Source organism: Pseudoalteromonas sp. A601, from assembly GCF_002165575.1.
GTDB lineage: Bacteria > Pseudomonadota > Gammaproteobacteria > Enterobacterales > Alteromonadaceae > Pseudoalteromonas.
This window is the reverse complement of the sequence record NZ_MXQF01000003.1, coordinates 57,672-115,342: the sequence shown is the minus strand read 5'-3', so window position 1 is coordinate 115,342 and position 57,671 is coordinate 57,672. Positions and strand designations below refer to the sequence as shown.

Genomic DNA, 57,671 nt, shown 5'->3' with positions numbered 1-57,671 from the left:
GAGAGCGCAAAGTAACGTTTTCTTGAAAAAATAAATAACACAAAGCAAGTTAGAGCGAGAGATAAAATAAAACCTACAAGTAAGCCATAGAGTAGGTTAAATTTACTTTTATATTTTAAATACTCATCGTTTTGCCAAATACTTAGGGGCACTCTTAAACCGGCTTGATTTTCAACTCGTAATAACAAGGTGGATGTACTTTGTGCAGGCAGGGCTAATTTTACTAATAAGGATTCATTTTTTATTTGTCGGTTTTTAAGGGGTAATGCATCACCAATCTCTTTAAAAAGTAAAGTTTCATTACGGTGATAATGATAAATAGACACTTTATCTAATAGCGGATTATCAATAGATAATAAGATAGCGAGATTGGTTTGTTCAGTATTATTTAGTTGAACGCGTATCCACGCGACTTGTTCACTGAGACCTAGATTTAAGTTATGTTTGCGAGTAGTGCGCCAGTTTGTTGTCGTTTTAGCTTGTTCGATCGTCAGGGGCTCAGCTGTATATTCAAAAGGAATATCTTGTAAGTGACTGAGCTGTTTATCAAGCGAAATACTGGTTGCAAAAGTTGCAGAGGAACTAAATATAAGGAAGCTAAGCAGCAACCACCAAGCACACCGCATAATCAAGCCTTAGTGATAAATAGCTGTTGAAAGTTAAGTGTAGTTTGTTTCGCTACTGTTGCAAAGTCTAAGCCTTTTAATGTTGCAATAGTCTGGCATACATAGGGTAAATAGCATGGCTCGTTACGGCGTGATTTTGGCTTAGGTTTAATTGTTCTGGGTATTAAAAAGGGCGCATCTGTTTCTAGTAATAATCGTTCTAATGGAATGCTAGGTATAAGTTGTTGTAATTCTTGACCACGACGCTCATCACATACCCATCCAGTAATGCCTATATATAAACCTAGTTCTAGGTATTGTTCTAAAGCGTGTTTATTGCCAGTAAAGCAGTGTAAAACACCCCGAACACGATACTGTTTTAAAATTTTCAGCATATCTTCACTCGCATCACGTTCATGCAAATACACGGGAAAATTTAACTGTTCAGCTAATATGAGCTGACGCGTAAATACACTTCGTTGAATGTCTCGAGGTGAAAAATCACGATTATAATCTAGGCCACATTCACCAATAGCGACCACTTGTTTTTGTTGAGCAAGCAAAGTTAGTTGTTGCTCTAATTGCTGATCCACGGTTTTAGCATCATGGGGATGGACACCTGCGGTAGCTAATAGCTGGTGTTTTTCTGCAAGGCTTTGTGCTTGCTGGCTGCTTTGTACATCACAGCCAATAAGTAGCATTTGGTTAATTTTTTCTGCTTTAGCGCGCGCAATAACAGCTTCATGCTGGCCATCAAATTGATGATTTGTAAGGTTTACACCTGCATCTATTAGCATTGAGGTCATTAATCAGTACGTTTCACACGAATAGTACGATTTTTCCCTTGTTTCTTCAGCAAAAAGGAATTGAACATACCACGTTCGATAATGACTGTGTCACCAGAGTCTAAACGTAATCGGTCTGAACCTATTTGACGCCATTGCTGGCCGTTATCAAGTGTAATGATCAGCTCGCCATATGGTGCTTCTTTAACATTAGTAACATTTGCTGTTATTTCGTCATCATTTTCTTTTGCGGCTTCTTTATGTTCTAAACCAAAATCTTCATTTTTGGTTTTTACTATTTTATCAGTAGCTACCACTGCACCGGCTGTTGCATCAGATGCGACCGTCTCAGTAGAGGTTAACTGTTTTGTCGTTGTTGGTTTGCTTAATGATTTTCCTGCCATTGTGTTGTCGTAGCATAAGAGACGATTAAAATCATTTTCAACGAAAGTGCAGGCCTGTAGTGCTTGTAAGTTCACTTCATCGGCATAAACTGTTGATGCACTTAAAAGTGCTATTATTGGTAATATTTGTTTTTTCATTTATTCCTCTGATTCATCTTGCTGAGGCTTAACACTGTAAAAAGCCGCTAAAATTAATCCCAATTCAAATAACAGTAGCATCGGAAATGCTAATAATGTTTGTGAGAGTACGTCTGGTGGGGTTAAAAACATAGCCACCACGAAAACACCTACCACAATATAAGGGCGCTTTTCTTTTAAGCTTTGAGTGGTAGTAGCGCCACTCCAACATAGCAACATGATTGCTACAGGTATTTCAAATGCGACACCAAAGGCAAAAAATAGCTTTAAAGCAAAGCTTAAATAGCTGCTTATATCCGGAGCTAAAGTCATCATTTGTGGACCCACACTGGTAAAAAAACCGAGTATGATAGGTAATACCACAAAATAACAAAACGCAATACCGCTATAAAACAATAGAATACTCGACGCTAAAATTGGCATAAGCATACGCTTTTCATGCTTATATAAGCCAGGAGCAATAAACCCCCATATTTGGTGTAAAATTACCGGGATCGCTGCAAATAATGCGACAAATAATGTCAGTTTAAATGGAGCAAAAAAGGGTGCCGTGACATCGGTTGCGATCATAGTTGCGGTACTTGGTAAGTGCGCGACTAATGGTGCGGCAACAAAGCTGTAAATATCGTTTGCAAAGTAAACGAAGGCAATAAAAAACAATAAAATAGCTAACAGTGCCTTCATTAGCCTATTACGTAATTCAATTAAATGACCAACAAAGCCAGATTGAGTTTGTTCAGTCATAATTTAATTCTTACCTATGAATAGACCAGGGACAGCAAAAATAATTTCATTTTTGTTCATCAATATTCACTTTATCGGTTTGCTCTGGCGTTTTTTTATAGCTGTGGGTTACTGAGTCAGCTGCTTTTTGAAGTTCATCAACAGAGTCTTTTAAAGCGGGACTTAGATCTTGCATACTTTGTTGCTCTGCTTTTTTTAGATTTTGATGTAATTCATGCACGCGAAGCTCTTCGTTTACCTCTGCTTTGACTGAGTTTGCCATCGTCTTTATAGTTTTAATCCAGCGGCTTACAGTTCTAATAGCAACAGGTAATCGCTCAGGACCAAGTACAATAAGGCCCACAATCAAAACTACAATAAGTTCCCACATGCCCATTTTAATTAAGCCTTATGGTCTTCTTTGCTTTTGTCAGTCGTTTCTTTATTTTGCACTGAGTTATTAGACTGCTCTATGTTGTCAGTGGTTTTTGCTTGTTCTTCTTCAGATACAGCTTTTTTAAAGCCTTTTACGGCGTTACCTAAATCACCGCCGATACCACGTAGTTTTTTAGTGCCAAAAAGTAGCACTATAATTGCTAACACTATTAATAATTGCCAAATACTGATACCGCCAAAGCCCATGATTTACTCCAAATTTTATTGTATGTTTACGCTGATTATACTCAGCAAAATGTAAATAGCACTTAGTTTATGCGTTTCGCCACGCTAAAATAAAGCCAATTAATGAACAGCTAGCTGCAACAGTGCTGGCTATTATGTCGCTTTGTAAGTAACACAAGCCTGAGACTATCATTGCGGCGCCAGCAAACACTCCCATGATAAGTGGTTTATGTGACGCTGGTGCTGCTAGTGGTTCACTTGTTTTGCATTGCTGCTTCAAGTTGTAATAAATTAGATCTGGTAATTCGGGCATTTTTTCAGCCCAAAATGGCAAGTTAGCATACATTTGCTTAAGTACCGCGAGTGGCCCTACTTGCTGCTTGACCCAGTCTTCTAAAAAAGGCTTCGCTGTTTGCCACAAATCAAGTTGTGGGTACAGTTGCCGTCCGAGTCCTTCAACATACAGTAAGGTCTTTTGTAATAGCACTAATTGTGGTTGAACTTGCATATTAAAGCGACGAGCGGTATTAAATAGGTTGACTAACACATGACCAAACGAGATCTCAGCTAGCGGCTTGTTAAAAATCGGTTCGCACACTGTGCGAATGGCAAACTCAAACTCTTCTACACTGGTATCTTTAGGCACCCAGCCTGAATCAACATGTAGCTGCGCAACTTGGCGATAATCACGGTTAAAAAAGGCGATGAAGTTTTCTGCTAAATAACGCTTATCTTCTTTATTAAGTGTGCCAACAATACCGCAGTCTATACCAATAAACTTAGGGTTTTCTGGCGTATCATAAGAGACAAATATATTACCCGGATGCATGTCAGCATGAAAAAAACTGTCGCGGAAAACTTGTGTGAAGAATACTTCAACACCACGTTCTGCAAGGAGTTTCATGTTAGTGTTTTGCGCCATTAGGGACTCTGTGTCAGATACCGCAATACCGTAAATACGCTCCATCACTAAAATATTCGATCGGCTGTAATCACTGTAAACATAAGGTATATATAGCGAGTCAGAGTCTTCAAAGTTGCGCCTTAGCTGGATTGCGTTGGCACCTTCGCGCATTAAATCGAGCTCATCAAGCAATGTTTTTTTATACTCTTTTACTACTTCGACGGGGCGCAAGCGTTTTGCTTCATTAACGAGTTTTGCTATTACTTTTGCAAATTGCTCCATTAACGCTAAATCAGCATCAATCTGTACTTTGATATCAGGACGAATCACTTTTATTACTACATCTTGTGGTTGATTGTGTTCGTCAATTAAGGTGGCGGTATGTACTTGTGCGATAGATGCTGACGCTAATGGTGTTTGTTCAAAGTCACTAAAGCATTCACTAATGTCATTAATCTCTAACGCATTTTCAATTAATTGTTGCGCAAGCTCGCCTTCGAAAGGCAGTACTTTATCCTGTAATAAGGCCAGCTCTGTAGCTATATCATGTGGCAGCAAATCTCGTCGTGTTGACAGCATTTGACCAAATTTAATCCATACCGGGCCTAGTTGTTGTAACGCTAGGCGCAAGCGTAACCCTGCTGATTTTTCTTTATGTTTATTTTTAAGCCAAAATAAACTAGCACGGCCAACTTTGCCATACCAAGGAATTTTTTTGCTTGGAATTAACTCATCTAAACCGTAATTAAGCAGGGTTTTGGTAATGTAATAAAGCCGAGCTGCTGACACAAATAATCCTTACTGATTTAGTGGATCTGAAGTAATTGGTTGATACGTTGCTCAAGTTGAGCGACTTGACCTTTGAGCTGACGTGTTTGCTGTTTGAACTGGTCAAGCTCAAGTGGGTGAATGGTCACTTTGAGTTCGTCTTGACATAATTGGGTTAAGGTCGCTGTTACTTTGTTGTCTGTAACTAATGCTTGGTGTTTAGCACGCTGCATTATTTGCCATAACTGTTGTGCGGGAGCATCACCTAAGTAGCGAGACAAATGTTCCGGCCAATCTATATCCATAGCTGAAAATGCATTACTAAAGCCTTGAGCTATGTTTAAATCACCTTGTAAGTCTAACTTATCTTGGCGAATTAACTGGGTCAACATAGCAGGGTTTTTAAGGGCTAGGAGGGTTTCTATATCACCACTAATCATACAGTCGAATTGTTGTTCGTTAGTGCTGTATAAGTGAATACCTTGCTTGGTAAAGACTAATAAAAATTGTTGTTGCCAGTCTCGGATGTCAATAAGTAATCGTTTATGTGACACAGGCTCAAGTTTATCGATTAAGGTGGTATCAAGTTTTAAGCTGGTATTTAAAATACGTTCAACCAGCGCAACAATAAAGTTAGTCAACATAACAACACCTTAATTCGGTTTTGGTAAGAATTATATTTTAATATTTAAAACCACGATGTAGGGCAACAATACCACCGGTTAAATTTTGATAAGTCGTTTGTTCGAAGCCAGCGTCTTCCATCATGCTTTTAAGGGTATCTTGATCTGGGTGCATACGAATCGATTCAGCTAAGTATTTGTATGAATCGCCATCATTAGCAACGAGCTTACCCATAGTCGGTAATAAATTAAAAGAGTAAAAGTCATAGGCTTTACTTAATACTTCATGCTCAGGCTTTGAAAACTCTAATACTAATAAACGTCCGCCTGGCTTTAAAATACGGTACATAGAACGCAGTGCTTTATCTTTATCCGTGACATTACGTAGACCAAAAGCAATGGTGATTAAATCAAAACTGTTATCTGGGAATGGCAATGCCTCAGCATTCATCTGCACATAGTCAATATTACCAACAAGGCCTAGGTTGTGAAGTTTTTCACGACCTACTTTTAGCATCGATGAATTAATATCACCTAAAACTACTTGCCCTGTATCACCGACAAGTTGGCTGAATTTAGCGGTTAAGTCGCCAGTACCACCTGCTAAGTCGAGAACGTGATGCCCTTTACGAACGCCCGAGCTGGCAATGGTTTGGCGTTTCCACAAACGATGAATACCAAAAGACATGAGATCATTCATTACGTCATATTTTGCTGCAACGGAATGAAACACGTCAGCAACCATAGAAGCTTTGTCTGTTTCGGCAACGGTTTTATAGCCAAAATGCGTAGTCTTTTCTTGATTCTCGTTCATGATAAATCTCTATCGTGGTAATAGAGACTAGTGTACTTGATAGTACCCCTGAGGTGCAATTTGATTATAGAAAAAATGCTTTTGGATCAAGCATGAGGTTATTGTCCAGTGATAAAGCTGCTTTGTCCTAGTGATTTTGCTTTATAGGCCGCATTTGATGCTTTACGAGCGAGTTTATTAAAGTCTTTTTCATCTTGGTGCTTTGCAATACCTAGGGATAGGTCAATGGTGGGTAGTTTTAGACCGCTCTTAGAGCTAACAAAACGTAGTTTTTCAACACCATTACGGACTTTTTCAGCAATAACATTGGCAGTTTCAGGATCTATATCAGCTAATAAAATGGTAAAAGCATCTTTGCCCGTGCGACCAGGTAGTCCACTTTCAAACACGTACTTTTGTATTTGCTTGGCTACTTTATTTAAAATAACTTCGCCAATCATGTCGCCATAATTATCAATAAAGTGATCTAAATTATCAATTTGAATAGCAATTGCACAAACAGACTTGTTTTGATTTAACCAAAGTTGAGTTTGTTGGTTTAAATAATGGCGCTTATATAAGCCTGTTTGTTGGTCTGTAATATGTTGTTTACGCAGCTGTACTAATTGTTGCTGGGTTTTTTCTTGCAGCCTTTTTGCTTTGATAAGCTCTTGTTTAAATTGTTGATGTTGAGTAAGTAATTGCGCTGTATGCTTGCTTAAGGTATCAAGTGCTAACCGGCTTTTTTGAGCGTTATTTTCATCGAGCGAATGTACGCAATCACTCACTTGACTAGCAAAACGAACAATATCATGCTCTGTTGATTTAGCACTGCGTGAGAGTGAATTAATAATCCCATCGACATTACGCACCATTGATGTTTCAGCCTGGTGGGCTTGGTCCATATAATCAAAGTACAGTTGTTCGATGTAAACACAGTCTATTTCTTGGCCAAGCGCAACTGCGCGGTCTAATGTGGCGTTTAGCTCTGCATTTACTTGGCTAATATAGGTATAAACAACATTATAATTGAGTGGGGAGGGTGGTAGTGCATGACGTTCTAAAAAGATACATACTTTTGTCATTTTTTCTTGAGCAATAGCCATGGAGTCATGGAACATCATTTATTTATACCAATTAAATACGCATAACAGCTAAACTAAATAACTCACTCCTTAAGACATCAGCGCAATCCCAGCATTTGATACTTACCTACATTAATCTGTATCGCGCGTATTTAAAAGTAAAAAAGTACTTTTTACCATGGATATTTACTTTTTTGCCGATCGATAGCTTGTTTTATAAACGATAACAAAGTGCTGTTTAAGTACTAGGCAAACCTTGAAGTAAATTTAACCTGATCAAAGCAACTCTTGGTCGCATTTATTTTGGTAAAACTGATCGAATAAGGTAGTTTAAAATCAACTAAAGTTCGCAGAGCCTTTCAAGATGAAAATAAAGTTCAAAAATAAGACACCAGCTGTTTTTCGCCATTCTGTATTAAGCATCGCGTTTGTATGCTCATTAAGTGCCTGTCAAATGACGAGTGTTGATAGTGATCAACAATTCACTGCAGTGGCGCAATCAATCGTTGATTATCGCAAAAGCATCAGTCCATATAGCAGTCCTGAGGGAGTTGATGGCTATTTATTAAATAACTTATCAGCTGAGTTTTTAGAACAAAAATATCAAAAAAATACCGATCTTTTGGCGCAGCTTGATGACATTGATAAAGACACACTAAGTGAAGAAAACCGTATTAACTTAACCATCATACGTGCCCAAGTGCAGAACAGCATCGATGAGTATGTATTTAACAGCCATTATATGCCGCTGACATCTGAATATGGTTTTCACTCGAGCTTGTCTTTTATGGTATCGCAATCTGACTTTAAAACCTCAGCAGACTATCAGCTATATTTAGAACGTTTGCAGCAAATTCCTCGATTTTTCGCGCAAAATATAGGATGGATGCGTAAAGGTTTAGAGGTCGGGCTAACTCAACCTAAAGCGGTATTGGTAGGTTATCAAGACTCAATTACAGCCTATATTGTTGATGATGTAACGCAATCAGAGTTTTATAAGCCATTTTTAACTAACACCGCGGGCTTACCTAATGGCGAGTTTAGTACACTGCAGCAGCAAGCGAAAAAAGTAATTAAAGAGCAAGTGATTGGTGCTTATAAAGATTATCTGACCTTCTTTAATGAAGAATACCAACCGGGTGCGCGCAGTGAAGTTGGCATTTCAACCACGCCAAATGGCGAAGCATTTTATGCAAACAGGGCAAAGTACTACACAACAACAGACATGACACCAAAAGAAATACATGAGCTGGGTTTAAAGGAAGTTGCTCGTATTCGTAGTGAAATGGACGAGGTAATTAAAGAAGTGGGCTTTGAAGGCTCGTTTGCCGAGTTTGTGCATTTTTTACGAACTGATCCGCAATTTTATGCCACAACACCGGAAGAGTTATTAAAAGAAGCCTCATATATTGCGAAGAAAATGGATGCGCAGTTACCAAAGTTGTTTCATACCTTGCCTCGTATGCCATACGGTGTAGCTCCAGTGCCAGCTAGTATCGCGCCAAAATATACAACTGGTCGCTACTCAGGTTCGCGTCGCGATGATCAAGCTGGATATTATTGGGTAAATACGTATGCACTTGATAAGCGCCCACTTTACGTTTTAGAAGCGTTAACTCTGCATGAAGCAGTACCTGGTCATCACTTACAAATTTCGTTAAATGCAGAGCTTGAATATTTACCTAGTTATCGCCGTGATGCGTATTTATCCGCGTTTGGTGAAGGGTGGGGATTATACTCAGAATACCTAGGCCTAGAAGCCGGTTTTTATCAAGACCCTTATAGCAACTTTGGCCGTTTAACTTATGAAATGTGGCGTGCAGCGCGGTTAGTGGTTGATACTGGCATGCACATGTACGGCTGGAGTCGCGATCGTGCGATGAAATTTATGAGCGAAAACACTGCGCTTTCATTACATAACGTCAAAACAGAAACTGATCGTTATATTTCGTGGCCCGCACAGGCGTTGTCATACAAAATAGGTGAGTTAACGATTAAGCGTTTACGTAAAGAGACTGAACAAGCGCTTGGCCAAGATTTTGATATTCGTGAGTTCCATAATCAAATTTTACGTCACGGCTCTGTGCCGATGTCAGTGTTAGAAGATCAAATCTATCAATACATTCAAACTGAGCTAGAAAAACGCGGCTAAATTTCTATCCTTACTGTATCTCGGTGCGTGCTTGCTCGGCACGTAACCGAGTTTTCCTTTTAAAGCATTTGCTTGAAACTTGTTCTACTTATATGCTCAAAGCTAGAAAAATAACCAGCAAGGGGCGTTGCGTGAGTAATTTTATTATATTTAGTATTGATGTATTTGCCAGTTTATTCATTGTGGTGTTTGGGTGCTTAGTTTTATTAGTAATTTATTTTTACATTAGTGACGTTACTCAATCCAAGCATGCGATTCGTAAAAACTATCCAGTTATTGGTCGATTTAGATATTTTTTTGAGCGTCAAGGAGAGTTCTTTAGACAGTACTTCTTCGCGATGGATCGTGAGGAAATGCCATTTAATCGCGCTGACCGTAGTTGGGTATATCGTGCGGCGAAAAATGTTGACCGCACTGCGGCGTTTGGCTCAACTCAGAGTTTAGAGATTACGGGCACCGTGATGTTCATGAACTGTGCTTTTCCTACCTTAGATGAAGATGCGCTTGAACCCAGCGCTGTTACCTTAGGACCTTATTGTCCAAATCCATATATTACTAAATCACTGTTTAACGTTTCGGGAATGAGTTTTGGCGCTTTATCAAAACCTGCGGTGCGTGCGTTATCAAAAGGTGCAAAAATGGCTGACTGCTGGATGAACACTGGTGAAGGTGGATTAAGCCCATATCATTTGGAAGGCGGGGCTGATCTGGTATTTCAAATTGGTACAGCTAAATATGGGGTTAGGGACGAGCACGGTAACTTAAGCGATGAAAAGCTCAAAGAGATTGCGGCTCATGAGCAAGTTAAAATGTTCGAAATTAAAATGAGCCAAGGCGCAATACACCAAAAGTAATAAAACTGACATCTTATATATGCTGGCATAATAAGAGTTAAATTGTAACTTTGTCAGTCAATGATTTTTATATTTTAACTGACAACTAGAGTTTGTTATGTCAATGCTTTTATCCATGAATAAGACCTTATGAGTTCTACGAAATAAACCTGGCACAGCCTTAAAAACTAATACTTATTTATTTCTCGTATATTTATTTTTTCAATGTTTGTGTCGCTTCTTTTTTCTTGCCTTAAAATGTCTTTCAGTACGCTCTCTGTATAGACAGAAGTTCCGCCTTCACCTAGAACAGGAAGTTGATAGGTAGAACCAGATTCTTGAGGCCAAATCCAATATTTTCCACAATCAGATAAAGCGGGAGGCTTATTAGAACCAGAGCTAAGTCGCCACGAATCACCGTCTAGGTAGCCACCGCGCCAGCTTGCAAATATTTTAAAATACACTTCTGCTTTGCTAGTAAATTTTAAAATTACCCAGCCATGAGGTTTGTGAATCATAAATACACCAATTTTTCTAAAATACTTCTGAGCTAAGCTGGTTGAGTTTTGTCATTGATTGCTCTGAAATGATCAGTTGATCGAAGCCGTCAATTTCAAGCTCTTTGTGGTTAAACTTACCAAATATCCCCATGATCTTATCGGTTGATATGGCTATTTCATTTGGTAGAAGATCTGTAAAAGAGGTTGGGCTTTCCTCGGTATGCATTAATGTATCTCCAATACTTATAATTGCTTTAGCTGCTTCTATATCAGTAGAGATTTCATCATCAATATCTATATCATCATCTAAGGCATGATGAGCCTCGGTAGTTATCTCTTCATCCATCTGAGCGAATTTTACTTTTGCTAACCCATCAGGGATGTCCTGGGCTACTCGATAAGCATACTCAACAAGCTTTGGTTCGGCTGGCATAAACAAAAATGCCTGTTGGTTAGGTGCATTGGTAATGCGTAGCAAGCGTCCCATTACTTGTCGGTAATTCATTTCAGTTTTTACGTTAGACAAATAGCAGCATACCTGAAGACGCGGTATGTTCGTGCCTTCTGATATCATTCCAACACTGATGATCCATTTATCTTGGCTAAACCTGAAAGATCGAATGAGATCATTTGCATTACCTTCATCACTAGTAACAACAAGTGCGCTTTCTCCAATAGCCTGCCTCATTATGAGCTGTATTTGCCAAGCATGAGCAATGGAGGAGGCAACGATTAACCCACCTGCTTCTTTATTTAAGGCACGAAGCTCATTTAGCTTATGACTAGAGTGTATTAATAGTTGCTCTATCACGCTTGTGTTAGTCACAATATCAGAATAAGGAATAATTGATTGAGACAATAGATCTAAAAAGCTGGTGAAATGGCTTGTTTCACTACCTTCTACAACGGTTATTTGATCGTTGTCTAAAGCAACGACTTGAGGGATACGACATACATTGTCAGTAATAGCTTGTCTTAAGCCATAAACATAATCACATTGTATCTGCCCCGATTCATTACAGTAATCAGCAAGTGCGATGGGTAAGGCATCTGAGCGCCACGGTGTACCAGTAAGCGCGATAGTATACGCAGCTTGTTCTTTAATAGAGGTTATTATTGGCTTCCCCCAAGCGTTGGCGTCTTTTATATTTGAACCAGCACAGTGATGGATCTCATCGAAGATCACAAGCACACGATACTTTTTAAATAAGCGCCATACAGATTTGTCTAGCGTACTTAATGCTTGATAAGTAAATGAATTGCCCAATGCGCCAATGGTTCCGTCAAAGTGCGCTTCGAATTGTTCGCTTAACGCTTCACTAAAATCATGCGCTACGATTGAGGAAGGAGAAAAACAAAGCACAAGATCGATATCACCTTGGTCATATAGTAATTTAGCTAATACAGACGCCATAACGGTTTTACCCGCACCTGGGGTGGCAAGTGCTAAAAAGTGTTTCTTTGATTTGTACTTATAAATCGCAGAGCGAATGCACTCCGACTGCCAACGCCTTAGTTTCATTTACGTGTTCTCTTTAATTGATTTAATAAGTTCATTTAAAACAGAAATCTTCCCTTTTAAGATATGGTTGCTCTCTTGAACAGCCATGTATCTTCCTTTTAAGTCATTATGTTGCTCAGGGTATATGTCCTTCAATGCAACATACTCTTTTAGCGCGCCTAAGCCTTCAAGTAACGCAGAGTTATATTGATTCAAGCGTTGAACAAGCATTTGGGGATAGCTAATAGGTGTATTTTCACGTGTCACTTCATGCTGCAATTGTAAAAACATTTCTTTTAAAATTGCATGGTCAAACAAGTCTGTTTTGGAATAACGAGTAAGCCCTTTTTTCTTTGTAGTGCTTCTTGTTAACCAGCCCCTTCTAATTAATTTTAAAAGTTCCTCATAGACAAAACGACGAGATATCGTTGGATTAAGTTCTTCATCTTGCTTTAACGCAATATAAGCAGTTCTAATTTCAGTTGCAGTAAAGTGATTGACGTTGGGCATAGACAAAATTTGGATGACAGTTTTGTCTAATTCGAATTTTTCCATGCATAAACCTCAAAAAATATAATAAAAACACCTTAAATATGCATATATGCATTAAATAGGATTATATGCAATCGTGTAAACCAACGCAATGTGGGATATTTACTCTTTTATGTCTGAGACATTCCAATGGATGATTTTTCGAAAAAATTAGGTAAAAACATCAAGATGATGAGAGTCTTTAAAGACCAAAGCCAGGCCGAATTATCATTTAAATCTGGCTTAGATCAGAGCTATTTAAGTCGAGTTGAAAACGGTACTGCAAACGTAACTGTCAATAAGTTATGTTGTATCGCTAACGCACTTGAATGCAACCTCGATGAACTGGTTCCCGCAATAAACCAGCCAAAGGGTTGATAGAAATATCTTCATCTAGAAAAGAAAACTTGGTATCTATTTAGCTCCCAATTCCTGCAAATATACACGGCAAATAAATCAAGCACGCGCTTTTATTACATATCTTTTAAGAAAGCCCAAGCTTCACACTAGGAAATTTATAGAATTAAGTTAGCATATTATCATCCATAATAAGAAATAGATGATTTTTTGAAAAATATCACCTTAAAAGAATTAAAGTTAAGCTTTTGATTTAAAATTAATAATTAAGAGGATATAACCAGAAAGAAAATAACAAAGGGTAATAGTAGGGTTCTACTACTTGCATTGAATTGATATTAGGCTTACTCTATAAATCAAGCTGAGTAGTAGCGTCGTACTACCCGCTTAAAGAGAATCACAAACTAAGTACCAGTTAGGTTGTGATTTATAGACGGCGCATTAACTAACAGGAGTAAGCCTATGCATGACACAAAGTATCAAAAGAAACACCAAAGTTCTAGTTATTTAAAGCAGGCTATTTTAAATGCTTGTTTTATAGCTATCTTCCAAACTATTCCGCATTTATCGTTTGAATGGCACACAAACGGGAGTTTTGGGGAGTTTCAATTTGAGCAACAAGTGATTTTTACGATTTCTTAAAGGATAAGGGGGAGCAATCCCCCTTAAAGTACCATGATAAAGTTGAAAAATCTTACAGAGATTCGATTAGGGATGGCCTTTAAGTCAGCAATTAAAGACTTAGGGAAACAAGGAATCGTATCATTAATTCAGGCAAAAGATATTCTACCTGAAGGCTTAAGTTATAACTTAGTAACACCTACTGTAAACCCTGAGTCAGATCTAGGTCATCATATTATTAAGAAAGGAGAATTATTAATTAGACTAAGAGGGCCAGTTTTTTCATCGATTGTATTTGATAAAAATTATCGAGCAGTTACCACAAACCAGGTTGCAGTAATATCATGCGACGATAGTAAGATTAACCCGTATTATTTAAATTGGTATTTGAACTCTAAACACGGACGTCGGTACTTTGATAGTCAAAATGAAGGGACGAATATTAACAAGATAAGCTCAAAGGCATTAAATGAAATGGAAATTATGTTACCAAGCTTAGAAACTCAGCTAAATATAACAAAAGTTCATAACAACTGGCTTAAACAAAGAGCTATTCACCAACAACTTATTAGTAACGGAGATATGATGAACGAAAGTATCTGCGATGCAATCTATATGGATAAGAGCAAATGACAAACACTCAAATTAACCAAAATGAAATCAACAAAGCAGTATGGGCCGCCTGCGACACCTTCCGTGGTGTGATCAGTGCCGATACCTATAAAGACTTCATCCTCACCATGCTGTTTTTAAAGTACATCTCTGATGTGTATAAAGACGAATACAACAAACTTGTTGCGCAATATGGTGATAATCCAGAGCTGATCCACGCCATGATGTCGAAGCAACGCTTTGTGTTGCCAGAGGGCGCAAGTTTCTGGGATTTATACGAAAAGCGTTATGAAGCAGGTAACGGTGAGCGTATTGATAAAGCCCTACACGCACTAGAGGAAGCTAACGGCAGCAAGCTTAAAAACGTATTCCAAGACATCAGTTTTAACACTGACCGCCTAGGCCAAGAAAAACAAAAAAACGATTTACTACGCCATTTATTAGAAGACTTTGGTAAAGACATTTTAAACCTAAGCACAGAGCGTGTAGGCAGCTTAGATATTATCGGTAACGCCTATGAATACCTCATTAAACACTTTGCCGCAGGCAGTGGCGCGACAGCTGGTGAATACTACACCCCGCCTGAAGTCTCAACCCTTTTAGCCACCGTTTTAGAACCCGTTGAGGGCGACCAAATATGTGACCCTTGTACAGGCAGTGGCTCGCTGCTATTAAAATGTGGCGCTATGGTGCGTAAAAACTCTGGCTCCAAGAAATACGCATTATTTGGGCAAGAAGCGATTGGCTCTACTTGGGCATTAGCCAAAATGAACATGTTCCTACACGGTGAAGACAACCACCGTATTGAATGGGGCGACACCATTCGTAACCCATTGCTGCTTGATAAAGACGGCAACGGCTTATTGCACTTTGATGTAGTAACAGCTAACCCACCGTTCAGCCTCGACAAATGGGGGCATGACGATGCCAGTAGCGACCCTTATGGGCGTTTCCGCCGTGGTGTACCACCAAAAACCAAAGGCGATTATGCGTTTATTAGCCACATGATTGAAACACTAAAACCAGACACTGGCCGTATGGCGGTAGTAGTGCCACATGGCGTGCTGTTTCGTGCATCAAGCGAGTGGAAAATTCGTAAACAATTGATTGAAGAAAACTTGCTGGATACCGTCATTGGCCTGCCAGAAAAGTTGTTCTTCGGCACAGGTATACCAGCAGCTATATTGATATTTAAAAAGTACAAAACAGACAAAAACGTATTGTTTATTGATGCCAGTCGTGAGTTCAAATCAGGCAAAAACCAAAACCAGTTAACTGATGATAATATTCAAAAGATCATCGACACTTGTAAAGCTCGTGAAAGCGTTGATAAATACGCATATCTTGCCAGTTTTGACGAAATAAAAGAGAACGACTTTAACCTCAACATCCCTCGCTACGTTGATACCTTTGAAGAAGAAGCAGAAATTGATTTAGTGGCAGTGCGCACTGAACGTGTCCAGCTTAAAAGTGAACTGCAAACCCTTGAAGTAGAAATGGAAGGTTACTTAAAGGAGTTGGGTTATGGTGCCTAATGGTTGGTTAAACAAAAGCATAGATGACAATATTTCATTTTCTGGAGGCTCACAACCTCCACGTGATACATTTAAATTTGAGCCTTCTGAAGGATACATAAGGCTTATACAAATAAGAGACTATAAGACTGATAAATTTGTCACCTATGTTCCGAAACATTTAGCCAAGAAATTCTGTTCAAAGGATGACGTGATGATTGGTAGGTATGGGCCACCAATTTTTCAAATTCTTCGGGGGATTGAAGGGGCTTATAATGTTGCATTAATTAAAGCGTCACCTAAAAAAGGCGTTGATCAGGAGTTTATGTACTACTTCTTAAAGAGGGATGATTTACTTCAAATTATCGAATCTTATTCGCAAAGAACATCAGGGCAAACTGGGATTGAAATGGACGTTTTAAAGTCATTCCCAATGCACTTACCTCCACTTCCTGAACAACGCAAAATCGCCAAAATCCTATCCACTTGGGACAAAGCGATTAGCACCACCGAGCGTCTAATCGACAACAGCAAGCAGCAGAAAAAAGCCCTCATGCAACAACTGCTCACAGGCAAAAAGCGCCTACTTGATGATTCAGGTAAACCGTTTGAGGGGGAGTGGGAAGAAGTTAAGTTGGCTGATGTCGTTGAATTTAATAACGGTAAAGGTCACGAAAAGCATATTGTTGAAGATGGCAAATACTTAGTCGTAAATTCTAAATATATTTCATCTGATGGACTCGTGAAAAAAACTACTGACTCCGCCTTTTGCTTAGCTAATGTGGGAGATGTTTTAATGGTCATGAGTGATGTGCCAAATGGAAAGGCTATTGCAAAATGTTTGTACGTGGATACTTCTGAAAAATTCACTGTAAATCAGCGTGTTGCTAGGTTTCGTCCAAAATCAATCAACTCAATCTTTTTATATTACACCTTAAACAGAAATAGCTATTACTTACAATTTGACGATGGTGTAAAACAAACAAATCTTCGCAAAGATGAGGTGTTGGATTGTCCAGTTTTTAGACCAAGTGATGAAGAACAACAAAAAATTGCCTCTGTATTAGTTAATGCAGACCAAGAAATCGAGTTATTAGAACAACAACTCGCTGACCTAAAACAAGAGAAAAAAGCGCTGATGCAGCAACTGTTAACTGGCAAGCGTAGAGTCTCGGTATAAGGAGCTTGAAATGAAAGACAAGGAAATATCCGTTCAGCTAACTGATATAAATGGGTTTAGACAAGACTTTAAAAGCCTTAGAGCGTTGCATAACTTTGCAAAAAAAGAGTTGCAAGTCTGGTCTGAACATTATGAAGCTGTAAATGCGAAAAACAGTCGAAATATTTCAGACCCAACATTGTCCGCACATAATTATTTTAAAACATTAGTAAACACTATCGACAGTTGGCAAGATGAACTAGCTAAATGGGATGACGCAACGTTTCAACAAAAAATGATTGAGTTAAACCAAAACTCAATTCGACATTTATCAAGCAGGTGGCTTTGGAGTGGCGATGCTACTTCAGAGACTTTTGTAAACTGTTTTATTGAGCATAATGAACAGACAGCAGCCGCCTTCCTCAAATATGTTACAAAGCGTCAGGTTGAAACTAATCAAAACAATATCGATAGCTTTAATGGTGCTATGTTGGGCTACGAATTTGTTAATCAAGCTTCAGAAATAACTAAGCGCAGGAATGGTGAAAAAGTATCACTGGGGCACTTACGTAACTCATTTTCCGATGCCAAAAATGAGTTATTTTCTGAGGTCGATGATTTAAAGAAAGGTATTAACGAATGGGATGAGGATACCAGAGTTCAATTCAACAGGCTTTTTAAAGCCAATAAATACCTTGGTGAAAGGCGGATAAAACACCACAACAAACAATTCGATGAAAAGCTTCACGATTGGAGTTCTGCAATTGGGGAGTTAGAAAAAACTTACGAAGAGAAACTGAGACTCAAAAAACCCGCTGAATACTGGAAAAATGCAGCAAGTAAGTATGGCAGACAAGCCATATTGTGGACGCTAAGTATCATAGCGCTTTCTTTATTGGGGTTAGTATATTTTCGAGAGTTTTTTGTTACTTGGCTGCAAGGTCAAGAGACCGATGTGAAGCTAAATACAATTCAAGGCGTTATTCTTTTTGGCTCATTTGCTGCTGCCTTTGCGTATTTAATGAAAGTGCTTTCCAGACTAGCATTTAGCTCGTTCCATTTAATGCGTGACGCAGAAGAAAGAGAACAACTCACTTATTTATATCTCTCCCTAATCAATGAATCAGAATTAGACAAAGATGCTAGAGATATTGTTTTACAAGCTCTATTTAGTAGAACTGAAACTGGTTTGTTACAGCAAGAGCATGGCCCAACAATGCCCGGAGTTGGTGAAATTGTAAAAAACTTATCTAAAGGACGGTCGTAGCGAATGGATAAACAAACTCCCAACTTCCAAGAAGAATTCAGCGCAAAAATACCCGCACTGACATTGTTAACCAACTTGGGTTACACCTTCATTCCCCCAAGTGAATGCGAAGCGCTACGTGGCAATACTTTAGCAAACGAAAAGAAAAGCACTCATCAGGTTATTTTACTCCCTGTAATGCGTGCTTTCTTAGCAAAGCAAACGTTCTCGTTTGCAGGTAAGCAACATACATTATCAGAGGCAGCAATTGATAAGGTGATGCATGAGCTGAATCCTGCTATGAACCTAGGGTTAAAAGCAGCCAGCGAGAAAATCTACAATGCGTTGATGTACGGCATTAGTGTCACTGAATTCATAGACGGTAAAAAAGCTTCCCCCACTATAAAGCTGATTGATTGGCATAACATCGACAACAACCACTTTCATTGTACCGAAGAATTAGTGGTTCAGAATGCCGAAGGTACTGGTAATCGAATTCCAGATATTGTGTGTTTTGTGAATGGATTGCCATTAGTGGTTATAGAGGCGAAGCGCCCTGATTCTAATAAAGAAGGTAAATCGACCAACGCTGAAGCGATTTCTCAGCACATTCGAAACCAAGGTCAGGCTGAAATTCCTCACTTGTATGCCTATAGCCAATTGCTACTAGCAGTAAATGGGCATGAAGGCTTATATGCCACATGCGGCACCCCTGAAAAGTTTTGGGCTAAGTGGAAGGAAGAACAAATACCTGATGCGGAATTTGTCAGGCTAAAAAATCATAAACTGAGCGATCAACAATTAAATGGGCTGTTTAATCATCGTTCTGCCAAAGCGAAAAATGACTACCTTTCATTGGTCGCAGCAGGAGACTTAACCGTTACCGACCAAGATAGGCTTATTGTTAGCTTGCTTCGCCCTGAGCGCCTGCTTGATATGACTCGCCTGTTTACCTTGTTTGATAAAAAAGCAGGCAAGATTGTAGCTCGATATCAACAGGTATTTGGCATAAAAGCACTTATTGAACGCATTAATACGTTTGATGATTCAGGTGCTCGTGAAGGTGGAGTTATTTGGCACACCACAGGCAGCGGTAAGTCATTTACTATGGTGTTTTTATCCAAAGCACTTATTTGGCTAGAAGAGTTGGCGCAATGCCGAGTGATCATCGTAACAGACCGTGTGGACTTGGAAGATCAGCTAAGCCGAACCTTTGCATCTGGTGGTGTATTAACTGACCGAGATAAAAAAGATGCGATGGCAACAACTGGTAAGCGTTTAGCTGAACAAATTGGTAAAGGTAATGAGCGAGTTATCTTCTCGATCATTAACAAGTTTGGCTCAGCGATTAAGTACAAAGAATGCTACAACGACAGCCCAAACATTATTGTATTAGTGGATGAAGGCCACCGTAGTCAGAATGGTGAAAATAATATCCGTATGCAGCAAACGCTGCCTAAAGCAGCCTATATTGCCTTTACGGGGACACCACTGTTAAAAGACGATAAGACTGAAAATAAATTCGGTAAAATTATTCACTCTTACACCATGCAGCAAGCGGTTGAAGATAAAACCGTGACTCCGCTCCTGTATGAAGAGCGTATTCCAGAGCTGAACATTAACGACAAAGCCATTGACGCTTGGTTTGAACGCAGCACCAGTAAACTTACAGATAAACAAAAAACCGATCTGAAGAAGAAGTTTTCTCAAAAAGGTCAGATATACCAAACTGAAGGCAGAATTGATTTAATTGCATACGATATTGCCGACCACTTCCAAAACTTTAAACAGCAAGGATTAAAGGGCCAGTTAGCCTGTGACTCCAAAGCCTCTGCTATTCGTTATAAGAAGGCATTGGATAAAATAGGCACGGTTACATCGGTTGTGGCGATGTCGGCTCCTGACACGCGTGAGGGGCACGATGTAGTTGATCAAGAAAGCAAAGACATTGTACAAAATTGGTGGAAAACCAATGTTGATAAAATGGACGAAAAAGCCTACACCAAAGCCATTATTGAAGACTTTGGCAGAGATGACGGCCCTGACATCATGATAGTGGTTGATAAACTGCTAACGGGCTTTGACGAGCCAAAGAACACCGTACTGTATATTGATAAACCCCTAAAAGAGCACAACCTGATTCAAGCCATTGCCCGCGTAAACCGTCTGCATAGTAAAAAGCAGTTTGGTTACTTAATTGATTACCGAGGCATTTTAAAAGAGCTTGATACCACCATTGAGAAATATCAAGACCTTGCAGAACGTACCCAAGGCGGTTTTGATATTGACGATCTGAAAGGTTTGTATAATCGCATGGATACGGAATACAAAAAACTTCCGGGGCTGCATAGCGATTTATGGGCGATATTTGATGGGGTTAAAAACAAGCAAGATGGCCCAGCACTTCGCCAAGCGTTAGCGCCTAAAGTGCAAGATGTCGATGGCAAGCTTGTCGATACCAACCTTAAAAAGCGTGATGACTTTTACTCAGCTCTAACTGCATTTTCAAACTGTATGAAAGTAGCATTGCAATCAGCAACCTACTTTGAAGATAAGTCTTTCGATAACAAACGTGACTTGTACAAACGTGACCTAAAAGCCTTTGTCGATTTGCGCAAGCAAGTACGTGAAGATGCCGATGAAACCATTAATTATGATGAATACGCAGAAGATATACGTAGCTTACTCGATAAACACATAGCGGGTATTGAAGTAAAAGAGCCAGATGGCGCATATTTAGTGGGTAACTTGGGCAAAGACGTTAAGCCGCAGGATATGAGTGATGACGAGGCTCGTAACCAAACAGATAAAATCACTGGCCGTATCACCAAGATGATTGAGCAAGACTTAGCAGATGACCCTTATGCTCAAGAATATTTCTCTAAGATGCTTAAAAAGGCGATTGAAGATGCCAAAGCGATGTTTGATGCACCAGTAAAGCAGTACATATTGTTCGCTGATTTTGAGCAAGAAGTGAAAGACCGCAAAATGGCTGATGTTCCCAATGACTTTATGGATGACGCAGGCAAGTTAAACAAACATGCCCAAGCCTATTTTGGCCTGTTCAAACATTTATTCGATAGTGAGCTTTTAACTGAAAAGGCACTGGATAACGATAAGCTGGTAGCGCTTGCTTTTGATATTGACGCTGTCGTAAATGATGCGGTTGCTGAGTATTCCATTAACCCTGCGGAGATTGAAAACGCTATTCACATGAAGTTATTACCTATACTGTTTGCTGAGCTTGGCCTTGATAACGCACAAAAGCTGATTGAAGAAGTGTTAAAGATAACCCGATTAGGCATAGCTAGAGGCTAATGTAAGTGACGCAAAAAACGGTAGCCGCTGCTATTCATTCTGAAAAAAGCAGCGCAACAACCAAAGAACACGGTGTTTTTACTTATGGTAACGACACCATTTGCTATGACGTTATTCGTAAACCAAAGCCTAGTGATACCGCTAAAAAAGTAGCACGTAAGGTCATTATTAAGGTTCACCCTGATCAACGTGTTGTTGCAACTGTACCTTATGATGCGAGCGAAGATGCTATTGTTGATGCCATGCACAAGCGTGCAAGGTGGGTATGGCAAAGCATTAATGACTTCGCAAAGCAAAAAGATACGGTATCACATAAGCGTTATGTGAGTGGCGAAACGCAATTTTATTTGGGAAAGCGTTATGTGCTCAAGGTTATTGTTGATACTGAAAAAGTGCCCAATGTGAAGCTCAGCCGAGGCAAATTGAACGTCACAATAAAGGATGAAGCTAGTAAAAGTATTGATGATCGGGTGATTAAAATTAAACCACTTATCGACAAATGGTATCAACATAAAGCAAAAGCCATTTTTCACGAGCGGCTTGCAGAACTACTGCCAAAAGCCACTTGGGTAAAAGGCATTCCATCTTTTCGTGTAATGGCAATGAAAAAGCAATGGGGAAGCTGCTCAAGCAAAGGTAACTTGATGCTAAACCCTCACTTAATTAAAGCCCCTAAGGAGTGTATAGATTATGTGATACTACATGAGCTTTGCCATATTGCAGAACACAATCACAGCGAGCGTTTCTGGCGTTTGCTAACGCAAGTGATGCCAAATTGGAAAGAAGTCAAGGCTAAGCTAGATGACATGGCGGAGTTGTATTTGAATGAGTAACAAGTCAAACGATATTGAAAAACAAGACAATGACGGTTGGACACCTTTGATGCTAGCTGTTTTGCGTGGAGAGTTAGATAATATTCTGAGTTACTTCAAAGATCGCTGAGGATATTGTTATCGATTGGCGCTCAGTCGAATAACTGGATTCATAAGCCGAATAAGCAGTTCGATGAAAAGAGTGCTTTATTAATAATGCTTGCAGGTGGTTTGGATGAGCTAGAAATGATAGCTAATTACTTACAAGATCAAGTGAATTTAATGTATGGATCTCCTTGAATTGCACTAGTGTAATTACCTGTATTAGTTCAGACAAGATCTGACAGTTGCCTATATTAAAAAACTGGTAAACTGTCAGAGCAAGCCTGAGCTAGTACATTTCAACTTTCATCGTTGAAGTCACTTAGCTTTACGTTATTTTTTCTATTAAAGGTAAGAATCTTACCGTGGCTTTTCAACTGTTCTATTTCTGAAAGCAACTCCCAAACCTGATTTTCTAACGATACAATTTTTTCTAGCGCTTTACTGTACTTTTTTTTGTAGTCATCGGCATTAGCCTTGTAAATTTCTTTCTTTGCTTTTTCTTGTTCTTCGGCTGATATTGCTGATAATTTAGCCTGCTCCTCGGCTGCATCGTTAATTGCTTTCACTAAATCAGGCATACGATCGCTTCTGATCGCAGAAGGTTTATTTCCAACTTCTCTTGCTACAGCGTCCGCGCTAATTTTCACCCCTTTACGAATCAGCTTGGCAAGAGCTTTTCTGTAAATATCTTCAGCATTACTTTTACTTGTCATACTTAATGGCCTCGCTATAGGTGTCAATCGTTTTCATGAGCTTTTTCTCCTCATCTTTCAATTGCTTGAAAAACAAACTTCCCTTTGGAAATAGTGATAGTTGTCGTTGCAAACGGTTAAGAGCAGAAACTAGTTTGTTAATGGTTTCTGAGTTGTTTATAGCCCAAGTGCAAGGAACGCAACTGTCGATGACGGTTAAACTAATTTTGTCACAAGGTTCAGGATTAGTGCATCCGCCTAAAGGCCCTTCTTTGTATGTCATCTGACCTTGCTTAAACCGCTCTAAGGTAGACTCCCTATCTTCAACTATAACTAGCGGTATACCCCTCTGCTTTGCTGAATCTATTCTGTTTCCTTCCCCTCCCCAAAGGCGGTCTGAACTGTTCATCACCTCCTTCTCAAACAATAAAAACTCAGATAGTTTCCGTTCCAGTTCAATTGTTCTAATTAGTCCAGCAACATCCTCTAGCCCCTCATCTTCTGAGTTGATAATATTAACCGCCCATGCTGAACGGTTTTGGTAATACAGAGTCATTTCTTTTGTTAGGTGCTTAAATTGATGCTTTAGAACACCTAATGATACATCTTTAGATCTTGCGGCATAGACAGCTAACGAGCGTCTGCATTGGTGTGGAGCAATAGGCCAGTGCTCACCTAGCTTAATAGAGTCACTTCCTTCCCAGTCACGAAACGCCATAAATTTATTAAGCTCTTCAATATCTTCCTGCGTAACGACTATGCCATCAATAGATTTATGGTAAGGATGTTTAGTCCAAGTTTGAAGAGGGGCGCTAGGATACGTCCAAGTGCTAGAATCATTGTTGTGCTTAGTGATCGTAAAAGCTGGAAAAAGTGGGTACATACCGATATTTTTCTCGGACATGTCAAAACTATTTATGAAGCCGTTTACTTGGGCAATAGCCTTCGCAACGATGATCGCTTTCTCAATAATAGGCCCGCTTATCCATTCGGCAGGTATTAGCTGACCTGTCCCTAACGTTTTATGCGTATACCCTTTAATTGTTACTGTTTTACCTGACTTAGTAATTGCTGTTTGTAAACAGTTGAACGGGAGCTTTAACATTTCACCACGCCGCATTCCTGTAAAAAGCATGATCCAATACCTACATACCCAAGCTTTTCTTAATAAGTACAGCCGTAAGCTTTTCCAATTATCTATACCTAATCGATTAAAATTTCTCTGTAGTCCAAATTTTTTTATTTCTTCGCTCCACAGAGTAGCACCTTTGATTCCCTTTACTTTTGAATGCGGCCTTCCAAAAGCCTCATAGCCTTTCGAATGTTCAAATGAATATCTCGCTTCATATAGACGAACAATCTTCGAGGCAATTTTTTTTGCTTCATCAAGCTCACCACTCAATGAGCTTATAAACTCAGCATAGATTCTGGATGGGATAATAGGTGTTTGGCTAAGTTCATAGTCGATATCTTCTATACTTACTTCAACTGAAGCCAAGGCATGAAGAAGCTCGAATATCGGAGTTGCGCGTGTTTGGTGAAGATCATTGAGCTTGTTTTCACTTGTGAAAACAGCTATTTCATCTATCAATCGCAATAGATGCCGCTGAGTATCTTTTGCTGCGTTACTATAATTATTGACTATTAACGAATGATATTTATCTTCTATCAAGAGATTAAATATCGTTGTTCTTTTGCTATGTGCCAGTTTTGCCAAAAGATTTAAGGGTGCCATTTTGAAACTATTAGGGACACGCTTTGTCTTTGTATAGCAAAATAAACGAGCAAACATTATTTGTTTCATTTGCCCTGTTATTTGAGTTGTCAGGTCATTCGTATTTGCATTGTCGTCCAGCCAGCTAGTGAACCTAAATATAGCTCTTTCGCCTGAAGGATTTAAGGTGGATAAGTCCCAACTTTTACTTCCATATGTGCTCTTTACTGAGCCATCTCTACCACGAGATATGACAAACGCATCTCCCTTGATAGACAGTAGCTCTGGATCGTCGGGTAATAACTCAGGAACATAGCTCCCATCAACTTTAAATGCTTCCAGCACACTCATGTAACCACTCCAATATCAATCAGAGCATCTAAGTGGATACTCCAGAACTCATCCAATTCCTCGTTTTCTTCTACTTCCCTCGATATTTTTTTAATAAGTTTGCTTTCATCTGAAAGAGTAGAAGATATTTCGTCTAATATTTCATCAATACGATATATGATAGTTCCCCAACGCGATTCATAATCTTCAAGAGTTCCTCTACTGCCACGAATGTTAGTGGCTAAGTAGCGTATACTCAGCAATCTTCTGATGTCTGTTTCGTCGGCATGAACTGCATATTTATCGCAAAAGAGACAATTTTCAAACTTCCGACAATCAGGCTGTGGGGCATGTTCGGTAAACCCATCTATCAAATGAGCGTTATTTAGTTCATTACACTGACCAGCAGGGATTTCGTCGCCCTTACCAGTATAAAGCACTGCTACATCAATTTTATTTTTTGTTCGGGTTTTATCCTTTGCCCAGCGATGAACGCTGTCAACATAACTACTTAGTTCCTTGTGTGCATCATCAGGATGAACCTTCAAGTAGCTTTTTCTTTCAACCTCAACTGAATGGTCACTTAAAGAGGCAGACTTTTCAATATCGCCTTCAGCAAGCTTGTTAATTTCAAGAACCCTATGATCACGAGCTTCGCTGCAAAGAACCCAATTGAAATTATCATATAAATTTTTCAACAAGAGACTCGTAGGACTATTTCTAGCAAGTGCGCCCTTGGCTAATTTCTCAGAGCCAGTGGTTAAAACAAACTTTACAAAAATCCATTTTGATTCCATCCCTAACCCACGCAATATATATTGTCGTAAGTCTAATATTTTTTGCATTATCGGGACAAACCTCACTCCAAATTCGGGATAAACTGTGCGTCCTTTCGCTCTTAGCTTCGTTCCACTGGTTCTCCAACTTTTTGTCGTTTGACTAAACTCAAGCGTGTTAACTTCAACATTGCTAACACTTGTTGTATCAGTCCCTGTTGCCATTGCAAATAACCCTGCTGCCGCTCTCATGGCATGGTTAGCTAGTCTTTTTTTTACCGTACTGTACTTATCTAACGATGCCTGATACGAATCCGTATAAGAAATTTTATACATAGTGGTACTGGACTTTCTTTTGATTTGTAGCTCAGTCAAGCCAGCATTGTATTTTCTGATATTCGAACTCCAAGTGGCATAATCCATAATCGAATCATGTGCTATAAGTTCAGCCGTTAGCCAAGCATCAGCATTTGTTACAAAGGCTGGGTGAAAATATCCGTTCGGATGGTCAGGTCTTGTAAATGAATAGGGGAGGTGCTTGTTCTTAACTAGAACCTCATGGGCCATATCAACAAATGATCGCAAACAATTAAATTGATACTCAACATCGTCGTGGGTTCGAGCAAGCTTTGCCTGTACTGCGGCACGGTCTTTGTGCGTTTCCTTCAACACTATGTGTGAAGTAAGCTTAATCTGCTTGTCCTTTAGTCCTGTGGCGAATGATATTACCTTCCGTGCTGCCGACTGAAGTACGGCAGCATAACGAGGTGCCATTTTGTCTTGCTTTCTATTGATAATTGCACCTGAGGATACCCTTTCATTTAGATGTTGTGAGTATTGCTTGTAAGCATATAGTAATGATTGGTCATTTTTAAAATCGATACTACTTTTTAAATGTTCATCAATAAAATCAAAAAAACGTATTCGGTCATGCAATTTTGTTTTTGCAGTGTCAATATTATTCTCATTTAAAAAGTCATCAGCAAGCAACGATGCAATTTCTAATCGCTTCATATCTAAACTGCTAAGAACAACCGTACAATCCTTAGCCCGAAGTGCAGGTTGTCGCTTGGTAAAGCATATTTTACCGATATCTGATTTTAGATTGTTAAATTCAATTACCGTCTGTTCGGGGTGGATTAGCTCAACATCTTTATCTTTGAAGTTGACTATAGTTTGCTTTCTAACTTCGAATTTAAGCACTCGCAACCTCTCTATTGATTATCAAACATGTACTTGCAGAGGTTTCGTCCTCAACCTCAATACTCATTTCACCAATAAGCCTGCTTTCAAATTCGCTAATGAGTTTCGCTTTCCATTTTGACCTATCTCTGTACTTCAGGTAACGCTCTGTAACAGATCTACTTTTGTGATTCAGCCTTATTTGAACAACATCTACAGCGTTTGAATAACCGATAAGCGGTTGTTTCTTTTCCTTTCGAATAAAGTTTTCTCGATCTATTAATCGATAGCAGGCTTCAAGTAAGTTCATACCGTAGGTGGCCCGTAAATCATGAATTGAAAAAGATGGGAAATGGGGATGCGTGATTCTAATTTTAGGCAAAATCTCTTGCCTAATTAATACACCTATCGCTTCCCCCTTTTTTAAGCTTTCATCTTCTATGGCATGTTCCCCATCTACTCGATAATCTGCATCGGCATCTCTTCGTTCATTCGTCTCTTTTCGGCTGGTATAATATGGAGTCCCGTTACGAGTTAGAAACAGATAATTATCATCAGACTCCCCATAAAATGAGCTTTTCCTTCTATCTATTGCTGCTTGACTATTGGCGTAAGTGAGCAAGTCGTCTAAAAGTGATTTGGGAACCCAAAGTTGCCCTAATCTTCCTTTCTTACCGTCTAAATCGTAGGAGCCACCGTAGGGAATTATCGCGTATCCATCCTCCCAACGAAGCACATTCTTCAAGTGCCGAATTCTAAGAGTCCCTATAGTTTGCAATCTGGCACCTGTATAAAGAGCGACTAGGAAAAATAGTTCTATTCCTCTGCTAAAGCCTTTAAGCGTATCTAATAATATTATTTGTTGAGAGGGGGTTAAGGGTTTAAGCCTACCCTCATCCATTATCGCATCAGGGTCTGATGGAGCATTATTACTAGATATAGCTAAGTCAGTTGAAGTGATGGCTAAAGACTTCGAAAAACCAGTGTTGTTTATATAAGAGATAGTTTTTTCTATTTGTTCAAAAGCAAGCCCATCTTTTATCAGCGACTTTTCCAATAACCCCCATTCAACAACCGTTTTATAGAAACTTATTACCTGATTTATTCGAGATTGAGCAGTCGAAATAGCCATTTCATTCTTAGACACAAGATCTAAAAGGTAGTTACGAAATCTATATGTTGGGCGTCTTCTCTTTTGAACGGGAAACTGAGCATAGTGCAGGTTCTCACTTTCTAGGAAGCGTAAATATTCAACTAGAGCTATGGCTTTTTGTTTATGCGTCTCAGGGTTGTATTGAGGACCTTTATAATCGAGAACTAATCTTACAAGGTATAAATTACCAATTCTCCACGGAAGAGAATTACTTTGAACAATTATTGGGAATTTTGGTAAGTATCCTGATAACTCTTTCAGGACTTGATAACCTTTTTCCTTTGAAGAAAAATCAACATGTAATTCTGTTGGATAAAACTTATTAATGTAAATTATTTTTGATTTTGACATCGAAATACCTTAACTTTGTGTCAATAACTTATTACTTTCAGTGTAGGTTATCAATGGGGTTACTTTCGGTGTAGTGCAAAGCCAGGTAAGGGCGGTATGTTACCAGGCAAAAAGGTCACCGCAGAAATTGCCGCTATTCGTGGCATACCCCAAGGACATGATTCGATTAGTCCAAATGGGCACTTAGAAGTAAAAACACCTGCAGATATATTAGATATGGTTGCTAAAGTGCGTGCAGTCACAGGCAAACCGACTGGTTTTAAAGCGGTGATCGGTGCTTATGCTTGGTTAGAAACCTTATTTGCTGAGATCAATCACCGTGGTATTGAGTCTGCACCTGACTTTATTACAATCGATAGTGCTGATGGCGGCACGGGTGCTGCGCCCCAACCGCTTATGGACTCAGTTGGGTTACCGCTTCGAGAAAGTTTACCCTTAGTCGTTAATATGCTGGAAAAGCATGGCTTACGTGAACGAATCAAAGTTATAGCATCTGGTAAGCTCATTGTGCCGTCAAAGGTAGCTTGGGCATTAGCATTGGGCGCTGACTTTGTTGTCTCTGCACGTGGTCATATGTTTGCTTTGGGGTGTATTCAAGCGCTGCAGTGCAATAAAGACACTTGCCCAACGGGGATCACAACGCATAACGAGCGTTTACAAAAAGGCTTAGATGTAGCCGATAAAGCGCAGCGTGTCGCCAACTACAATAAGTATATTCATTACGGTGCAGGTTTAATTGCCCACTCATGTGGGGTATTTAGTGCCCGAGAACTTGGCCGCCAGCATGTTCGCGTTGTGCAAGAAAATGGCCTGTCAGAGCCACTTGATAAAATGTATGAAAATTACCAATAATGTAAAGCTAGGTAATAGGTCTGCTCAAAATAGATTGATAAAGGCCTTAACAAAGTGCCTTTGCTATTTTATAAACTTAATTTAGTTGGCTAATTAATAAGGAGAAAAATGCTTCTTTATTATTGCAGGTATGAGCGTTAAGCATTAATTGCTCGCCCAGCGCTAAGGTATGGCGTTGCACCTCTAAACGCGCTTGTTCGTCTTCAATGCCATCAATGTCAGCAACATGGGCTAAGCCAATGGTACGGCGTATCAGCTCGGTTCCACAGTAACCAATCGCGTCTTGCAATACTTGTTGCATAAAATACTCGCCATAACCGGCGGCTTTTAAATTATTATCTGTTGTATGCTTTGCAATTAATGTCAGCCAGTGCTGCTCAAATAAAGAGTAACTTTCTTGCAGGCAAGTTAATAGATGTGTCTGGTAGTTACGGCGAATAACAAATTCATTAATGCGGGCGTTTTGCGCGCAATAGTTTAATAGTAAATTACCGATAAATGAGCCGATATCAAAGCCAACTGGACCAAAAAAGCCAAATTCAGGGTCGATCATCTTAGTGGTATTTTGATCCACAAAAATACTACCGCTATGCATATCGCCATGCAGTAATGTTTGCGGGCATGATAAAAACCTCGCTTTAAGTTTTGCGATCGCTAAGTGCAGTGCGGCATTATTTTGCAATTTACTAACAGTGCTTTGCAGTTTGCTTGGGTAGTTATTGCGCTCATGTTCACGCAGAATATCGTTAAAAAATAAGTCTTCAGTAATTTGGCACAATTCAGGATTAGTAAACTGACTGACTTTGGCTTTTTTATCTTGTGCGGCTAAGTAAAAATCTGAGTTATAAAAACCGGTATGGCTGAGGTAATGTGCAACATGCTGGCCGAGTAGCGGAAATTGCTCTGCGTTTATTTGTGCGCTGCGCAAAATTTGTAAGTGGCCGAGATCTTCTAAAATAGTCAGCGCTTGCTCTGGATTGTGGTGTAAAACTTTTGCCGTGTAGTCAGGACTTAATACACCGTGATTGAGTAAAACCTCAGCTTCAATGCGTGCTCGATCAAGCGTTAATGGCCATGATTCACCCACACAACGGGCATAAGGCAAGGCTTGCTTTAAAATAACGCTATTATTTTGCTTGTCGCTTATTCTAAATACTAGATTTAAATTACCATCGCCAAACTCATAGGCTGTCAATTCAGTCTCTTTTTTAAAACAATTTAGGCCGTCATTTTTAATAAGGTGTTTAATATAATCAACAGCGTGTTGGGCATTGAAAGCAAAGTACTCAGCCATAAAGAGAATCTCATAAAATAAGCAGTTGTAGCATTCTATACTCTCAACCGTTTAGATGTCTATACTTCTTGGTTGTGTGATTTAAAAACTACTGTAGAATAAATAACAGCGAAAACATTGTCAGGATTAATGATGCAAGATCTCATAGCGAGCAGCTTAAAATATCAAAATAATACATTAAGTGTATTAGATCAGTACCTATTGCCACATCAGCAAACGTGGCATGTATGCGATGATGTAGCCACTATGCGAGATTTAATCTTAAGCCTAAAAATACGTGGAGCACCACTTATTGGTTTAGGTGCAAGTTTACTTGTTGCGCATTTAGCTGAGCAGGGCGCTACAAAAGGCACATTGGCAGCAGCGATTGATGAGCTAGAAGCTACTCGGCCAACAGCGGTTAACCTTATGCACTGTATGGCAAAGTTACGTACTGCCTTACAACAAGATGATTTTGTTACAGCCATTGTAAGCAGTGCGATCAACTTATTTAATGAAGATATCGCCTTATGCGAAAGCATGGCAAATCATGGTGCAGCACTGGTTAACAGTGGTGATAATATTCTTACCCATTGCAATACCGGCGCACTTGCGACAGCAGGAGTTGGTACCGCTTTAGGTGTTATTTATAAAGCCCAGCAGCAATATGGCGATATTCATGTTTGGGTTGATGAAACTCGGCCATTACTACAAGGCGGGCGTTTAACAGCGTTTGAGCTCGATCGCTGGCAAGTACCTTACACCTTGATTTGCGATAATATGGCAGCAAGTTTAATGGCTGCAGGTCAGGTGGATAAAATTTTTGTTGGCGCTGATCGTATTGCTGCCAACGGTGATTTTGCTAATAAAGTGGGCACTTATAATTTAGCGGTGTTGGCGCATTTTCATAACATCCCATTTTATGTCGTTGCCCCACTTACCACGCTCGATGTAAACACAGCATGCGGCGCAGAGATTGAAATAGAGCAGCGTAATAGCGCTGAAGTGCGTGGCGTAAGCGGAAGTTTTGGTGAAGCGCTATGGGCACCTATCAATGCTAACGTCTACAACCCTGCGTTTGATGTGACTCCAGCCACGCTTATTACTGGTTGGGTGCTCGATACAGGCGTTTATAACCAACGGGAAGTAGAAGCAGGAAAACTAAAAGAGTTAAGTTAATAAAATACGGCTAAATTCAGAAAGAAACTCTGAGGTGTCATTTAGGTAGTTGGGATATGCCTTTTTAATCGATTTTAAGTCACTACCAGCAACTAAAAGTACGTTATTTTGAGTTTGCTTTTCGTGTTCTGCATAATGAGTGAGTGCCTGTTGCTTTTTGTTTGGGGCATAAAGAAATGCTCGGCCTTCTTGGGTTTCAGTATTATGAACTAGCAAAGCAAATCCGGTATTTTTGGATTTATTTTTAATTTCGTCTAATTGAAAAGCACGATTAAATGCATCAAGCTTATGAAAAGCAGCAAGTTTTTTGTTTAATGCAGCAAGTTCATCAGTATATACTAGAATTTGCTGCTGAGTTAATTGATGAGCACCATCTTTTACAGCTAAAAATTCGCCCATAATAAAGAACAGACGCTTCCAGTCTGTATCAGCCATCTTTGGATTTGTCTTTAGCGTCTCTTTTTCAATAATATCGATAATTTCAACTGTAGTTGCCCATAAATGCTGTAGCCGGGTACGTAACTGAACTTCAATCTGAAAGCCTTTGTAATCGTGCGATTCTAACTTGTTGTAACTTTTATAAACCCTATGAATGCCTCTATAGCCAGTCGCTTTCGGATGCTTTATATAGTCATATGATTTTACGCTATGGACAGTTCTGCTTGAATCTAAGCTGTTATTGAGTTCATATAGGTGATCTAAACTATCTAAAATGACTCTGCAACCACCTATATCGTGCATACGTTTGAGGCTGATGGCATTTTCACTTTTACCGTCTAATGTTTCACGTTGTAGTTTGTCAATAATAGTGGGTAGACGCTTTAATCGCCTTACTATCGTAGCGGATTCAAGTAGGTGTAACTTTTTAACATGCTTCCATACAAGGTTTTTGATGATAGTGAGTGGGTATAAGTGTGCCGCGCGATAATTTTGAATGACTTCGGTAGCAAATTCAACATCGCCTTCTTTTTTACGAAAAATACGCCCAGCCTTTTCAACTTGCTTACGTGAAAAAGCAAGTTGCTGTTTAGACTTTTGATATTGTTCGTTAACCATTAGAAGAATCCAAGAGCGATAAAAGATATACTAAAAATATAGTACAGAGTTAAGCTTCTCAAGTCACCTTACTTTAAAAATCTCAATCTTTTGCTACATACACCCAGGCACTGCTTCCAGTACTAAATAGTTCTTCCACACGGATATAGTCATCCACTTCATAGTTATCGGCATTGTCGAGTTCTTGCTCGGTGATGATAAAAATAGTGCCGGTTACGGTATCTGTTGCAAGGCCAGTTTTAATTAATGCAGGATGAAACCGCTGGCCGCTGCTTTTAAGCACGGCGGCATCGGTGATTTCAACTTCGCCTACTACGTAACCTTGTAGTGTATCGGTTTGGCCCTCAAGCAAGCGGCCAAAGGTATCAAGTTGGACTTGCTCGAGTTGTAAGGTGCCGTACGAAAATAATTTTTCCATTTTTATTCCTATAGATTAATCTAAAAGCGGAAACTGTTTAGCTATCTCGGAATCCGTGCTTTGCGCCACCCAACCTTCAACATTATTGAATAAACGAATGGCAGTAAATTCAGGATTGCTGCCCATATCAAACCAATGCGGGGTCAGCTCAGGGACTGAAATTAAATCACCCTGTTGGCAAAGCACTTGGTATACCTTGTCATTAATATGTAGGCAAAATAGCCCTTGGCCTTTTACAAACAAGCGCACTTCATCTTCGCTATGGGTATGCTCAAATAAAAATTTCGCACGAAGCTCCGTGGCATTTGGATTACCTTTTGCCAGTGAAATCACATCTATAGTTTGATAGCCGCCTTGTTGCTTTAAACGTTTAATATCGTTGCTGTAGGCATTAATTATATCTTCATGGCTGGTATCTGCGTTAATAACTGCGTTTGCTTGCCACTGTTCAAATCTTACATTTACTTTATTCAGCTCAGCGGCAATTTGTTTTGTATCTTGGGTATCTAATAATGTATTGCTGGCGTTACAATCAGCAAAAATAGTCAGTTTGCTCATGCTAAATACTCCGCAGTAAATTGGCTGAAATCGCTAATATAATTATGTGCAGGAGAGCTTGCTTGACCATCGCGAATCAAGTGTAGGGTTTTTAAACCTGCGGCCTTAGCAGCATCGAGCTCTGCGGCTACATCACTTAAAAATAACACTTCGTTAGCGGCAAAAGGTAACTGGGCAATAATGTTCTCATAAGCGCTGGCTTCTTGCTTGGCACCCACGTTGGTATCAAAGTAATCGGTAAATAAGGAGCGAATATCGCCAAAGTCAGAATAGTTAAAAATTAAATGTTGAGCTTTCACTGAACCTGATGAATACACGTAAAGCTGCTGGCCGGCTTGTTGCTGCGCAACTAAGAACTGGTAGGCATCTGGGTATAAATGGCCGGTAAAATCGCCATTTTCATAGCCAGTTTGCCAAATCAGGCCTTGCAACTGTTTTAATGGGGTGATTTTTTTATCGTCCCGGATCCACTCAAGTAAAGTGTTAATTACCACATCGATGCTGGCATTCGGTTGTTCAATAATCGCCTTTACGGCAGTAATTTGCTCTGCTACCGCGCTTTGCGTTTGCTGAGCTTTAACAAATTCAGGAAGTTGTTCGGCGGCATATGGAAACAGCACCTCTTTAACAAACGAAATACGGGTGATTGTGCCTTCAATATCGGTTAGTAGCGCTTTGATCATGATTCTAATCCAACTAATTTTAAGCGTTCTAGTTCACATGACAATAAGAACTCGAGGCCTTCTAATTGACGGCGAACTTCAGCTATTGTGCGACCCACAACATACAGACCATGACCACGAATAAGCACGCCATGTTCAATAGGGATATGTAGATGATGATCACTGACTAATAAGCTGAGGCGGTCAATATCTTGGTCGTTATCAAAAATAGGAATGCTTAAGGTGTCTAAATGCGAGGTTATGTTGGTTAATGATTTTTGCATTTCGTAGCCGTGTAAATCTAGGCTGTGGCCTTTAATAACTCGAGACAATACAGTCGCGGCGACAGAGTGTGTGTGCAGTACATAATTAGCTGAAGGAATTAATCTATACATGCTTAAATGCAATTCAGTCTCGGCCGATGGTTTGGCTGCACTAGCACTGCGATTACCTGCGTGATCTAGCTCAATAAAGGTATGCGACCCTAATTGGCCTTTGTCAAAACCGCTGGCAGTCACTACAAAGCCTGTATTAGTTCGTGCTGAAAAATTACCACCTGTGGCAGGTACCCAACCACGTTGACTGATCCATTTTCCTGCTTCTATAAGTTCTGAAATAGCGGTATTGTTATGCATACATTCCCCATACTGTTTTAGACGGCTATACTTCTGTTAAAAGCAATGATAGCATCGCTTTGGGCGCAAAACCATCATTAAGGGTAACCAGTGTTTGAAAGTAAATTGCCAAATTTAGGCACCAGTATTTTTAGTCAAATGACCGCTTTAGCAAATCAATTTAAAGCAATTAATTTATCGCAGGGTTTTCCTGAGTTTGATGCGCCAGAGTTACTTAAAAAACAACTTAATCATTATGTGCTTGAAGGCGTTAACCAATATTCACCTTCATCAGGTGTACCGCGCTTGCAGCAACAAATCGCTCAATTGGTTAAGCGTAAATATGCAGCTCAAGTAGACGCAGCAGAGCAAGTAACAGTTACATCAGGGGCGACTGAGGCACTGTTTGTCGCCATTCAAGCGTTAGTGCGCAAAGGTGATGAGGTTATCGTATTTGACCCTGCGTATGATTCTTATCAACCTGCGATTGAACTGGCTGGTGGCAAGTCAATTAATATTGCGTTGCAGGCCCCAAGCTATGCAATTGACTGGCAAACGGTAGCTGCGGCTATTAACAGTAAAACGCGGGCTATAATTATTAATACCCCACACAACCCAAGCGGTAAAACGTTAAAGCAACACGATATAAACGCCCTGAAAGCCTTGGTCTGCAAGCATGATTTGTATGTAATAAGTGATGAAGTATACGAGCACATTACTTTTGATAACCAGCCACACTTAAGTGTGCTACGTGATGAAGAATTGTTTGCCAAGAGCTTTGTGATCTCAAGCTTTGGTAAAACCTTTCACAGCACCGGCTGGAAAATGGGCTACTGTATTGCCCCGGCAGCACTTACGGTGGAGTTTCGTAAAATTCACCAATATGTGACCTTTTCAAGTTTTACGCCTGCGCAACATGCACTCGCCGATATGCTAGAGCAACAAGGTGAGCATGTAGATGAACTCAGTGAGTTTTACCAACAAAAGCGCGATGTGTTGAGCAATGCTCTCAAAGATAGCCGCTTTACTATTTTGCCTAGTGAAGGCACTTACTTTTTACTACTTGATTACAGTGATGTATCAGATCTCAATGATGTAGAGTTTTGCCACTGGCTAGTAGAGCAAGCTGGGGTTGCAACCATTCCACTGAGCGTGTTTTATCAGCAACCAAGTAACGATAAAGTGATTCGCCTTTGTTTTGCTAAAAATGAGGCCACACTATTACAAACGGCGGAGATTTTATGTCAACTTTAACCATAGCACTGATACAAACATCGCTTAATTGGTTAGATAAAGATGCTAACTTGACGCATTTTAGCAATAAAGTAGCCAATATAGATAAATCAGTAGAACTTATATTATTACCAGAAACATTCGCCACAGGGTTCGCTATTAACCTTGATTGCGCAGAGCCTGAAAATGGTACCGTGCTTAATTGGATGATTACGACGGCTAACTCAGCCAATGCGGTGATAGCAGGCTCGGTATTGGTGCAACAAGGCGATAAGAAAGCCAATCGTTTTTATTGGGTTTGGCCCAATGGCAAAGTGAAATATTACGACAAACGTCATTTATTTTGTTTGGGCAAAGAAGGCGACTTTGTGAAAGCCGGTGAGCGGCGTGAAGTGTTTACCCTCAATGGTTTTAGAATTTTACCGCAAGTATGCTATGACTTACGTTTTGGGGTATTTCAGCGCAGCCGTAATGATTATGATGTGATGGTCAATGTAGCAAATTGGCCAGCAGCAAGACGCAAAGTGTGGGACACCTTATTAATGGCCCGTGCAATGGAAAATCAGTGTTATGTAATTGGCGTTAACCGCGTCGGTGATGATGGCAATGGCGTTGCCCATAATGGCGGCACGGCTGTGTATGATTTTAAAGGGGATACATTGGCTCAAGCGAAGGACAATGAAAGCTCTGTGTTGATCACGACACTTGATAAAGAGCCGCTTGAGCGATTTAAACAAAGCTTTCCTGCGCATCTCGATGCGGACGGGTTTAGCTTGCAGGGTTAAACCACGTTAACAATCATAGAGGCTATTTAGCCTCTATTCTTCTAATCACTTTACATGGATTTCCCACCGCCACAGAGTTGGCGGGAATATCCTTTGTTACTACACTACCTGCGCCAATAACACAATTATTACCAATATTAACTCCAGGCAATACCGACACATTGCCACCAAGCCAAACATCGTTGCCAATGGTAATAGGCTGTCCAAACTCAGTACTGCGACGCTCAATAGGGTCAACAGGGTGGGTGGCGGTTGAGATCATCACATGAGGCCCAAACATGACATTACTGCCAATGGTTACCTTGCAGACATCTAAAATAGTCAAGTTGTGGTTTGCATAAAAATTATCGCCTAACTCAATATTAAAGCCATAATCACAATAAAAAATAGGCTCAAGGTACGCCTCACCTTTAAACTTGAGTAACTCGCCAATAATTTTAACGCGCTCATGTGGTGTTGTTGGATCTGCTAAATTAAATTGATGGCAGAGTAACTTTGCGTTTGTACGTGCTTTTGCGAGTTCTGGATCTGAGGCTATATAAGGAAAACCTGCCAGCATCTTTTCAAGTTCGGTCATAGTTATCAGTGTATAAGTTGAGTTGTATTGGCACATTAGCAAAAATAAGTAGTAGGGCATAGTATTCGTTATAAATGAAGTATATACAGAAGCACGGTAGACATTACTTGTAGGCGAGTGGCTTGCCACCGCGAATGTCATAAAGCTTGGAGGATTTATACTGAGATGCGAGTCAAACAGGATGGGCTTGCTTACGTCCATGTAATCAATCGCGGGAGGCGCTTGCAGCGGCCCAAAATGTTCCAGATATTTTATCGAACCCTGGTCGAGGGTTCACACCTGCCTTTATCGGTGTAAAGGTTACGAACATAAAGCGATAGGCTTTTTAGACTGATATTTGTGTCAAACGTGGGGATGGGCTTGCTTACGTCCATGTAATCAACCGCTTCGCGGCACTTGCAGCGGCCCAAAATGTTCCAGACATTTTGTCGAACCCTAGTCGAGGATTCTCACCCTCCTTCAACGGTGTAAAGGTTACGGACATAAAAAAACCGCAATTAAGCGGTTTAATTTAATAAATGGCGGAGAAGGAGGGATTCGAACCCTCGATAGAGCTACAAACCCTATACTCCCTTAGCAGGGGAGCGCCTTCGGCCACTCGGCCACCTCTCCAGCGCATAAACTGTCATTTTGATGATCGAGTGAACCACCAAAATCTAATAATGGTGGAGAGATAGGGATTTGAACCCTAGAGGGGCTATAAACCCCTGCCGGTTTTCAAGACCGGTGCATTCGACCACTCTGCCATCTCTCCGTTGGGAAAGAATAATACGCAGGTGATTGAGGTGTGTAAATAGGAAAAAAGATCGTTTGCTGGTTTTTTGTTCTAAAAAGGGAGTTTTTTTCTAAAAGGGGAGAGTTTTAATAGTTTTAAGAAGAGGTTGCAGCAAACGAGGGAGCTAAAGAAGTATCTTCGTTTAGTGGTTGGGTGTTTGCTGCACCGCTAAAATAATCATGGTTGGGTGATTATTTGTATTGAATTACACCGCCTAATGCGAGTGCTTTGCTGTATCGGTTGAGTCTAGCAAGCATTTTAGCTTTGCGATTGCTTGATTTTACGGCAACATGGGTTGCTGCATTTTCATTTAATGTGTTTACTGGTTTCATTACTTTTGCTCCGGGCTATGTCTGTTTTGAGAACGGGGCTATTTTGACGCTAAATTGCACAAAAATAAAACGATAAAAAGTAAGGTGAACAGATAAGAAAAACTAATGGGTTGGCTTGTTATTAACGTGCGGTTAAGTTTAGTTTTTAACTAGGGGTGCATAGTTATGTGTTTTTACTTGTTGCTAAGACGCTTTTATATGGGGTTTTTATGGTTTTTATATTTTTAATATGCATCTCACGCTGAATAAAGTGACTATTTATTCAGATTAATTTATTTTTTGTTTATATGTGTTTTTACATGGTGGTATAGGTTTGCCTATCAATGCTAATAATAATTAAGCCGAGTACGAAAAAAAATCATAAAAAAATGTGCATGTGGTTGTATAAAGAGTGCGAAAAAAGACAAATTCGATTTAATGTCTTTATCACCACAGGCAATTTTGCAGTAGATTGTGCGGCCATTGCAAAATTAGCAAAGCCGCATAAGCGCGTGGTTGTGATTGGGGGAGATGGCACATTGCATTTGACGGTCAATGCGTTAATTAATACTGAGTGCTCGCTGGCGTTATTACCGCAAGGCACAGGCAATGATTTCGCTCGGGGCTTTTCTTGTAATATAAGCGATTGGCAAGAAAGTGTTTTTTCACAAAGTGATGATCTTATCGATATTGGGCAGATAAATAACCGTTACTTTATAAATATTGCAGGGATAGGGTTTGATGCTTATGTAGTTAAAGCCTTACAAGATAAGCCTGCAATGTCTTCATTTGGCTATAGCTTTGCAGGGTTTAAACATTTACTCAGCTATAAACCGCGTAGGTTAGTGGGTAACTTTGCAGGACAGGCTGTATCTCAGATTAATTTAATTACTGTGTTTGCTAACCACCGTTACTTTGGCGGTGGGTTAGCCATTGCTCCCAAGGCGCAATTAAACAATGGCCTGCTTGATTGCTATGCTATGAATGCGCGAGGGTCATTCGCAAACTTATACCGCTTTTTGCGTTTACTATTGCGTAATCACCACAGTATGAAGGGGCTTATCTATCAGCAAGTAAATAGCGCTGTGATTACAAGTGAAGGGTTATCAATAGAAGCAGATGGAGAGCTGATCGGCGAAACGCCGGCTACTATTAAAGTCCACCCGCAGGCACTACGGTTTTGTATCCCCGTTAAGGGCAATAAAAAAAGCGCCTAACAAGTAGGCGCTTTGGCGTTAGTTGCGCTATTGCGCATTCTAACTGGGGATGGAGCTTTTTTGTTGCAATGCTCTTGCTGCAAAAAAAGCGTTAATACGTTTTGTTGGAGTGAGTACTATGGCATTACCAAGTAGTACTAAACTAAATCCTAAAAAGGTGTTAGCTTGCCAAATAAAACCTTCGAACAATGTACTCAATGTTACTGCTACAAGTGGAAATAAAACGATAACGTAGCTTGCTCGTTCTGGGCCAATATTTTTAAGTAGTGCAAAATAGCAAGCAAAGGCAACAACAGTGCCAAAAATGGCTAAATACAGTAGTGAATACCAATAGCTTGCGGGCGCTGAAAAACTCAAACTAGCGTCACTTAATAGTAAGTAGGCTAACAAACCAATAGCGCTGTATAGCATCCCCCAAGCGTTGCCTTGCATTACGCCAATATGTTGTTTTGAGTTACGTACGCTTACCATATTTCCTAATGAAGCCACAAAGGTGCCTGTAAGGGCAAGTAGTAACCCGACCAACACCTCATTATTCAAGTCGAATTGCTGTAATTGTGGCCAGAACAAGCAACCAATACCTATCACACCGAGTAGTGCACCAAAGTAAATGCGTTTAGCTATGGGTTTGCCAAAAAATAATCGGGTATTCACAATGTTCATCAAAAGTAATAGCGAGAATGCAATTGACGCCATGGCTGATGTTAAATGGTTTTGTGCCCAATACAGCATTAGGTAATTTAACCCGAAATTACATAATGCTAATAAAGCGAAGAAGCCATGATCTCGCTTGCTGTAATACATAGGCAGCTTCTTAACGCTTACCCATAACCACATTAAAATAGCGGCTAAGCCAAAGCGATAAAATAATGAGGTTTCAACTGCTATATCACCTAATTGAAATTCAATTGCGAGCCAGGTTGAGCCCCAGATTAAAACGGTGACAATGTAAAGTGCGATACTTTTCATGGCTTTTTATCCAGTGTGTTGACTAAGTGTGTATTCTAGTGCGGATGTGTATACTTAACATATACAGAAAACCATAAATGTAACCTATACAGATTTAGGTTCGTGAGGCCGTGCTATGTCATTAGTGATCAGTAAGAGTAAGCAAGAATTTTTATACCAACAGGTGATGCAGTTAGTTCGCGAATTGTGCGATCAAGGTACCTTGCTGCCGGGTGAAAAGTTACCTTCTCTGAGAAAAATGGCTGACAAATTAAATGTCAGTATTCCAACTGTTAAATTGGCTTATCAATCTTTGGAGTCGCAGGGGTTAGTTGAGGCACGCGAAAAGTCAGGTTATTTTTTAAAGTCTGTTGCTATGCAGTCAGCCAGACCTAAGCGGGTTAAATTAAGTCGTGAGCCTGTGTCGGTTAATATGCAGGTATTAATTGAGCAGGTCTACGATGCCATTCATCAGGCTGATGTGGTGCCTTTTGGTATTGCAAACCCTGTGGCCGCTGCGCCAACCGATAAAATGCTTGCTCGGACTATGCGCCGAGTGATGTCGATGGCAGGTAGCAGAGCAATTAATTATGGGGCGATTGATGGCTATTCGCCATTAAAGCAGCAATTGGTTAGACGTTATTTAGATTTTGGTATTGGCGTTGATAGCCAAGAGTTGGTGATCACTAATGGTGCCCAAGAAGCATTAACCATAGCGTTAAAGTGTGTAGCAAAAGCTGGGGATATTATAGCGATCGAGTCGCCATGCTATTTCGGCATAATTGAACTGATCGAAAGTTTAGGACTAAAAGCATTGGAGATCCCTTTGTGTCCAGATGATGGGATCTGGCTTGATGATCTAAATCAGGCTTTACAAGATCATGATATAAAAGCCTGTGTGTTTTCAACGGCGATCAATAATCCGGTGGGGAGCTTTATGCCGGATCATAAACGTAAAAAGCTGGTTGAGTTGTTAGAATCACAGAATGTGGTATTAATTGAAGATGATGTATACGGTGATTTGCATTTTGGCGCTGCGCGGGGCACACCCGCTCAAGCCTATTCCAAAAAAGGCTTAGTGTTAACATGTGCGTCGTTCTCCAAAACAGCGGCACCGAGTTATCGAGTAGGCTGGTTGATCGCCGGTAAATTTGCTGCACAAGCACGTCGTTTTAAGCGAGCATTTAGCTGCTCAACATCGCTGATCAATCAATGGACGTTATATGAGTTTGTTGCCAGTGGGGAGTACGAACGCAATTTAAAATTACTCAGACAAACGCTGCGCAGTAATAAAGAGCGAATGATCTGGTGTTTACAACAGGCCTTTCCTAGCTCTGTAAGAGTAAGCGATCCGCAAGGTGGTTGTGTAGTGTGGATTGATCTAGGCAAATGTTATGACAGCGTCAAATTGTTTCATTTGGCATTAGATGAAGGGATCAGTATTACCCCAGGCTATATTTTTTCAGCGACTAATAAATACCGTAACTGTATTCGTTTAAGTTATGGCCTACCGTGGAGTGATCGCTTGGAGCAAGCAATTAGTAAATTAGGTGAGCTGTTACATTTGGCTAAAAAGTAAAAAAGCAGCAGGGGCTGTTAAGACCAATGCTGCTAAAGGGATATCAAATTTTATATAGTGATTTAATTATTTTGCTTATAGCTAAATAGTTGGTAATTTTTAAGTTCTGGCACAAGTTGTACGAGTTGCTGCTCTTGTTCTGCAATGGTTGAAAAATTACCACATAATGCATCGGCACGCTTTTCAAGTTGATTAGCTTGTAACTCTACTTTTTGTTCTATTTGCGCGCCCATGTTTTCCATGCGTTGCTCAAATGCTTGCATATCGCCGCCAGAACCCATTAATTCAGAGCCTAGTGCCATTAATATACTGCCCATTGATTGCATCATGGCCGACTCGACAGCGCTTTCGATTTGCTCATCAAAGTGGCTTTCAAAGTTTTCACCAAACTCATTGAAGCTTTGCTGACCCATTACAAAGGCGCCTTGCTGATAGAATGTATTCTCTACTTCAACTTCAATGTCGGCCATTAATTCATTTATACTATCAAAGCCTTGAATGTTAAACGCGCTAGCGACTTCTTCAATGGCGACACCCGCTATTTTTACGCCCTCAAGCGCAATATTTGCAACTTCAGGAAGTTGGCTACGTAAGCTGTCTGAGTAATCACTGATTGCTTGGCGTTGCTCGCTATCAAGCGCTAGTGTTTGGCCATCAATTAGCAGCTCACCATTATCACTAAAAACCATACTGTGATTATCAGCGGTAAAAATTTCTAACTCACTTGGTTTGATACGCACATCATTTTGAAATTCGACTTCACATGAATCACCACTAAATGAGATATTTGTATCGTGATCGTCATGAGCAATTGCACCTGTAGCAATAAATAAAGAGCCGACTAATAGTAATTTTTTCATTTTTGTAATCCTGCTAAGTGTTGAATTTAACTTTTGTTGATAAAGAGATATCAAGTTTGATGCCAATAATATAAATCGATTAAAAACAATGCTTTAATTGTTTTTAATGCAATTTGATATAATTTAAAAATTTAGAGAAACACTATAAATTAGTCATTTTGACTAAAATATTTAAATGCATAAAAGATGTTTATCGTTTCGATAAAAAACTCTCACTTTCCAGAATTCAAATTAAGCGCTATTTATTCACATTACTGACATACCTTCTTTATAAGATAGAAGGGTGGCTGTATTTGATGCTTTTTCATACAAGGAAATGGCACTAAACTTTTTAACTTTATCAATGCTTATATCAAATTAGCATTGGTCTCAAACACTTTATGGAGTGGGTTGTGGGTAAGACATTTAGTTATGATGCGCTAGATGATGATTTTGTTGAAGACGAATATGAAATGGTTGGGCGCAATCAACACGACAAGAAGAAGCAAAAGGTGAAAAAAAAGTTGGAAGACTACCTAGAGCAAAAGCGTTTGCGTAAAAACTTAGGTGATGATGACTTTGATGAGTATTTAAATCACTAAGGGGATTTAAATAGGCTGTTAGTTAATACAAACAGCCTTTTACTATCTGAGCTAGCTTTTGTTCTGTAAAGCTTTCGCTATGGTGCTTTCTATTTGCTGTGGTTTAGTAAACGGGGCAAAACGTTTTATTGCGTTACCGTCTTTACCTATTAAAAACTTGGTAAAGTTCCACTTTATTTTACGGGTTAAAAAACCAGGTAATACAGACTTTAAATGCCTGAACACAGGGTGTGCGTGTTTGCCGTTGACATCTACCTTGCTCATTATTTGAAAATCGACACCATAATTAATTAAACAACCTTGTTTAATTTGCGTTGCATCACCGGGTTCTTGCTTACCAAATTGATTGCAAGGAAAGCCAATGATCACTAAGCCTTGCTGATGATATTTTTCATGTAATGCTTGTAAGCCAGCATATTGCGGGGTAAAGCCACATTGGCTAGCAGTGTTAACCACAAGCACAACTTTTCCTTCAAAGTTATTAAATTCAATAGATTGCCCTTGCAGGCTGGTGGCACTAAGCTTATAAAAGTCGTTCATGGTGAAGGTTTTTTTATTTTTGTTTGTCAAAGTTTATCCTGTGTAGCAACAGACTTAAAGCCTAATTTTTAGTCATCAGCAAAACTAGTTAATAAGTATTCAATGAGTAATCGAACGCGGTACGGCATTAAATCCTTGCGCGGATACACCAGCCATGATGCATTATCTGTCACTTGGTATTCATCAAGTAAAGTGACTAGCTGACCTTGTTGCACATAGGGCTGTACAATATCACTGGCTAAGTGCGCAATTCCTAAACCAGCTAAAGTAGCGCTGAGTAACGCTCTTGGGTGGTTACTGCGCCAATTTCCATTTATTTTTACTTCTTTTATGTCACCAGCAAAACTAAACCGCCAGCGCTTACCCATGGCAACTAAGCAATTGTGATCTATCAGCTGTAATGGTGTGGTGGGAGATATGTGATGCTCTAAGTATTCAGGGCTTGCAACTAAGGTCATAACACGTGGGCACAGTGGCCGAGCTATTAAGTTTGAGTCTTGCATGCGACCAAAGCGAATTGCTAAGTCAAAACCTTCTTCGACTAAATCAACATTACGATTGTTAAAGTCCATATCTACCTCGACTTCTGGGTAACGCTTTACAAACTCAACAATTTTAGGTGCAACATTGGTTGCGACAAACTCACCTGCACCCGTAATACGAATAAGGCCTTTTGGCTTGCGCTGCTCACCTTGCAATTGGGTGTTGGCATCAATTAACTCTTGTTTAATTGCTTTGAGTTTGATGGCGTACTCACGCCCGGCATCGGTGAGGCTTATTTTACGAGTGGTGCGTTGAAATAATACTGAACCTAAGCGGTTTTCTAATTGCTGAACCTGACGGCTAATATGGGATGTTGAAACTTCCATCGCCTTTGCGGCGTGAGTAAAGCTGCCATGCTCAACAACATGTAAAAATTCATCTAGGCCTTGCCACATTATTTTATCTCATAAGGTAAGTAATATTCGTATATTGCATTAATTATTGCAGCTGTGCAAAAGTGATTGCCTGATTTTAGTCTTTAATTTAGCGTTTAAACACTTACAATTACTTGGTCACCGAAAATACACACTATTCAAGCAATGGAGCAAGTATGTTAAATTTTAGTTTTGCAAACCCAACCAAGATTCATTTTGGCGAACAACAAATCGCGTTAATTAAAAATGAAATCCCAACTGACGCAAAAGTATTGGTTACTTATGGCGGCGGTAGCATTAAAAGTAATGGTATTTATGATCAGGTTGCTGAGGCTTTAAGTGATCATACTTGGTTTGAGTTTGCCGGTATTGAACCTAATCCTAGCTACCAAACATGCATGAAAGCAGTGGCTGTAGTTAAAGAGAAGCAAATCGATTACATTCTTGCTGTTGGAGGTGGTTCAGTCATCGATGGTAGTAAATTTATCGCTGCAGCGGCTAATTTTTCTGGCGAGCCGTGGGACATTCTGGCTAAAGGGGCAGAGATTAAATCTGCTATATCGATAGGTGTAGTACTGACTTTGCCAGCCACAGGCTCAGAGTCGAATAAGATGAGTGTGATATCAAACCTCGATACTGATTCTAAATTACCGTTTGGTAGCCCATTTGTACAACCTGAATTTGCAGTACTCGATCCTGCAGTTACTTACTCGTTGCCAAAGCGCCAAGTAGCTAATGGGATTGTTGATGCATTTGTGCATACGATGGAGCAATACCTAACCTATGATGTGGGCGGCAAGTTACAGGATAGATTTGCTGAAGGTATTTTAATGACCTTAATGGAAGAAGGCCCTAAAGCATTTAGTGAGCCTGACAACTATCAAGTGCGAGCTAATATTATGTGGTCAGCGACGATGGCATTAAACGGCCTAATTGGCGCAGGTGTACCGCAAGATTGGGCGACTCACATGCTTGGGCATGAAATGACTGCAATCTATGGACTTGACCATGCACAAACGTTAGCGATTGTATTGCCGCGTATGATGGCTGTGCAAAAAGAAGCGAAGCGCGGTAAAATTTTACAGTACGCGGAGCGTGTTTTAGGGCTTGATATCAGCGATGAAGATGCGGCTATTGAGCAAGCGATTGCTGCTACGGAAGCGTTTTTCCACAGTGTTAATATGCCAACACGTTTAAGTGATTATGAGTTGGGCGAAGAAGTGGCAGACAAGATTGTAGAGCAACTAGAGCGCCATGGTATGACTGCCCTAGGTGAGCGAGAACAAGTGACGTTAGATAAAAGTCGAGCAATTTTACTCGCTAGCCTTTAACACTCGCTTAGTTTAATATCAAAAATAAACCCATACCGACCAGTGTTGTGTAGTAAATGTTGTGTGTTTTATACGCGACAATTATTGCAGCAATAGCAGCACTCAGATATGGGTTTTGCCAATCAAGATTAATACCCTCCTCATTGACGAATACAATAGGTACCCATATTGCAGTAAGGACCGCAGGTGCACTAAAACTCAAAAATTGCTGCATTTTAGGGCCGACTCTAAAAGGTAACGTGTGGTGTAAAAATAAGTAACGCGTGAAAAAAGTGATACAGGCCATGAGTAAAATCGTGCTCATCATAGTTTATGCTCCTGTGTTACTTGTAAGCGACAAATCATGTAACCAACAGACATGGCAATGAGTGCCGCTGTCACAAGCCATAGCTCAAACCCGTGGCTTTTTAAAATGGTTGCTGTAACCCCTGCGGTGATCACTGTAGCCAAGGTGGCAAGGTTTTTAATGCCGGGGATAACCAAGGCAATAAAGGTTGCTGCTATCGCAAAGTCTAAACCTAAGTTTGTTAAATCGGGTAATAAGCTGCCGGCGAGGATGCCAATCAAAGTCCATAGGTTCCATGCTATATAAAAGCTAAACCCAGCGCTTAATGCATAGATCAATCGTGTTTTTGTACGATACGCCTTACGGTGATGAGAAAATGCAAATAGCTCGTCGGTCAATACAAAGCTAACTGGTAAGCGCCAACGCAAAGGTTGGTTGATTACTTTGTGGCGAACGGCTAAGCCGTATAGAAAATGCCGAGAGCTGATTATAAAAGTTGTAAATAAAATTGTCAGTAAGGGAGTATTACCCGCGATTAATTCAATGGCAACGAGTTGCGCCGACCCTGCGAATACCAGTAAAGACATGGCTTGGGTTTCAACTGCAGTAAAGCCATTTTGTATAGCTAAAGAACCACACAATATGCCCCATGGGATCACTGCCAAACACAGTGGTAGCATATCTAAAAAGCCTTTCAATAAAGCGCGCTTTGTAGTTAGTTTCATTATTTTTATTTATTATGAAATTTATATCGGTAGTCTGCCATAGATCAATTAACTATGAACAGTAAAGATGCTAACTTAGTGAAAGTTTGGGATAATAATATTTTTACTTAAAGGGGTTAATAATGGGTAAGCTTAAGGTGTGGGATGGTTTTATCCGAAGTTTTCACTGGTTATTAGTTATTGCAATTGCTACTTTGTATTTTAGCGCTGAAGAGGGCATGCTCGAACTACACTTTGTTGCAGGTTTTTTTACTTTAGCATTACTACTCACCCGTTTTATTTGGGGGGTAATTGGTAGTAAAACCGCAAAACTCACTGCACTCATTCATTCTCCAATGGCTGCTATAAAGTCATTTAAGCTTGGCGATACTAAGCCTGGACATGGGGCTGCTGGCAGCTATATGGTTATCGCATTTTTTATTCTGATTTTGACACAACTGATCAGCGGCCTAATGACCACTGACGACATTTTAACTGATGGGCCGCTAGTACAATACGTATCGAGTAATATTGTTGAGTGGGCAGGTTGGGTGCATCATAGGAATTTTGATTTACTTTTCTACGCCATCATTTTGCACATTTGTGCGATTGTTATATATCGCTTAAAAGGCAAAAAGCTCGTCAAAGCGATGATCACAGGCAAAGCTGACGCTGAGCAAGAAAATGATCACACCCCGGTAACTAAAGCACCTTGGACTGCATTTGTCATCTTTGTAGTGCTATTACTCGTGTTAATGACGACATGGGGTGCAGAGCCGTTAAGCTATTTATTTAGTTAAACTTGCTTTGAAAAATAAAAACGGCGCTAAGAAGCGCCGTTTTTATTATTCAAATTGTTTATTAGTCTTTAAAAGACTTATGGCAATCTTTACAGCCTTTAGCCCAAGGGCCAAATGCTTTAGCGATGACTTTTTTGTCGCCACTTTGTGCTGCAACGGCTAATTCATCAGCGTACTGCTGAAAAGCGACCGCTTTTTTCTTAAAGGTTTCGTTGTCACTCCAGATAGCGGGTAACGCAGAAGTGTCGCCTTTATCTGAGCCCTCAACAAATGCTTCCCATGGCATTTTTGACAATGCAGCTGCATTATTTGCGCGGTGCTTAAAGCGCTCAGCGTCAAATTCTACTTTGCCTTTTAGCATGTCGCCCATGTCACCGATTTGTACTCGGATCATCGAAAACGCTGCTTGGCGATATTCGATTGCGTCTTTAGGTTCTTCAAATGCTGAGTTAGCTGATGCGCCAAGTGTAAGAGTTGATAGGATAGTTCCTAAAAATACCTGTTTAAATTTCATTCCTTTTGCCCCTTGATAGATAATTTATTACCTGAATAGCTGTTGTTGTATATCAGCAAGTTAGAATATTCAAGTATATTGCGGTTAAACTTAACTGTTATTGAATTCAATGATTAAGGTTTAGGTTAGTCATTTATATCAATATCGGCAAATATCATTCCTCTGCGCATACTGCGCGTGGCTAGGAAGACTTCACCAAGTAGTGACATAAAAGCACAGATTAATAACGCCATAGCGCCGACAAAGCAGCTACCTATAGTCACCCCTAAGTTAATGGATTGAATGTGCGACAAAAATAATAACATGACCACGGCACATACTAAAACAGCACTTAACACACTTAAACTAAATGCGATGTGAATACAGCGAGAACGTTTTAACAGAGCTCTAAGTTCGGTGGTAAGTGATAGGTTAAAATCTTCATCAATGCTTACTTTTAGTTTGCGTTCAAGCTGGCGTGCGCGATCGGTGATACGTGCTAAGCGATTTGAAAGCACACCTAAAGTTGCAGCGATCCCTGTGATCAAAAAAACCGGCGCAACGGCCGTTTGAATGACTTTGGCCATTGTTAATATGTTAATAACTTCGCTATCCATTTGTTTCCTTTTACTAAGTATATGCTCTAACGTTTACAAAGCTTTACAATTGGTGAGTTGTATTAAAGTGCATAAATTACAATGGCTTACCTCTTTCTTTTGATGCTTTCTGTGATTTTATGTAATTAATATGTAACTGCGTTGTTGTCAAGCTTTGCTGTGTAGCTTTATATTAGGTCACGAAATGTAATTTTTAACCTACGTTAGACACAATAATACATAACTCATCCAGGGGAAACCATGTCTAGAAATCTAATAAAAAAAACAGCTGTTGCAACTGCCGTAACCAGCGTATTAATCGCAGGTGCTGCTAGTGCAAATACATTAAATCAAAGTGCACTTAAACACACCAGCTATACATCAATTTCGCAAGCAGATGTAGCTGATAAAAAAGAGCCAACATCATTCTTAGTGGTATTAAAAGCAACCACTGCAGCAGATATGATGGAGCAAGGCACGTATAGCGTATCAAGTGCTCGTACAAGCTATGACAATGTATCTTCACTGCAAAACCAAGTTAAAGACAAGCTCTTCTCTCTTGATAGCAACGTAAAAGTCCTTGGGGAAACCAAAATATTGGCTCCGACTCTTATTGTTCAAGCAAGCCCAGGTGCACTTGAAAAAATAAAGAATGACCCACGTGTAGAGCGCGTACTTCCAATGTTTGACTACGACCTTCATGTAGCAGCAACGGCTGATTATATTAAGGCTTCTCCTTTAGTAACTAACGGCACTGTCACTGGTTCTACTCAAACGGTTGCTGTGTTAGATACCGGTATTGATTATACCCATTCTATCTTTGGTGGTGAAGGTACTGTTGAAGCATATGAAGCTGCACAAGCTGATCCAACATCTGTTACTTGGCCACAAGGGCAAGTAATAGGCGGCTACGACTTTATGCGTGATGATGCTGACCCTATTGAAAATGACCCTGAAACACCAACAGAAGAAGATGCACCAACAAGCCATGGTACGTCAGTTTCTCACTCAGTTACCGGTATAGCGCCAGAAGTTGAGCTTTATGTTTACTCTGTGTGTGGTGGTGGTTGCCCAAGCGCTGCGCAAGTATCAGCTCTTGAAGCGGCGATGGATCCAAATGGTGATGGCGATACCGCTGACCGCGTTGATGTTATTAATATGTCACTAGGCGGAGAGTTTGGTGATACTTATATTGGCGGTGGTACACAATTTTTAATCCAACAAGCTGTTGACGCGGGTGTAAATGTTGTTATTTCTGCTGGTAATGATGGTGATAACCCGTTCCGTATTGGTGGTCCATCAACTACACCTAATGCATTGTCTGTTGGTGCGATGACTCACCCTGCTAATGATGTAGGTGTGGCATCAGGCACCGTAGCCGGTGAAGAAACAGTTATTCAGCCTTCAGGCTTTGGCCCACAAACGGCTTTTGCAATGACAGAAGCGGATGCCGAAGTAGTATACCCAGAAGAAAATCAAGATGGCTGTGTTGAATTTTCAGAAGAAACAGATTTTACAGGTAAAGCGGTAATCATAGATCGGGGTGCATGTAACTTTACTCAAAAAGTATTAAGTGCACAAAACCGTGGAGCGGCATTTGTATTTATCGCAAATAATGTTGACGACGGCACACCTGCACCAATGGGTGGTTTTGATGCTGCTGTTACCATTCCTAATGTAGGTATTAATTTTGCAGCTGGTGCAGCGATGAAAGCAGCATTAGAAGCAGGTGAAGTTGCAACTTATGATATTACCGTTGAGCGTAAAGTAACAGCAGGTGCTGTTGCATCGTTCTCATCGCGTGGTCCATCAATGGACGGCTTGTTAAAACCTGAAATTACAGCTCCTGGTACTGACATCATGGTTGCAGCTACAGGTACTCAAGATGGCCTTGCTCCAGCAACAGGTACTTCTTTCTCTGGTCCTATTACAGCAGGTGCAGTTGCACTTGTGCGTGAGGCTCACCCAGATCGTACTGCGCTTGAAATCAAAGCGACTATCATGAATGCGGCAGACTTAAACGTTACCGTTGACCCAGTTTCGATTAACCCTGATTCGCCACTTGCACCAATTAGCTCTATTGGAGCTGGTTTAGTTGATGTTGATAAAGCTGTGAGCTTACCTGTTGCAGCATGGGTCCAAAATGATGAGTATCAAACAGCACAAGCTGCATTATCGTTTGGTTTAGAGCGCATGACTGAAGCGACTAGCTTCATGAAAACTGTAACGCTTAAAAACTTCTCTGATGAAGATAAAACATACGACCTTCGAATTGAAGAGCGTTACATGAATGATGCCGACAGCGGCGCCGTGAGCTTCGACATCCCACGCAGTGTAACGGTTACAGCTAATTCAGAAACTACATTCGATGTAACGATGACAGTTGACCCAACTAAACTACATGAGTGGACTCTAGAAAATCCATTTGATACAGATGACTTAGCTGCTCGTAGCCCTTCACTTACAATGGCAGAGTTTGATGGTGCACTCGTATTTGATGATACTGCAGATGCTGATTCAGACCACGCTTTACACCTTGTTTATCATGCATTACCTAAGGCGGGTGCTGAGCTTGAATTCTCATATGAAGAAGTAAATGGTGTTGGCGAGTTAGTTGTAACCAACGTAGGTGCTGCAACGGCTTATCCAGTTGCTGAATCTGTAATTGCAACAAGTGAAGTAAACGCAGATGCAGATTTTGATATCTTAAGTACAACGTTTGCTGCTTATCTATCTGAGACCTGTGATTCAGGCGTGTTTATTACATCTTCTATCCAGCTCCGTGATGAGATCACTCACATGCGCCAAGTTGGTGTTCGCATGAACTTAGATACTGACAATGATGGTGTTTATGATCACTTTATGATGAACCTAAATGATGTAGGTCGTGATGCTGAAATACCAGGTCGTAGCCGTACGTTAATTGGCACAATTGATGCTGATGGTGTTGACGGTTGGCAGTGGGGAACTCCGATGTTCCATGCAGCTGGTGAAGACACAGTTACTTTCTCTGGTTGTAGTGAACTAATGGGCTTAGATGCAAATATGTTAGGTGGTACTGTTAACATTGCGGCTTCTGTAGGTTACCCAAGCTATCAAAATGGCGTTTACTCTGAAACTGACAGTGTAGTCGGCTCGACAGTATTTGGTGCAAACCCTGTAGTAGATTTAACATCGACTGAAGATGCTGATACTAAAGTGTTAGAGTTAGCTCCAGGACAAAAAGCGGTTGTAACAGCAGAAGGTGACTTTGCTCTTGCTTCTTACACTGGAACGGATGTTTACACTAACTCTATGACGGACATGCCTGAAATGCCGGCCGTTCCTGACATTGTTGCTGCTGAACTTTCAATCAACGAAATGGCGCTTGATGGTATTACTATTGGACGTGTTGAATTTGTTGAAGAGCCTGCTTTACGTATTACAAACTTCACTGTAGTTGATATGTCAGCACCTGGTTTAATGGTTGATGCTGAAACTGGTGATATTATCGTAGAAGACAGCAGCTTATTAGATTTTGAATCAGATGTGAAAGAAATTACATTGACAGTGAAAGCGACTGATTTACTTGGTACTGAATCAGAAGCAGCGATGATTAAGGTTATGATCACTAATGATGCCGATGAATTACCTGTTGTTGCATCGGGGCAAAGTTTTAGTGTGATTGAAACGGCTGCTGAAGGTACGGTAATTGGCATGCTTGATTACACATTATTTGAGAGCTCAGCCACTACAGTGACTGGTGGTAAAGTTACTAATAGTAACGCTGTAAGTGTGAATGATAAAGGCGAGCTAGTTGTATCAGGTAGCATGAGTTACTACGATACGCCTACAATTGCATTAGATGTAACAGTAATGGATGACAGCGGTCTTGAATCTGAGGTTATGCAAGTTATGCTTAACGTAACTGCCGACCCTAAAGCTCATGCACCGGTTATTGAAGGTGGTCAGAAGTTCCGCACGGATGAAAATGTGCCGCTTGGTACAGTGCTAGGTCAACTAGCATTCTCAGACCCGGATGCAGAGACTTCACCTATTACTCGTTTCATTGTATCGGGAACAACATTAGTTAAGGTTGAGCTTGATGGTTCAATTGTCACTATGGGTGAAATAGACTATGAATTTGATAACGAAATTGTATTCAGCGTTCAAGCTGAAGATAGTAAAGGGTATGTATCTAAAGCTGTAAGTGTTGAAATTGATGTAAATAATCTTCGCTCTAATGACGACGATGATAATGACGCATCAGGTTCACTAGCTTGGTTATCATTACTTGTTGCACCATTTGCGTTTATGCGTCGTCGTAAACAAAAATAATGGTTAACTAGTAAATATTGATAGTTAATAAAGGGAGCTTCGGCTCCCTTTTTACATTGTGTTACAAAGCGCTATTGGTAACATACAAGTACATATATATTATGGAACATGGAAAAATAATAATTTTAGGGAATACTATGAAAACTCTCCATTCTTTTGCGCTCGCAGCGCTATCTGTCGCTGTTTTATCGGCATGCGATAAAGCCCCAGAACAAAAAAAACAATCAATAATTAACAACACTCAAAGTGTGGCTGAGCAAACTCAAGTGATTGCGCCAGTGGCAAAAAAAGTGCCTCATGAAATGACCATACATGAGGATACTCGCATCGATAATTATTACTGGATGCGTGATGATGAACGTAAAGACCCTGCTGTTATTGCATACCTTAATGCTGAAAATGCTTACACCGACCAACAGCTCGCGCATACAAAAAATCTTCAGGCGACTTTATTTGAAGAGCTAAAAGGGCGTATTCAAAAAGATGATGATTCAGTGCCGACCAAAAGTGGAGAGTATTTTTATTCATCACAAACGCGTGGTGATAATGAATATCCAACGTATGTACGTAGCACCGATGCTAAAGGCGCTGATCAAACGGTTATTTTAGATGTAAATAAATTGGCTGAAGGCCATGATTATTATTCAGCGACGGGTCTGTCTGTCAGCCCTAACGGTAATCTCCTTGCATATGGAGAAGACACTGTTAGTCGTCGTATTTATACTGTTTTAGTAAAAGACTTAACCACGGGCGAGCTGTTAAAAGATAAGCTTGAGGGCACTAGTGGCGATATTGTTTGGGCCAATGACAATAAAACCTTTTACTACATCAAAAAAGACTTACAAACATTATTAGGTTATCAAGTATATCGTCATACGCTTGGGTCGGCCCAATCAGAAGATGAGCTAGTATATGAAGAAACCAATACCAGTTATTACACCGGCCTAGGTAAAAGTAAAGATAAGCAAGAAATTTATATTTGGCATAGTAGCACCAGCGCGTCAGGCGTATCGGTTATCGATGCTAACAATATTAAAGCACAAGCCAAGCGCCTAATTGAGCGTGAAGAAAACCTTGAATACGATATATCTAAGCATGGTGATTGGTACTACATTGTAACGAATTTAGATGCAGTTAACTTTCAGCTAATGAAGGTACATAAAAACAAAGCGCACGATAAAACGAATTGGCAAACGGTGATTGCACCGCGCGACGATATTAAACTCGAAGGAGTTGATTTATTTGCCAATCACCTTGTTTATAAAGAGCGTGAAATGGGTCAATCTCGTTTAACTGTGCGCAACTTAACATCGGGCGATGAGCAAACATTGAGCTTCAATGATAGTAGTTATATGGTTCATGCTTATGGCAATAACGAGTTAGATAACCCAAGTTTACGTGTTTATTATGCCAGTATGACAACCCCAGGTACCTCATACGATATTGATTTAGATAGCGCTGAAAAAACCTTACTCAAACAGTTAAAAGTCGTCGGTGATTTTAATGCTGATAATTACGCATCGGAGCGCTTATTTATTAATGCTCGTGATGGCGTGAAAGTACCGGTGAGCTTGGTTTATCGCAAAGATAAATTTAAACAAGATGGCACCAATCCATTATTGCAATATGCGTATGGTTCATACGGTGCGACAATGGATCCTAGCTTCTCAAGCTCTCGCTTAAGCTTACTCGATCGGGGCTTTGTATTTGCCATTGCTCATATTCGTGGTTCGCAAATGCTGGGGCGCCCTTGGTATGAAGATGGCAAACTACTTAATAAGAAGAATACGTTTAACGATTTCGTTGATGTCACTAAGGGCTTAGTAAAACAGCAATATGGCGATGAAAATCAGATATTTGCTATGGGTGGTAGCGCTGGTGGATTATTAATGGGCGCGGTGGCTAATCAGGCTCCTGAGCTTTATCAGGGAATGGTAGCAGCAGTGCCGTTTGTTGATGTGGTGACTACGATGCTTGATGCAAGCCTTCCGCTGACAACGAATGAGTATGGAGAATGGGGTAACCCGAATGACAAAGTGTATTATGACTACATGTTGTCGTATTCTCCTTATGATCAAGTAAGCAAACAAGCTTATCCAAATATGCTGGTGACAACAGGTCTACATGATTCACAAGTACAATACTTTGAACCCGCTAAATGGGTTGCTAAGCTGCGTGATTATAAAACAGACGATAATAAACTACTGTTTAAAATAGATATGGAAGCTGGGCATGGCGGCGCATCTGGTCGCTTTAAAAGCCTTGAAGATACTGCTTTAAATTATGCGTTTATACTTGATTTAGCTGGTATTAAAAACTAACTACAATAAAAATTAATTAATGTTCTAAAGGTATAGCCAACGGCTATGCCTTTATTCTTTGTGGCAAGTTAAAGCTAAACATTGTCCCTTTACCTATTTCACTTTGAACCTTTATTTCACTGTCCATAAGTTTTAGTAAGCCTTTACAAATAGCTAGTCCTAAGCCACCTTGTTGGCGCCCTTCTTTATTAGAGTTGCTTGCTTGGTAATGAGCATTAAAGATAGCGTTCAGTTCATCATGTTTAATACCCACACCGGTATCAGAAACCTGCACAAATAATTGCTTTTGATCAATACGCTTAACGTGTACAGCTATGCTGCCGCCTCCAGCTGTGTGCCTTATTGCGTTATCGATTAAATTACTCAACACACGCTCAAGTTTTGCAATATCGGCAACGACAGGAAAATCGCAAATTGCAGGCTCTACGGTTAAATTAAGTCCTTTTTTCTCGGCGGTTAGTGAAAACTTGGCAATGCAATCGTAAATAAGTTCACCTAAATTAAAGGTTTCTTTGAGGATGTTTATTTCACCGCTTTCTAAATGGGCAAGCTCAAAAATCTGCTCAATAAGCTGCTTAAGCTGAGCGCAGTTATTAAGTGAAACATGCAAATACTCATGTTGTTCTTTAACGCTTAATTGTGAGCCCGATTGATTAAGCACTTCTAAAAACCCCTGCAAAGAGGCAAGTGGCGTTCGTAAGTCGTGAGATAAATGGGTAAGAAGCTCTTTGCGCTGTTTATCGCTTTGCTCAAGAGCTTTAAATTGCTCGTCAATACGAGTAACCATAGCTTGAATGTTACGGCCTAAACTGTGCACTTCGTTGTTCTTTTGTGTTGAATAATTACTGAGTTTTGTATCGGTGATATTGTAATTAGCCGCTTCAATGTTGCTTACATCATGAGCTAATCGTTGAATAGGATTGGTAAAAAAGCGAAGTAAAATAAGCATCGCAATTAGTAAAAATACAAACGCAGAACCC

At 40.1% G+C, this 57,671-nt stretch carries 54 protein-coding genes, 2 tRNA genes and 2 pseudogenes (2 of these 58 cut by a window edge); 22 read left to right on the top strand and 36 right to left on the bottom strand.

Going from position 1 to position 57,671, the window contains the following annotated elements; genetic code table 11:
• The 10 genes from B5G52_RS03405 to B5G52_RS03360 all read right to left on the bottom strand — a co-directional run.
• A protein-coding gene (locus tag B5G52_RS03405) for a diguanylate cyclase (protein WP_087531292.1) crosses the window boundary here: on the bottom strand, positions 1-626 show its start. 1,225 nt of this gene lie to the left of the window's left edge; 626 of the gene's 1,851 nt are visible here — the first part of the coding sequence; its start codon is at positions 624-626; its stop codon lies off the left edge, out of view.
• A gap of 2 nt (positions 627-628) precedes the next feature.
• Positions 629-1,411: a TatD family hydrolase gene (locus B5G52_RS03400; RefSeq protein ID WP_087531291.1), complete on the bottom strand. Its 783-nt coding sequence runs from the start codon at positions 1,409-1,411 to the stop codon at positions 629-631.
• Positions 1,411-1,932: a hypothetical protein gene (locus B5G52_RS03395; RefSeq protein WP_087531290.1), complete on the bottom strand. Its 522-nt coding sequence runs from the start codon at positions 1,930-1,932 to the stop codon at positions 1,411-1,413. The genes B5G52_RS03400 and B5G52_RS03395 overlap by 1 nt, the downstream gene beginning before the upstream one ends.
• Positions 1,933-2,676 (bottom strand): twin-arginine translocase subunit TatC, encoded by a 744-nt coding sequence (gene tatC, locus B5G52_RS03390; RefSeq protein ID WP_087531289.1) that lies wholly within the window; start codon positions 2,674-2,676, stop codon positions 1,933-1,935. It lies immediately after the preceding gene.
• A gap of 46 nt (positions 2,677-2,722) precedes the next feature.
• Entirely contained in the window at positions 2,723-3,052 is a 330-nt protein-coding gene (gene tatB, locus B5G52_RS03385) for a Sec-independent protein translocase protein TatB (RefSeq protein ID WP_087531288.1), read from the bottom strand.
• 5 nt (positions 3,053-3,057) lie between these two features.
• Positions 3,058-3,297, bottom strand: a complete 240-nt coding sequence (gene tatA / locus B5G52_RS03380; RefSeq protein ID WP_087531287.1) for a Sec-independent protein translocase subunit TatA — start codon at positions 3,295-3,297, stop codon at positions 3,058-3,060.
• A 67-nt stretch (positions 3,298-3,364) separates the two neighbouring features.
• Positions 3,365-4,969, bottom strand: a complete 1,605-nt coding sequence (gene ubiB / locus B5G52_RS03375; protein ID WP_087531286.1) for a ubiquinone biosynthesis regulatory protein kinase UbiB — start codon at positions 4,967-4,969, stop codon at positions 3,365-3,367.
• 17 nt (positions 4,970-4,986) lie between these two features.
• On the bottom strand, positions 4,987-5,592 hold the full coding sequence (locus B5G52_RS03370; RefSeq protein WP_087531285.1) for an SCP2 domain-containing protein: 606 nt from the start codon (positions 5,590-5,592) through the stop codon (positions 4,987-4,989).
• Between the two features lie 37 nt (positions 5,593-5,629).
• Positions 5,630-6,385, bottom strand: a complete 756-nt coding sequence (gene ubiE, locus B5G52_RS03365; protein WP_087531284.1) for a bifunctional demethylmenaquinone methyltransferase/2-methoxy-6-polyprenyl-1,4-benzoquinol methylase UbiE — start codon at positions 6,383-6,385, stop codon at positions 5,630-5,632.
• Positions 6,386-6,483: 98 nt separating this feature from the next.
• Entirely contained in the window at positions 6,484-7,470 is a 987-nt protein-coding gene (locus B5G52_RS03360; protein WP_087531283.1) for a GGDEF domain-containing protein, read from the bottom strand.
• A gap of 343 nt (positions 7,471-7,813) precedes the next feature.
• Here B5G52_RS03360 and B5G52_RS03355 point away from each other — a divergent pair, with 343 nt between their 5' ends.
• Entirely contained in the window at positions 7,814-9,601 is a 1,788-nt protein-coding gene (locus B5G52_RS03355; RefSeq protein WP_087531282.1) for a DUF885 family protein, read from the top strand.
• Positions 9,602-9,732: 131 nt separating this feature from the next.
• Positions 9,733-10,440, top strand: a pseudogene (locus B5G52_RS03350) (glutamate synthase-related protein); the annotation flags it as partial.
• A 182-nt stretch (positions 10,441-10,622) separates the two neighbouring features.
• On the opposite strand, the gene B5G52_RS03345 reads toward B5G52_RS03350, so the two are convergent.
• From B5G52_RS03345 to B5G52_RS03335, 3 genes are read right to left on the bottom strand one after another with little or no spacing between them, the layout of a single operon-like run.
• A complete protein-coding gene (locus tag B5G52_RS03345; protein WP_087531281.1) occupies positions 10,623-10,952 on the bottom strand; it encodes a hypothetical protein in 330 nt (109 codons plus the stop codon).
• A 16-nt stretch (positions 10,953-10,968) separates the two neighbouring features.
• Entirely contained in the window at positions 10,969-12,456 is a 1,488-nt protein-coding gene (locus B5G52_RS03340) for a DEAD/DEAH box helicase (protein WP_087531280.1), read from the bottom strand.
• Positions 12,457-12,990, bottom strand: coding sequence for a hypothetical protein (locus B5G52_RS03335; RefSeq protein ID WP_087531279.1), 534 nt, complete (start codon positions 12,988-12,990; stop codon positions 12,457-12,459).
• Positions 12,991-13,116: 126 nt separating this feature from the next.
• Between B5G52_RS03335 and B5G52_RS03330 the strand changes: the two genes are divergently transcribed.
• From B5G52_RS03330 to B5G52_RS22160, 9 genes are all read left to right on the top strand, one after another.
• On the top strand, positions 13,117-13,344 hold the full coding sequence (locus tag B5G52_RS03330) for a helix-turn-helix domain-containing protein (protein WP_087531278.1): 228 nt from the start codon (positions 13,117-13,119) through the stop codon (positions 13,342-13,344).
• A 441-nt stretch (positions 13,345-13,785) separates the two neighbouring features.
• Positions 13,786-13,965 (top strand): hypothetical protein, encoded by a 180-nt coding sequence (locus B5G52_RS03325; RefSeq protein ID WP_087531277.1) that lies wholly within the window; start codon positions 13,786-13,788, stop codon positions 13,963-13,965.
• Positions 13,966-14,007: 42 nt separating this feature from the next.
• Positions 14,008-14,577 (top strand): restriction endonuclease subunit S, encoded by a 570-nt coding sequence (locus tag B5G52_RS03320; protein ID WP_176372490.1) that lies wholly within the window; start codon positions 14,008-14,010, stop codon positions 14,575-14,577.
• The gene (locus tag B5G52_RS03315; RefSeq protein ID WP_087531275.1) at positions 14,574-16,091 is read left to right on the top strand and encodes a type I restriction-modification system subunit M; all 1,518 of its coding nucleotides are present in this window, start codon (positions 14,574-14,576) and stop codon (positions 16,089-16,091) included. The genes B5G52_RS03320 and B5G52_RS03315 overlap by 4 nt, the downstream gene beginning before the upstream one ends.
• The gene (locus tag B5G52_RS03310; RefSeq protein ID WP_087531274.1) at positions 16,081-17,250 is read left to right on the top strand and encodes a restriction endonuclease subunit S; all 1,170 of its coding nucleotides are present in this window, start codon (positions 16,081-16,083) and stop codon (positions 17,248-17,250) included. The genes B5G52_RS03315 and B5G52_RS03310 overlap by 11 nt, the downstream gene beginning before the upstream one ends.
• 10 nt (positions 17,251-17,260) lie before the next feature.
• The gene (locus tag B5G52_RS03305) at positions 17,261-18,496 is read left to right on the top strand and encodes a DUF6161 domain-containing protein (RefSeq protein ID WP_087531273.1); all 1,236 of its coding nucleotides are present in this window, start codon (positions 17,261-17,263) and stop codon (positions 18,494-18,496) included.
• Between the two features lie 3 nt (positions 18,497-18,499).
• Positions 18,500-21,793: a type I restriction endonuclease subunit R gene (locus B5G52_RS03300; RefSeq protein WP_087531272.1), complete on the top strand. Its 3,294-nt coding sequence runs from the start codon at positions 18,500-18,502 to the stop codon at positions 21,791-21,793.
• A gap of 5 nt (positions 21,794-21,798) precedes the next feature.
• On the top strand, positions 21,799-22,626 hold the full coding sequence (locus B5G52_RS03295; RefSeq protein ID WP_087531271.1) for a M48 family metallopeptidase: 828 nt from the start codon (positions 21,799-21,801) through the stop codon (positions 22,624-22,626).
• Positions 22,619-22,735, top strand: a complete 117-nt coding sequence (locus B5G52_RS22160) for an ankyrin repeat domain-containing protein (RefSeq protein WP_140394292.1) — start codon at positions 22,619-22,621, stop codon at positions 22,733-22,735. Before B5G52_RS03295 ends, B5G52_RS22160 begins: the two co-directional genes overlap by 8 nt.
• 271 nt (positions 22,736-23,006) lie before the next feature.
• Here the strand turns inward: B5G52_RS22160 and B5G52_RS03290 are convergent, their stop codons facing one another.
• Genes B5G52_RS03290 through B5G52_RS03275 form a run of 4 tightly spaced genes read right to left on the bottom strand, consistent with a single transcriptional unit; the run spans position 23,007 to position 28,908 of the window.
• A complete protein-coding gene (locus B5G52_RS03290; RefSeq protein ID WP_087531270.1) occupies positions 23,007-23,423 on the bottom strand; it encodes a hypothetical protein in 417 nt (138 codons plus the stop codon).
• A complete protein-coding gene (locus tag B5G52_RS03285; RefSeq protein ID WP_087531269.1) occupies positions 23,413-25,467 on the bottom strand; it encodes a hypothetical protein in 2,055 nt (684 codons plus the stop codon). Before B5G52_RS03285 ends, B5G52_RS03290 begins: the two co-directional genes overlap by 11 nt.
• A complete protein-coding gene (locus B5G52_RS03280) occupies positions 25,464-27,425 on the bottom strand; it encodes a hypothetical protein (RefSeq protein WP_087531268.1) in 1,962 nt (653 codons plus the stop codon). Before B5G52_RS03280 ends, B5G52_RS03285 begins: the two co-directional genes overlap by 4 nt.
• Entirely contained in the window at positions 27,418-28,908 is a 1,491-nt protein-coding gene (locus tag B5G52_RS03275; RefSeq protein ID WP_087531267.1) for a hypothetical protein, read from the bottom strand. Before B5G52_RS03275 ends, B5G52_RS03280 begins: the two co-directional genes overlap by 8 nt.
• Before the next feature lie 75 nt (positions 28,909-28,983).
• Between B5G52_RS03275 and B5G52_RS03270 the strand changes: the two are divergent.
• Positions 28,984-29,760, top strand: a pseudogene (locus B5G52_RS03270) (glutamate synthase-related protein); the annotation flags it as partial.
• Between the two features lie 76 nt (positions 29,761-29,836).
• Here B5G52_RS03270 and mtnK read toward each other — a convergent pair.
• Complete coding sequence (mtnK, locus tag B5G52_RS03265; RefSeq protein ID WP_087531266.1) at positions 29,837-31,054, bottom strand: S-methyl-5-thioribose kinase; 1,218 nt, start codon at positions 31,052-31,054, stop codon at positions 29,837-29,839.
• Positions 31,055-31,186: 132 nt separating this feature from the next.
• Here mtnK and mtnA point away from each other — a divergent pair, with 132 nt between their 5' ends.
• The gene (mtnA, locus tag B5G52_RS03260; RefSeq protein WP_087531265.1) at positions 31,187-32,212 is read left to right on the top strand and encodes an S-methyl-5-thioribose-1-phosphate isomerase; all 1,026 of its coding nucleotides are present in this window, start codon (positions 31,187-31,189) and stop codon (positions 32,210-32,212) included.
• Here mtnA and B5G52_RS03255 read toward each other — a convergent pair.
• The 5 genes from B5G52_RS03255 to B5G52_RS03235 form a co-directional block, all read right to left on the bottom strand.
• Complete coding sequence (locus B5G52_RS03255; protein WP_087531264.1) at positions 32,204-33,268, bottom strand: RelA/SpoT domain-containing protein; 1,065 nt, start codon at positions 33,266-33,268, stop codon at positions 32,204-32,206. The two genes, mtnA and B5G52_RS03255, sit on opposite strands and share 9 nt — an antisense overlap.
• 82 nt (positions 33,269-33,350) lie before the next feature.
• Positions 33,351-33,686, bottom strand: a complete 336-nt coding sequence (locus B5G52_RS03250) for a gamma-glutamylcyclotransferase family protein (RefSeq protein WP_087531263.1) — start codon at positions 33,684-33,686, stop codon at positions 33,351-33,353.
• Between the two features lie 15 nt (positions 33,687-33,701).
• A complete protein-coding gene (locus B5G52_RS03245) occupies positions 33,702-34,244 on the bottom strand; it encodes an acireductone dioxygenase (protein WP_087531262.1) in 543 nt (180 codons plus the stop codon).
• A complete protein-coding gene (gene mtnC, locus B5G52_RS03240; protein ID WP_087531261.1) occupies positions 34,241-34,927 on the bottom strand; it encodes an acireductone synthase in 687 nt (228 codons plus the stop codon). The genes B5G52_RS03245 and mtnC overlap by 4 nt, the downstream gene beginning before the upstream one ends.
• A complete protein-coding gene (locus B5G52_RS03235; protein WP_087531260.1) occupies positions 34,924-35,541 on the bottom strand; it encodes a methylthioribulose 1-phosphate dehydratase in 618 nt (205 codons plus the stop codon). The genes mtnC and B5G52_RS03235 overlap by 4 nt, the downstream gene beginning before the upstream one ends.
• A gap of 90 nt (positions 35,542-35,631) precedes the next feature.
• Here B5G52_RS03235 and B5G52_RS03230 point away from each other — a divergent pair, with 90 nt between their 5' ends.
• Both B5G52_RS03230 and B5G52_RS03225 read left to right on the top strand, forming a co-directional pair.
• Positions 35,632-36,774, top strand: coding sequence for a methionine aminotransferase (locus B5G52_RS03230; RefSeq protein WP_087531259.1), 1,143 nt, complete (start codon positions 35,632-35,634; stop codon positions 36,772-36,774).
• Positions 36,762-37,538, top strand: coding sequence for an amidohydrolase (locus B5G52_RS03225; RefSeq protein WP_087531258.1), 777 nt, complete (start codon positions 36,762-36,764; stop codon positions 37,536-37,538). The genes B5G52_RS03230 and B5G52_RS03225 overlap by 13 nt, the downstream gene beginning before the upstream one ends.
• Positions 37,539-37,560: 22 nt before the next feature.
• Here the strand turns inward: B5G52_RS03225 and B5G52_RS03220 are convergent, their stop codons facing one another.
• The 4 genes from B5G52_RS03220 to B5G52_RS22000 form a co-directional block, all read right to left on the bottom strand.
• The gene (locus B5G52_RS03220) at positions 37,561-38,115 is read right to left on the bottom strand and encodes a sugar O-acetyltransferase (RefSeq protein ID WP_087531257.1); all 555 of its coding nucleotides are present in this window, start codon (positions 38,113-38,115) and stop codon (positions 37,561-37,563) included.
• Between the two features lie 519 nt (positions 38,116-38,634).
• Positions 38,635-38,727 (bottom strand) — tRNA-Ser (locus B5G52_RS03215).
• A 51-nt stretch (positions 38,728-38,778) separates the two neighbouring features.
• A tRNA-Ser gene (locus tag B5G52_RS03210) sits at positions 38,779-38,869 on the bottom strand.
• A 212-nt stretch (positions 38,870-39,081) separates the two neighbouring features.
• Positions 39,082-39,222, bottom strand: coding sequence for a hypothetical protein (locus B5G52_RS22000; RefSeq protein ID WP_176372489.1), 141 nt, complete (start codon positions 39,220-39,222; stop codon positions 39,082-39,084).
• Positions 39,223-39,545: 323 nt separating this feature from the next.
• Between B5G52_RS22000 and B5G52_RS03205 the strand changes: the two genes are divergently transcribed.
• On the top strand, positions 39,546-40,418 hold the full coding sequence (locus B5G52_RS03205) for a diacylglycerol kinase family protein (protein WP_087531256.1): 873 nt from the start codon (positions 39,546-39,548) through the stop codon (positions 40,416-40,418).
• Between the two features lie 39 nt (positions 40,419-40,457).
• On the opposite strand, the gene B5G52_RS03200 is transcribed toward B5G52_RS03205, so the two are convergent.
• On the bottom strand, positions 40,458-41,387 hold the full coding sequence (locus tag B5G52_RS03200) for a DMT family transporter (protein WP_087531255.1): 930 nt from the start codon (positions 41,385-41,387) through the stop codon (positions 40,458-40,460).
• Positions 41,388-41,502: 115 nt separating this feature from the next.
• On the opposite strand from B5G52_RS03200, the gene B5G52_RS03195 reads away from it, so the two are divergent.
• Positions 41,503-42,945: a PLP-dependent aminotransferase family protein gene (locus B5G52_RS03195; RefSeq protein WP_087531254.1), complete on the top strand. Its 1,443-nt coding sequence runs from the start codon at positions 41,503-41,505 to the stop codon at positions 42,943-42,945.
• A gap of 62 nt (positions 42,946-43,007) precedes the next feature.
• Here B5G52_RS03195 and B5G52_RS03190 read toward each other — a convergent pair whose 3' ends face one another.
• Positions 43,008-43,805 (bottom strand): YggN family protein, encoded by a 798-nt coding sequence (locus B5G52_RS03190; RefSeq protein WP_087531253.1) that lies wholly within the window; start codon positions 43,803-43,805, stop codon positions 43,008-43,010.
• A gap of 392 nt (positions 43,806-44,197) precedes the next feature.
• Between B5G52_RS03190 and B5G52_RS03185 the strand changes: the two genes are divergently transcribed.
• Positions 44,198-44,386 carry a PA3496 family putative envelope integrity protein gene (locus tag B5G52_RS03185; protein WP_087531252.1) on the top strand — a complete coding sequence of 63 codons (189 nt, stop codon included), beginning with the start codon at positions 44,198-44,200 and terminating at the stop codon, positions 44,384-44,386.
• Positions 44,387-44,437: 51 nt separating this feature from the next.
• On the opposite strand, the gene B5G52_RS03180 is transcribed toward B5G52_RS03185, so the two are convergent.
• Together B5G52_RS03180 and B5G52_RS03175 are read right to left on the bottom strand one after the other, a co-directional pair.
• Positions 44,438-44,926 carry a glutathione peroxidase gene (locus B5G52_RS03180; protein WP_087531403.1) on the bottom strand — a complete coding sequence of 163 codons (489 nt, stop codon included), beginning with the start codon at positions 44,924-44,926 and terminating at the stop codon, positions 44,438-44,440.
• Between the two features lie 68 nt (positions 44,927-44,994).
• Complete coding sequence (locus B5G52_RS03175) at positions 44,995-45,864, bottom strand: LysR family transcriptional regulator (protein ID WP_087531251.1); 870 nt, start codon at positions 45,862-45,864, stop codon at positions 44,995-44,997.
• Between the two features lie 155 nt (positions 45,865-46,019).
• Between B5G52_RS03175 and B5G52_RS03170 the strand changes: the two genes are divergently transcribed.
• The gene (locus B5G52_RS03170; protein ID WP_087531250.1) at positions 46,020-47,174 is read left to right on the top strand and encodes an iron-containing alcohol dehydrogenase; all 1,155 of its coding nucleotides are present in this window, start codon (positions 46,020-46,022) and stop codon (positions 47,172-47,174) included.
• Between the two features lie 7 nt (positions 47,175-47,181).
• Here the strand turns inward: B5G52_RS03170 and B5G52_RS03165 are convergent, their stop codons facing one another.
• Complete coding sequence (locus B5G52_RS03165) at positions 47,182-47,481, bottom strand: AzlD domain-containing protein (RefSeq protein ID WP_087531249.1); 300 nt, start codon at positions 47,479-47,481, stop codon at positions 47,182-47,184.
• Positions 47,478-48,185 (bottom strand): AzlC family ABC transporter permease, encoded by a 708-nt coding sequence (locus B5G52_RS03160; protein ID WP_087531248.1) that lies wholly within the window; start codon positions 48,183-48,185, stop codon positions 47,478-47,480. The genes B5G52_RS03165 and B5G52_RS03160 overlap by 4 nt, the downstream gene beginning before the upstream one ends.
• A 122-nt stretch (positions 48,186-48,307) precedes the next feature.
• On the opposite strand from B5G52_RS03160, the gene B5G52_RS03155 reads away from it, so the two are divergent.
• Complete coding sequence (locus B5G52_RS03155; protein ID WP_087531247.1) at positions 48,308-48,964, top strand: cytochrome b/b6 domain-containing protein; 657 nt, start codon at positions 48,308-48,310, stop codon at positions 48,962-48,964.
• 61 nt (positions 48,965-49,025) lie between these two features.
• On the opposite strand, the gene B5G52_RS03150 is transcribed toward B5G52_RS03155, so the two are convergent.
• Together B5G52_RS03150 and B5G52_RS03145 are read right to left on the bottom strand one after the other, a co-directional pair.
• Positions 49,026-49,478, bottom strand: coding sequence for a cytochrome c (locus B5G52_RS03150; RefSeq protein ID WP_087531246.1), 453 nt, complete (start codon positions 49,476-49,478; stop codon positions 49,026-49,028).
• 125 nt (positions 49,479-49,603) lie between these two features.
• Positions 49,604-50,074: a DUF2721 domain-containing protein gene (locus tag B5G52_RS03145; protein ID WP_087531245.1), complete on the bottom strand. Its 471-nt coding sequence runs from the start codon at positions 50,072-50,074 to the stop codon at positions 49,604-49,606.
• Between the two features lie 240 nt (positions 50,075-50,314).
• Between B5G52_RS03145 and B5G52_RS03140 the strand changes: the two genes are divergently transcribed.
• Together B5G52_RS03140 and B5G52_RS03135 are read left to right on the top strand one after the other, a co-directional pair.
• Positions 50,315-54,370, top strand: a complete 4,056-nt coding sequence (locus tag B5G52_RS03140; RefSeq protein ID WP_087531244.1) for a S8 family serine peptidase — start codon at positions 50,315-50,317, stop codon at positions 54,368-54,370.
• Between the two features lie 137 nt (positions 54,371-54,507).
• The gene (locus B5G52_RS03135; protein WP_087531243.1) at positions 54,508-56,691 is read left to right on the top strand and encodes a S9 family peptidase; all 2,184 of its coding nucleotides are present in this window, start codon (positions 54,508-54,510) and stop codon (positions 56,689-56,691) included.
• Between the two features lie 43 nt (positions 56,692-56,734).
• Here the strand turns inward: B5G52_RS03135 and B5G52_RS03130 are convergent, their stop codons facing one another.
• Positions 56,735-57,671, bottom strand: partial view of an ATP-binding protein gene (locus tag B5G52_RS03130; protein ID WP_087531242.1) — the 3' portion only. Its footprint extends 548 nt past the window's final position; 937 of the gene's 1,485 nt are visible here — the last part of the coding sequence; its start codon lies beyond the right edge, outside the window; its stop codon occupies positions 56,735-56,737.

Bases quoted from the DNA above. Each gene is read 5' to 3' on its own strand.
- B5G52_RS03400 (WP_087531291.1), bottom strand. From the start codon at position 1,411: ATGACCTCAATGCTAATAGATGCAGGTGTAAACCTTACAAATCATCAA.
- B5G52_RS03395 (WP_087531290.1), bottom strand. From the start codon at position 1,932: ATGAAAAAACAAATATTACCAATAATAGCACTTTTAAGTGCATCAACA.
- tatC (WP_087531289.1), bottom strand. From the start codon at position 2,676: ATGACTGAACAAACTCAATCTGGCTTTGTTGGTCATTTAATTGAATTA.
- tatB (WP_087531288.1), bottom strand. From the start codon at position 3,052: ATGGGCATGTGGGAACTTATTGTAGTTTTGATTGTGGGCCTTATTGTA.
- tatA (WP_087531287.1), bottom strand. From the start codon at position 3,297: ATGGGCTTTGGCGGTATCAGTATTTGGCAATTATTAATAGTGTTAGCA.
- B5G52_RS03370 (WP_087531285.1), bottom strand. From the start codon at position 5,592: ATGTTGACTAACTTTATTGTTGCGCTGGTTGAACGTATTTTAAATACC.
- ubiE (WP_087531284.1), bottom strand. From the start codon at position 6,385: ATGAACGAGAATCAAGAAAAGACTACGCATTTTGGCTATAAAACCGTT.
- B5G52_RS03360 (WP_087531283.1), bottom strand. From the start codon at position 7,470: ATGGCTATTGCTCAAGAAAAAATGACAAAAGTATGTATCTTTTTAGAA.
- B5G52_RS03355 (WP_087531282.1), top strand. From the start codon at position 7,814: ATGAAAATAAAGTTCAAAAATAAGACACCAGCTGTTTTTCGCCATTCT.
- B5G52_RS03345 (WP_087531281.1), bottom strand. From the start codon at position 10,952: ATGATTCACAAACCTCATGGCTGGGTAATTTTAAAATTTACTAGCAAA.
- B5G52_RS03340 (WP_087531280.1), bottom strand. From the start codon at position 12,456: ATGAAACTAAGGCGTTGGCAGTCGGAGTGCATTCGCTCTGCGATTTAT.
- B5G52_RS03335 (WP_087531279.1), bottom strand. From the start codon at position 12,990: ATGGAAAAATTCGAATTAGACAAAACTGTCATCCAAATTTTGTCTATG.
- B5G52_RS03330 (WP_087531278.1), top strand. From the start codon at position 13,117: ATGGATGATTTTTCGAAAAAATTAGGTAAAAACATCAAGATGATGAGA.
- B5G52_RS03325 (WP_087531277.1), top strand. From the start codon at position 13,786: ATGCATGACACAAAGTATCAAAAGAAACACCAAAGTTCTAGTTATTTA.
- B5G52_RS03315 (WP_087531275.1), top strand. From the start codon at position 14,574: ATGACAAACACTCAAATTAACCAAAATGAAATCAACAAAGCAGTATGG.
- B5G52_RS03310 (WP_087531274.1), top strand. From the start codon at position 16,081: ATGGTGCCTAATGGTTGGTTAAACAAAAGCATAGATGACAATATTTCA.
- B5G52_RS03305 (WP_087531273.1), top strand. From the start codon at position 17,261: ATGAAAGACAAGGAAATATCCGTTCAGCTAACTGATATAAATGGGTTT.
- B5G52_RS03300 (WP_087531272.1), top strand. From the start codon at position 18,500: ATGGATAAACAAACTCCCAACTTCCAAGAAGAATTCAGCGCAAAAATA.
- B5G52_RS22160 (WP_140394292.1), top strand. From the start codon at position 22,619: ATGAGTAACAAGTCAAACGATATTGAAAAACAAGACAATGACGGTTGG.
- B5G52_RS03290 (WP_087531270.1), bottom strand. From the start codon at position 23,423: ATGACAAGTAAAAGTAATGCTGAAGATATTTACAGAAAAGCTCTTGCC.
- B5G52_RS03285 (WP_087531269.1), bottom strand. From the start codon at position 25,467: ATGAGTGTGCTGGAAGCATTTAAAGTTGATGGGAGCTATGTTCCTGAG.
- B5G52_RS03275 (WP_087531267.1), bottom strand. From the start codon at position 28,908: ATGTCAAAATCAAAAATAATTTACATTAATAAGTTTTATCCAACAGAA.
- mtnK (WP_087531266.1), bottom strand. From the start codon at position 31,054: ATGGCTGAGTACTTTGCTTTCAATGCCCAACACGCTGTTGATTATATT.
- mtnA (WP_087531265.1), top strand. From the start codon at position 31,187: ATGCAAGATCTCATAGCGAGCAGCTTAAAATATCAAAATAATACATTA.
- B5G52_RS03255 (WP_087531264.1), bottom strand. From the start codon at position 33,268: ATGGTTAACGAACAATATCAAAAGTCTAAACAGCAACTTGCTTTTTCA.
- B5G52_RS03250 (WP_087531263.1), bottom strand. From the start codon at position 33,686: ATGGAAAAATTATTTTCGTACGGCACCTTACAACTCGAGCAAGTCCAA.
- B5G52_RS03245 (WP_087531262.1), bottom strand. From the start codon at position 34,244: ATGAGCAAACTGACTATTTTTGCTGATTGTAACGCCAGCAATACATTA.
- mtnC (WP_087531261.1), bottom strand. From the start codon at position 34,927: ATGATCAAAGCGCTACTAACCGATATTGAAGGCACAATCACCCGTATT.
- B5G52_RS03235 (WP_087531260.1), bottom strand. From the start codon at position 35,541: ATGCATAACAATACCGCTATTTCAGAACTTATAGAAGCAGGAAAATGG.
- B5G52_RS03225 (WP_087531258.1), top strand. From the start codon at position 36,762: ATGTCAACTTTAACCATAGCACTGATACAAACATCGCTTAATTGGTTA.
- B5G52_RS03220 (WP_087531257.1), bottom strand. From the start codon at position 38,115: ATGACCGAACTTGAAAAGATGCTGGCAGGTTTTCCTTATATAGCCTCA.
- B5G52_RS22000 (WP_176372489.1), bottom strand. From the start codon at position 39,222: ATGAAACCAGTAAACACATTAAATGAAAATGCAGCAACCCATGTTGCC.
- B5G52_RS03205 (WP_087531256.1), top strand. From the start codon at position 39,546: ATGCTAATAATAATTAAGCCGAGTACGAAAAAAAATCATAAAAAAATG.
- B5G52_RS03200 (WP_087531255.1), bottom strand. From the start codon at position 41,387: ATGAAAAGTATCGCACTTTACATTGTCACCGTTTTAATCTGGGGCTCA.
- B5G52_RS03195 (WP_087531254.1), top strand. From the start codon at position 41,503: ATGTCATTAGTGATCAGTAAGAGTAAGCAAGAATTTTTATACCAACAG.
- B5G52_RS03190 (WP_087531253.1), bottom strand. From the start codon at position 43,805: ATGAAAAAATTACTATTAGTCGGCTCTTTATTTATTGCTACAGGTGCA.
- B5G52_RS03180 (WP_087531403.1), bottom strand. From the start codon at position 44,926: ATGAACGACTTTTATAAGCTTAGTGCCACCAGCCTGCAAGGGCAATCT.
- B5G52_RS03175 (WP_087531251.1), bottom strand. From the start codon at position 45,864: ATGTGGCAAGGCCTAGATGAATTTTTACATGTTGTTGAGCATGGCAGC.
- B5G52_RS03170 (WP_087531250.1), top strand. From the start codon at position 46,020: ATGTTAAATTTTAGTTTTGCAAACCCAACCAAGATTCATTTTGGCGAA.
- B5G52_RS03165 (WP_087531249.1), bottom strand. From the start codon at position 47,481: ATGATGAGCACGATTTTACTCATGGCCTGTATCACTTTTTTCACGCGT.
- B5G52_RS03160 (WP_087531248.1), bottom strand. From the start codon at position 48,185: ATGAAACTAACTACAAAGCGCGCTTTATTGAAAGGCTTTTTAGATATG.
- B5G52_RS03155 (WP_087531247.1), top strand. From the start codon at position 48,308: ATGGGTAAGCTTAAGGTGTGGGATGGTTTTATCCGAAGTTTTCACTGG.
- B5G52_RS03150 (WP_087531246.1), bottom strand. From the start codon at position 49,478: ATGAAATTTAAACAGGTATTTTTAGGAACTATCCTATCAACTCTTACA.
- B5G52_RS03145 (WP_087531245.1), bottom strand. From the start codon at position 50,074: ATGGATAGCGAAGTTATTAACATATTAACAATGGCCAAAGTCATTCAA.
- B5G52_RS03140 (WP_087531244.1), top strand. From the start codon at position 50,315: ATGTCTAGAAATCTAATAAAAAAAACAGCTGTTGCAACTGCCGTAACC.
- B5G52_RS03135 (WP_087531243.1), top strand. From the start codon at position 54,508: ATGAAAACTCTCCATTCTTTTGCGCTCGCAGCGCTATCTGTCGCTGTT.